The organism is Robbsia sp. KACC 23696, from assembly GCF_039852015.1.
In the GTDB taxonomy this organism is placed as follows: Bacteria; Pseudomonadota; Gammaproteobacteria; order Burkholderiales; family Burkholderiaceae; genus Robbsia.
Genome location: NZ_CP156627.1, coordinates 460,957 through 517,075, shown reverse-complemented (window position 1 = coordinate 517,075; position 56,119 = coordinate 460,957). Strand labels below are relative to the sequence as shown.

53 protein-coding genes, 1 pseudogene and 1 riboswitch (2 of these 55 running past the window's edge) are annotated in these 56,119 nt (G+C 62.1%); of the genes and pseudogenes, 28 read left to right on the top strand and 26 right to left on the bottom strand.

Features of this window, described 5'->3' with window-relative positions; all coding sequences use genetic code 11:
* Nucleotides 1-457, bottom strand: the beginning of a protein-coding gene (locus tag ABEG21_RS17065) for a saccharopine dehydrogenase NADP-binding domain-containing protein (RefSeq protein ID WP_347557834.1). Its footprint begins 653 nt before the window's first position; the window shows 457 of its 1,110 coding nt (coding positions 1-457); it begins with the start codon at nt 455-457; its stop codon lies beyond the left edge, outside the window.
* A 257-nt stretch (nt 458-714) separates the two neighbouring features.
* On the opposite strand from ABEG21_RS17065, the gene ABEG21_RS17060 reads away from it, so the two are divergent.
* The 3 genes and pseudogenes from ABEG21_RS17060 to ABEG21_RS17050 form a co-directional block, all read left to right on the top strand.
* Nucleotides 715-1,116 (top strand): tautomerase family protein, encoded by a 402-nt coding sequence (locus ABEG21_RS17060; protein WP_347557833.1) that lies wholly within the window; start codon nt 715-717, stop codon nt 1,114-1,116.
* Between the two features lie 11 nt (nt 1,117-1,127).
* Nucleotides 1,128-1,751: a DUF4865 family protein gene (locus ABEG21_RS17055; RefSeq protein WP_347557832.1), complete on the top strand. Its 624-nt coding sequence runs from the start codon at nt 1,128-1,130 to the stop codon at nt 1,749-1,751.
* A 40-nt stretch (nt 1,752-1,791) separates the two neighbouring features.
* Nucleotides 1,792-2,640, top strand: a pseudogene (locus tag ABEG21_RS17050) (LysR substrate-binding domain-containing protein); the annotation flags it as partial.
* A 47-nt stretch (nt 2,641-2,687) separates the two neighbouring features.
* Here the strand turns inward: ABEG21_RS17050 and ABEG21_RS17045 are convergent.
* A complete protein-coding gene (locus ABEG21_RS17045) occupies nt 2,688-4,232 on the bottom strand; it encodes an FAD-dependent monooxygenase (RefSeq protein WP_347557831.1) in 1,545 nt (514 codons plus the stop codon).
* Between the two features lie 324 nt (nt 4,233-4,556).
* Here ABEG21_RS17045 and ABEG21_RS17040 point away from each other — a divergent pair, with 324 nt between their 5' ends.
* Together ABEG21_RS17040 and ABEG21_RS17035 are read left to right on the top strand one after the other, a co-directional pair.
* Nucleotides 4,557-4,982, top strand: a complete 426-nt coding sequence (locus ABEG21_RS17040) for a hypothetical protein (protein ID WP_347557830.1) — start codon at nt 4,557-4,559, stop codon at nt 4,980-4,982.
* A 213-nt stretch (nt 4,983-5,195) separates the two neighbouring features.
* A complete protein-coding gene (locus ABEG21_RS17035) occupies nt 5,196-7,325 on the top strand; it encodes a phospholipase C, phosphocholine-specific (protein ID WP_347557829.1) in 2,130 nt (709 codons plus the stop codon).
* 101 nt (nt 7,326-7,426) lie between these two features.
* Here ABEG21_RS17035 and ABEG21_RS17030 read toward each other — a convergent pair whose 3' ends face one another.
* Complete coding sequence (locus tag ABEG21_RS17030) at nt 7,427-7,933, bottom strand: lactoylglutathione lyase family protein (protein ID WP_347557828.1); 507 nt, start codon at nt 7,931-7,933, stop codon at nt 7,427-7,429.
* 97 nt (nt 7,934-8,030) lie between these two features.
* Between ABEG21_RS17030 and ABEG21_RS17025 the strand changes: the two genes are divergently transcribed.
* On the top strand, nt 8,031-8,906 hold the full coding sequence (locus tag ABEG21_RS17025) for a LysR family transcriptional regulator (RefSeq protein ID WP_347557827.1): 876 nt from the start codon (nt 8,031-8,033) through the stop codon (nt 8,904-8,906).
* Nucleotides 8,907-9,107: 201 nt separating this feature from the next.
* Complete coding sequence (locus ABEG21_RS17020; protein WP_347557826.1) at nt 9,108-9,740, top strand: LysE family translocator; 633 nt, start codon at nt 9,108-9,110, stop codon at nt 9,738-9,740.
* Between the two features lie 42 nt (nt 9,741-9,782).
* On the opposite strand, the gene ABEG21_RS17015 is transcribed toward ABEG21_RS17020, so the two are convergent.
* From ABEG21_RS17015 to ABEG21_RS17000, 4 genes are all read right to left on the bottom strand, one after another.
* Nucleotides 9,783-10,262 (bottom strand): CreA family protein, encoded by a 480-nt coding sequence (locus ABEG21_RS17015; protein WP_347557825.1) that lies wholly within the window; start codon nt 10,260-10,262, stop codon nt 9,783-9,785.
* Nucleotides 10,263-10,343: 81 nt separating this feature from the next.
* Nucleotides 10,344-11,063 (bottom strand): class I SAM-dependent methyltransferase, encoded by a 720-nt coding sequence (locus ABEG21_RS17010; RefSeq protein WP_347558064.1) that lies wholly within the window; start codon nt 11,061-11,063, stop codon nt 10,344-10,346.
* Between the two features lie 92 nt (nt 11,064-11,155).
* Nucleotides 11,156-11,482, bottom strand: a complete 327-nt coding sequence (locus ABEG21_RS17005) for a hypothetical protein (protein WP_347557824.1) — start codon at nt 11,480-11,482, stop codon at nt 11,156-11,158.
* Nucleotides 11,483-11,495: 13 nt separating this feature from the next.
* Entirely contained in the window at nt 11,496-12,047 is a 552-nt protein-coding gene (locus ABEG21_RS17000; RefSeq protein ID WP_347557823.1) for a sigma-70 family RNA polymerase sigma factor, read from the bottom strand.
* Nucleotides 12,048-12,291: 244 nt separating this feature from the next.
* Here ABEG21_RS17000 and ABEG21_RS16995 point away from each other — a divergent pair, with 244 nt between their 5' ends.
* From ABEG21_RS16995 to ABEG21_RS16965, 7 genes are all read left to right on the top strand, one after another.
* Complete coding sequence (locus ABEG21_RS16995; RefSeq protein WP_347557822.1) at nt 12,292-12,633, top strand: hypothetical protein; 342 nt, start codon at nt 12,292-12,294, stop codon at nt 12,631-12,633.
* 97 nt (nt 12,634-12,730) lie between these two features.
* Nucleotides 12,731-13,297 (top strand): Spy/CpxP family protein refolding chaperone, encoded by a 567-nt coding sequence (locus ABEG21_RS16990; protein ID WP_347557821.1) that lies wholly within the window; start codon nt 12,731-12,733, stop codon nt 13,295-13,297.
* Between the two features lie 379 nt (nt 13,298-13,676).
* Nucleotides 13,677-16,253: a TonB-dependent hemoglobin/transferrin/lactoferrin family receptor gene (locus tag ABEG21_RS16985; protein ID WP_347557820.1), complete on the top strand. Its 2,577-nt coding sequence runs from the start codon at nt 13,677-13,679 to the stop codon at nt 16,251-16,253.
* 3 nt (nt 16,254-16,256) lie between these two features.
* Nucleotides 16,257-17,423, top strand: coding sequence for a ChuX/HutX family heme-like substrate-binding protein (locus ABEG21_RS16980; protein ID WP_347557819.1), 1,167 nt, complete (start codon nt 16,257-16,259; stop codon nt 17,421-17,423).
* The gene (locus ABEG21_RS16975; RefSeq protein WP_347557818.1) at nt 17,420-18,382 is read left to right on the top strand and encodes an ABC transporter substrate-binding protein; all 963 of its coding nucleotides are present in this window, start codon (nt 17,420-17,422) and stop codon (nt 18,380-18,382) included. The genes ABEG21_RS16980 and ABEG21_RS16975 overlap by 4 nt, the downstream gene beginning before the upstream one ends.
* A complete protein-coding gene (locus ABEG21_RS16970) occupies nt 18,375-19,490 on the top strand; it encodes an iron ABC transporter permease (RefSeq protein ID WP_347557817.1) in 1,116 nt (371 codons plus the stop codon). Before ABEG21_RS16975 ends, ABEG21_RS16970 begins: the two co-directional genes overlap by 8 nt.
* Before the next feature lie 39 nt (nt 19,491-19,529).
* On the top strand, nt 19,530-20,420 hold the full coding sequence (locus ABEG21_RS16965; protein WP_347557816.1) for an ATP-binding cassette domain-containing protein: 891 nt from the start codon (nt 19,530-19,532) through the stop codon (nt 20,418-20,420).
* A gap of 82 nt (nt 20,421-20,502) precedes the next feature.
* Here ABEG21_RS16965 and ABEG21_RS16960 read toward each other — a convergent pair whose 3' ends face one another.
* From ABEG21_RS16960 to ABEG21_RS16945, 4 genes are all read right to left on the bottom strand, one after another.
* On the bottom strand, nt 20,503-21,885 hold the full coding sequence (locus tag ABEG21_RS16960) for a tripartite tricarboxylate transporter permease (protein WP_347557815.1): 1,383 nt from the start codon (nt 21,883-21,885) through the stop codon (nt 20,503-20,505).
* Entirely contained in the window at nt 21,882-22,514 is a 633-nt protein-coding gene (locus tag ABEG21_RS16955; protein WP_347557814.1) for a hypothetical protein, read from the bottom strand. Before ABEG21_RS16955 ends, ABEG21_RS16960 begins: the two co-directional genes overlap by 4 nt.
* A 68-nt stretch (nt 22,515-22,582) precedes the next feature.
* On the bottom strand, nt 22,583-23,578 hold the full coding sequence (locus tag ABEG21_RS16950) for a hydroxymethylglutaryl-CoA lyase (protein WP_347557813.1): 996 nt from the start codon (nt 23,576-23,578) through the stop codon (nt 22,583-22,585).
* Nucleotides 23,571-24,857 carry a hydroxymethylglutaryl-CoA reductase, degradative gene (locus ABEG21_RS16945; protein ID WP_347557812.1) on the bottom strand — a complete coding sequence of 429 codons (1,287 nt, stop codon included), beginning with the start codon at nt 24,855-24,857 and terminating at the stop codon, nt 23,571-23,573. The genes ABEG21_RS16950 and ABEG21_RS16945 overlap by 8 nt, the downstream gene beginning before the upstream one ends.
* 154 nt (nt 24,858-25,011) lie before the next feature.
* Here ABEG21_RS16945 and ABEG21_RS16940 point away from each other — a divergent pair, with 154 nt between their 5' ends.
* The gene (locus tag ABEG21_RS16940) at nt 25,012-26,556 is read left to right on the top strand and encodes a PLP-dependent aminotransferase family protein (protein WP_347557811.1); all 1,545 of its coding nucleotides are present in this window, start codon (nt 25,012-25,014) and stop codon (nt 26,554-26,556) included.
* Between the two features lie 63 nt (nt 26,557-26,619).
* Here the strand turns inward: ABEG21_RS16940 and ABEG21_RS16935 are convergent, their stop codons facing one another.
* On the bottom strand, nt 26,620-26,763 hold the full coding sequence (locus tag ABEG21_RS16935) for a hypothetical protein (RefSeq protein ID WP_347557810.1): 144 nt from the start codon (nt 26,761-26,763) through the stop codon (nt 26,620-26,622).
* A 520-nt stretch (nt 26,764-27,283) separates the two neighbouring features.
* Here ABEG21_RS16935 and ABEG21_RS16930 point away from each other — a divergent pair.
* Nucleotides 27,284-27,832, top strand: a complete 549-nt coding sequence (locus tag ABEG21_RS16930) for a chromate transporter (RefSeq protein WP_347558063.1) — start codon at nt 27,284-27,286, stop codon at nt 27,830-27,832.
* A complete protein-coding gene (locus ABEG21_RS16925; protein ID WP_347557809.1) occupies nt 27,829-28,410 on the top strand; it encodes a chromate transporter in 582 nt (193 codons plus the stop codon). Before ABEG21_RS16930 ends, ABEG21_RS16925 begins: the two co-directional genes overlap by 4 nt.
* A gap of 47 nt (nt 28,411-28,457) precedes the next feature.
* Here the strand turns inward: ABEG21_RS16925 and ABEG21_RS16920 are convergent, their stop codons facing one another.
* Nucleotides 28,458-29,483, bottom strand: a complete 1,026-nt coding sequence (locus tag ABEG21_RS16920; RefSeq protein WP_347557808.1) for a LysR family transcriptional regulator — start codon at nt 29,481-29,483, stop codon at nt 28,458-28,460.
* Between the two features lie 187 nt (nt 29,484-29,670).
* Between ABEG21_RS16920 and ABEG21_RS16915 the strand changes: the two genes are divergently transcribed.
* The 3 genes from ABEG21_RS16915 (at nt 29,671) to ABEG21_RS16905 (ending at nt 32,094) form a co-directional block, all read left to right on the top strand.
* Nucleotides 29,671-31,206: a CoA-acylating methylmalonate-semialdehyde dehydrogenase gene (locus ABEG21_RS16915; RefSeq protein WP_347558062.1), complete on the top strand. Its 1,536-nt coding sequence runs from the start codon at nt 29,671-29,673 to the stop codon at nt 31,204-31,206.
* A 182-nt stretch (nt 31,207-31,388) separates the two neighbouring features.
* A complete protein-coding gene (locus tag ABEG21_RS16910; protein ID WP_347557807.1) occupies nt 31,389-31,646 on the top strand; it encodes a transcriptional regulator in 258 nt (85 codons plus the stop codon).
* Nucleotides 31,647-31,743: 97 nt separating this feature from the next.
* Nucleotides 31,744-32,094, top strand: a complete 351-nt coding sequence (locus ABEG21_RS16905) for an SMR family transporter (protein ID WP_347557806.1) — start codon at nt 31,744-31,746, stop codon at nt 32,092-32,094.
* 22 nt (nt 32,095-32,116) lie between these two features.
* Here the strand turns inward: ABEG21_RS16905 and ABEG21_RS16900 are convergent, their stop codons facing one another.
* The gene (locus ABEG21_RS16900; protein ID WP_347557805.1) at nt 32,117-32,782 is read right to left on the bottom strand and encodes a glutathione S-transferase; all 666 of its coding nucleotides are present in this window, start codon (nt 32,780-32,782) and stop codon (nt 32,117-32,119) included.
* A gap of 251 nt (nt 32,783-33,033) precedes the next feature.
* On the opposite strand from ABEG21_RS16900, the gene ABEG21_RS16895 reads away from it, so the two are divergent.
* Both ABEG21_RS16895 and ABEG21_RS16890 read left to right on the top strand, forming a co-directional pair.
* Nucleotides 33,034-34,500: a catalase gene (locus tag ABEG21_RS16895; protein ID WP_347557804.1), complete on the top strand. Its 1,467-nt coding sequence runs from the start codon at nt 33,034-33,036 to the stop codon at nt 34,498-34,500.
* Between the two features lie 356 nt (nt 34,501-34,856).
* Entirely contained in the window at nt 34,857-35,279 is a 423-nt protein-coding gene (locus ABEG21_RS16890; protein WP_347557803.1) for an HU family DNA-binding protein, read from the top strand.
* A gap of 146 nt (nt 35,280-35,425) precedes the next feature.
* On the opposite strand, the gene ABEG21_RS16885 is transcribed toward ABEG21_RS16890, so the two are convergent.
* On the bottom strand, nt 35,426-38,992 hold the full coding sequence (locus ABEG21_RS16885; protein WP_347557802.1) for an acyl-[ACP]--phospholipid O-acyltransferase: 3,567 nt from the start codon (nt 38,990-38,992) through the stop codon (nt 35,426-35,428).
* Nucleotides 38,993-39,177: 185 nt separating this feature from the next.
* On the opposite strand from ABEG21_RS16885, the gene ABEG21_RS16880 reads away from it, so the two are divergent.
* A complete protein-coding gene (locus ABEG21_RS16880) occupies nt 39,178-39,909 on the top strand; it encodes a helix-turn-helix transcriptional regulator (RefSeq protein WP_347557801.1) in 732 nt (243 codons plus the stop codon).
* Nucleotides 39,910-39,940: 31 nt separating this feature from the next.
* Here ABEG21_RS16880 and ABEG21_RS16875 read toward each other — a convergent pair whose 3' ends face one another.
* The 3 genes from ABEG21_RS16875 to ABEG21_RS16865 form a co-directional block, all read right to left on the bottom strand.
* Nucleotides 39,941-41,107 carry a serine hydrolase domain-containing protein gene (locus ABEG21_RS16875; RefSeq protein WP_347557800.1) on the bottom strand — a complete coding sequence of 389 codons (1,167 nt, stop codon included), beginning with the start codon at nt 41,105-41,107 and terminating at the stop codon, nt 39,941-39,943.
* A 22-nt stretch (nt 41,108-41,129) separates the two neighbouring features.
* A complete protein-coding gene (locus ABEG21_RS16870) occupies nt 41,130-41,486 on the bottom strand; it encodes a LysR family transcriptional regulator (RefSeq protein ID WP_347558061.1) in 357 nt (118 codons plus the stop codon).
* 285 nt (nt 41,487-41,771) lie between these two features.
* Nucleotides 41,772-42,341 carry a hypothetical protein gene (locus ABEG21_RS16865; RefSeq protein WP_347557799.1) on the bottom strand — a complete coding sequence of 190 codons (570 nt, stop codon included), beginning with the start codon at nt 42,339-42,341 and terminating at the stop codon, nt 41,772-41,774.
* Nucleotides 42,342-42,594: 253 nt separating this feature from the next.
* Here ABEG21_RS16865 and ABEG21_RS16860 point away from each other — a divergent pair, with 253 nt between their 5' ends.
* Nucleotides 42,595-43,164 carry a MarR family transcriptional regulator gene (locus ABEG21_RS16860; protein ID WP_347557798.1) on the top strand — a complete coding sequence of 190 codons (570 nt, stop codon included), beginning with the start codon at nt 42,595-42,597 and terminating at the stop codon, nt 43,162-43,164.
* A 34-nt stretch (nt 43,165-43,198) separates the two neighbouring features.
* Here the strand turns inward: ABEG21_RS16860 and ABEG21_RS16855 are convergent, their stop codons facing one another.
* Nucleotides 43,199-44,098, bottom strand: a complete 900-nt coding sequence (locus ABEG21_RS16855; RefSeq protein WP_347557797.1) for an NmrA family NAD(P)-binding protein — start codon at nt 44,096-44,098, stop codon at nt 43,199-43,201.
* A gap of 142 nt (nt 44,099-44,240) precedes the next feature.
* Between ABEG21_RS16855 and ABEG21_RS16850 the strand changes: the two genes are divergently transcribed.
* Entirely contained in the window at nt 44,241-45,122 is an 882-nt protein-coding gene (locus tag ABEG21_RS16850; RefSeq protein WP_347557796.1) for a LysR family transcriptional regulator, read from the top strand.
* 73 nt (nt 45,123-45,195) lie between these two features.
* Here ABEG21_RS16850 and ABEG21_RS16845 read toward each other — a convergent pair whose 3' ends face one another.
* Nucleotides 45,196-45,942 carry an SDR family oxidoreductase gene (locus tag ABEG21_RS16845; protein ID WP_347557795.1) on the bottom strand — a complete coding sequence of 249 codons (747 nt, stop codon included), beginning with the start codon at nt 45,940-45,942 and terminating at the stop codon, nt 45,196-45,198.
* 212 nt (nt 45,943-46,154) lie between these two features.
* Here ABEG21_RS16845 and ABEG21_RS16840 point away from each other — a divergent pair, with 212 nt between their 5' ends.
* Entirely contained in the window at nt 46,155-47,423 is a 1,269-nt protein-coding gene (locus tag ABEG21_RS16840; RefSeq protein ID WP_347557794.1) for a chloride channel protein, read from the top strand.
* Nucleotides 47,424-47,474: 51 nt separating this feature from the next.
* On the opposite strand, the gene ABEG21_RS16835 is transcribed toward ABEG21_RS16840, so the two are convergent.
* Nucleotides 47,475-48,785 carry an MFS transporter gene (locus ABEG21_RS16835; protein WP_347557793.1) on the bottom strand — a complete coding sequence of 437 codons (1,311 nt, stop codon included), beginning with the start codon at nt 48,783-48,785 and terminating at the stop codon, nt 47,475-47,477.
* Nucleotides 48,782-50,224, bottom strand: a complete 1,443-nt coding sequence (locus tag ABEG21_RS16830) for a M20 family metallopeptidase (RefSeq protein ID WP_347558060.1) — start codon at nt 50,222-50,224, stop codon at nt 48,782-48,784. Before ABEG21_RS16830 ends, ABEG21_RS16835 begins: the two co-directional genes overlap by 4 nt.
* Nucleotides 50,225-50,358: 134 nt before the next feature.
* Here ABEG21_RS16830 and ABEG21_RS16825 point away from each other — a divergent pair, with 134 nt between their 5' ends.
* A complete protein-coding gene (locus tag ABEG21_RS16825) occupies nt 50,359-51,288 on the top strand; it encodes a LysR family transcriptional regulator (RefSeq protein WP_347557792.1) in 930 nt (309 codons plus the stop codon).
* Nucleotides 51,289-51,315: 27 nt separating this feature from the next.
* Here the strand turns inward: ABEG21_RS16825 and ABEG21_RS16820 are convergent, their stop codons facing one another.
* The 4 genes from ABEG21_RS16820 to ABEG21_RS16805 all read right to left on the bottom strand — a co-directional run bounded on the left by ABEG21_RS16820 (nt 51,316) and on the right by ABEG21_RS16805 (nt 55,548).
* Nucleotides 51,316-51,948 (bottom strand): LysE family translocator, encoded by a 633-nt coding sequence (locus tag ABEG21_RS16820; RefSeq protein ID WP_347557791.1) that lies wholly within the window; start codon nt 51,946-51,948, stop codon nt 51,316-51,318.
* 22 nt (nt 51,949-51,970) lie between these two features.
* Nucleotides 51,971-52,053: riboswitch (ZMP/ZTP riboswitch) on the bottom strand.
* Nucleotides 52,054-52,099: 46 nt separating this feature from the next.
* The gene (locus ABEG21_RS16815; RefSeq protein WP_347557790.1) at nt 52,100-53,137 is read right to left on the bottom strand and encodes an aminotransferase class I/II-fold pyridoxal phosphate-dependent enzyme; all 1,038 of its coding nucleotides are present in this window, start codon (nt 53,135-53,137) and stop codon (nt 52,100-52,102) included.
* Between the two features lie 106 nt (nt 53,138-53,243).
* Nucleotides 53,244-54,053 carry an AraC family transcriptional regulator gene (locus ABEG21_RS16810; RefSeq protein WP_347557789.1) on the bottom strand — a complete coding sequence of 270 codons (810 nt, stop codon included), beginning with the start codon at nt 54,051-54,053 and terminating at the stop codon, nt 53,244-53,246.
* Nucleotides 54,054-54,165: 112 nt separating this feature from the next.
* Nucleotides 54,166-55,548 (bottom strand): MFS transporter, encoded by a 1,383-nt coding sequence (locus ABEG21_RS16805; protein WP_347557788.1) that lies wholly within the window; start codon nt 55,546-55,548, stop codon nt 54,166-54,168.
* Between the two features lie 95 nt (nt 55,549-55,643).
* Here ABEG21_RS16805 and ABEG21_RS16800 point away from each other — a divergent pair, with 95 nt between their 5' ends.
* A protein-coding gene (locus ABEG21_RS16800; RefSeq protein ID WP_347557787.1) for a LysR family transcriptional regulator crosses the window boundary here: on the top strand, nt 55,644-56,119 show its 5' portion. Its footprint extends 397 nt past the window's final position; 476 of the gene's 873 nt are visible here — the first part of the coding sequence; its start codon is at nt 55,644-55,646; the stop codon falls past the right edge of the window.

The following is a 56,119-nucleotide window of genomic DNA, read 5'->3' as shown; positions in this document are numbered from 1 at the left end:
CCTGCAGGCGCGAGAAGCGTGCTTGCAGTGCGTCCACCACCGTGGATGAAACCGCCGGCAGCGTGCTCGCGCCGGTAATGGCGGTCCGTCCCGCGGCCTTAAATGCGCTATCGAGCGCCGGCGCGAAGTCCTCGACGAATCCCCGGCCGTCGGCCAGATCGACATAATGCATGCCGACCTTGGCACACACTTCCGCCACGTCGTAGCACTGACCTTGGAAAGGCCCGGCGGTATGGATCATCAACGCCGCGCCCACTTCATCGAGCCGCTGCGCGAAATCCGGCGCGGCCGAATGAAGCGCCACAGCGGATGCGTGCCCCGGAAGTTGTGCGGCAAATTCCGTCGCGCGACGAAGGTCGGGGCCGGCAATGATCAGTTCGATCGTGGATTCCAATGCCAGCACGCGGCAAATACGAGCGCCGAAGTTGCCATAACCGCCGAGTACGATGACTTTCATGATTGCCTCTCAATAACCGCGAAGGGGTGAGCTGCGGCTGATAGCAACGCAGGAGTGAGGGAATTCTTGTTTATTCTGTTATTTCTGTCAAGACAGAAATAACAGAATATTGAGACGCCAAGGGGAAGCCGCTACGTCTCCCATCGTTCGGAAATATCGCATGAACGTATGGAAATTTCCCAATATTCCGAACACTAGCGCCGCTATATGCTGTGTCTGTACCGCGCGATCACGCGCCTGGCATCGAGGAGAAGACCATGCCTTTCACCCGTATATCGATTCTCAAGGGCAAGTCGCCGGATCAGATCCGCGCGATTGCCGATGGCGTCCATCACGCGCTCGTGGAGGCATTCAAAGCGCCCTTGAAAGACCGTTTCCAGATCATCGAGCAACGCACGGCGGAGACGCTCATCTACGACAAGGACTATCTCGGAATAGAGCGCACGGACGACTTGGTCGTCGTTCATATCACGGCGGGGCGATGGCGCGATACGGCGCAGAAGCAGGCTTTATATCGGATTATTTGCGAGCGCCTGTCCGTGGATGCCCAAGTGCGTCCGGAGGACGTGCTTGTCTATCTGACGCTCAATGACAAAGACGATTGGTCTTTCGGAAACGGCATCGCGTCCTACGTGCCGAATGACGCCTCGCCCTCGTAGGAGAATGCATCATGATGATTATGCAGTACGAAATAAACCTGCCTGCCGACTACGACATGCATATTATCCGTCGCCGCGTCATCGACAAAGGGGCTGCCTTCGACCATTTCCCCGGTCTGGGACTGAAATGTTTTGCCATACGTGAGAAGGGCCGCTTCGGCGCCACGACCAACGAATATGCGCCGATATATCTTTGGCCGCGGACCGAGTCAATGTGGCCATTCCTCACCGGGCCGGCTTTTCGCGCTGTCAAAGACGCATTCGGGCCGCCGTCGATGCATACCTGGCCATCGTTCGTATTCGCGCGATCTCCCGCGATGCTGAACGATGATTTTTCCTCGATTGCGTCTGTGACACGGGAAACGCTGTTTGTGCCGCGTGAAAGCGATTTAGCGGTGCTGCGTTCGCGCGAGATTCAGGCGGCATCGGATGCCCTGGCGAGCACGGACGGGCCGTTGATCCGCGCTGTCGGCTTGGATCTCCATACCGGGCAGCTCGCCCGTTTTTCTTTTTGGCGCCAAACGCAAGCTGCACTGCCCCAGGATCAACACAGCTACGCGATTCTGCACGTCTCCGCGCCGAAGGGCGATCGATTGGTCGACGTGCCAGGCGAGCCAGACGCTATACTTCGATAAAACCGTGTTTTCGAGATAAACCAACCGGAATAACCGCAGCATGTCTCTTCGCACCAATCTCGACATGGACGTGCTGCGCACTTTCGTCACCGGCTTCGAGCTAGGGAGTTTTGCGCGTGCGGCGGACCGGCTCGGGCGTTCGCAGTCCGCGGTTAGCAGTCAGTTGCGCAAGCTCGAGGATCAGATAGGCCAGACGCTGGTCAAGAAATCGGGACGGGGCTTGGCTCTGACGACGGCGGGCGAGGCTTTGCTCAGCTATGCCCGGCGCCTGCTGGAGCTGAACGACGAAGCTGTCGACACGATCCGTGGCGCGGATCTGGAGGGGTGGGTTCGACTCGGCCTGCCGCAAGATTTTGCCGACACGTTTTTGCCCGCCGTTTTGGGACAGTTCGCGCGCGCGCATCCGAAGGTTCGGGTGGAAGTCCAAGTGGATCGTAGCGCGCCCCTGATGGAAAAAACGATCCGGGGCGAACTGGATATCGCCTTGGTCTGGGGCGATAACGGCGATGCGCCGCATGCACAGCGGGTCGCCGAACTGCCCATCGCCTGGATCGCGCGTCGCGATTCGGCGACGACGATGCTTGCGGGCAGGGCCGCGGCAGATGCGCTGCCGCTGGTCGCTTTCGATATGCCATGTTCGTTCCGCGCTGCCGGTGTCGCCGCCTTGGACGCTGCGGGCATTCCCTGGCGTCTGGTATTCACGACGCCCAGTTTATCGGGTCTATGGGCTGCCAGCGCGGCGGGGCTCGGGATCACCTTGCGTACGACGATCAGCATGCCCGATACGCTGGTCGCGCTCGATCCCGAGACCGCAGGCCTGCCACTGTTGCCGAACGTGACACTGGCACTGCACCGCGCGGAGGCGGAGCCGAGTATTGCCGTGAAGCGACTGACGTCCATCGTGTTGGACAGCATCACGGAACACATCGCGCTGATTTACGGCACGCCGAACCAACGCGCCACCGCGTCGACCAGTTCGGCGCGATCGAACGATGCCCCTTCTGCCGCCCACGCGACGACGCCATCGGGGCGTACCAAAACGGCACCGAGACCCAAGCTGTCCGCGGGCGTGCCGCCAACATAGACAATCCGCGAGCCCCAGCTCGTAGCGAGCGCTTGCAGTGGCTTGCGCGCGTCGAAATCGAGCAAGACGCCCGGGCCATTCGTGAGGTGACCTGCCAACCGCGATCCATCCGCCAGGGTGAAATCCGGGGCGCTGCGTCCGATCAATGGGTGGCTGCCGTCGAGGTCGTACTGCAACGATACGCCCCATAAGCGTTCGGCGAAATAGGTCGCGCCGTCACGCGTCTCGATAAGATCGCGAATCAGTGCCTCCAATGCGCGAGCGCTTTGCGTCGGGCGCATCACGGCGACCTGCGCGCGCGACCAGTCGAGGACGCGGCGGCCCACCGGATGTCTTTCCGAGAAATAGCTGTCGAGCAGGCCGTCGGGCGCATCGCCTCGCACCGTTGCCGCCAGTTTCCATCCGATATTCATCGCGTCGCCGAGTCCGAGGTTCAGTCCCTGGCCACCCAGTGGCGAATGGATATGTGCCGCATCGCCTGCCAGCAAGACACGCCCTTTGCGATAGGCCGCGGCCTGATAGGCGCGATCGCTCCACGTCGTTGCGAGATGCAAGGCCGACACGGTGACATCGGTATCGGTGATGCGACGGAGCACCGCCTGAACATGTTCCACGGAAAGGTCCTTGCGTCGGTGATGCGCGCCGCCGTCGAAATCGACCATGGCGATGATGCCGGGCTTTTGATACGTGTACATGCCATTCGCCGTGAAATGCCGACCTGGCGTGAGCGTGTCCGCATCGTCCAGCGTGACCGATACGGAATAGCCGGTGAACTCGGCATCGGTGCCGACGAACGCGAAGCCGGCGGCTTTTCGTACCGTACTGCGTCCGCCATCGCAGCCAACAAGCCATCGACCGTGAAAGGTCTCCTGGTCGGCTCGAATGCGTACGCCGTCATCGGACTGTTCGAGATCGCTGACGAGGACACGGCGCCGTATCGCGACGCCCAGCATGGTGGCGCGCGTGAGCAAAATCGATTCGATGCAAGCCATATCGCTCGCCATCGGGGTGTCTGCCGGATTGGCCAGGCGGTAGGGCCAGTTCTGCGTCTCGATCTTGTCGTGAAAGAACTGAATGCCGGCGAAATGGCCGCCCGGACGACGTTGCTGGTGCATCCAGTGGGCGCCGCGTGGGGCAGCGTTATCGGCCTCGGCAGCGGCGGCGCGCGGAGCGAGGAGGTCGTCCAGCAGTCCGCGACGATAGAACGCTTCGAGCGTGGGAATCGACAGTCCGCGCATGCCGAAGGGAAGCGACTTCAAGGGCGAGTGGGGGTGTTCCGCCTGTTCCAGAACCTGTACCGATAATCCGGCGAGGCGCAACTCACAAGCGAGAAACAGGCCGACCGGACCGGCGCCGGCAATGACGACGTCGTGGATCGTGGGATGAGGGATGGGCATGAAAGGCTCCTGTGTCGATGTTCGACCGGAGCGTTTCTCGACACGAGGAACCCCACGGACGAACGATTGGACGCTTGTTCAGCGTCAACGGTTCGTCGTGGGGGTCCTTTGCACGAGGCCAAAGACCAGAGCTTTCGTTACCGAAAGGACTTGGGCTTACCAAACCAAGTCTGCCTTTTCCGACAAGGGGGATCATACTGGTAGCGTCAAATCGTTGCAACGTCAGCCCGTCGCAGCGCTTTACACCCGTGGCGTTTCGCGTACACGTTGCGAAAGACAACGGCCGATCCGGCCTTTTTCGAGACATCCACCGGGAGGACAGCAATGAACAGCACCGACACGGTAACGATCCGCAAGCCGAGCCTGGGGCGGACCCTGGGCTTGGGTTTCGTATTCTTATGGTTCTTTATCGGCGGCATTGCCCATTTCGCGGCAACCGATGTGGAGATGCGTATCGTGCCGCCTTGGCTGCCGGCGCATCGCCAACTGGTGCTGATCAGTGGCGTGTTCGAATTGCTCGGTGCGTTCGGCGTCTTGTGGCGGCCGACGCGGCAGCTTGCCGGGTGGGGATTGATTCTGCTGACCCTGGCCGTGACGCCGGCGAACGTCTTCATGCTGCAGCAGGCCGACCACTATCCGACGGTTCCTTATTGGGCCTTGGTAGTGCGTTTGCCAATTCAAGTGGCGCTGCTCGTCTGTATCTGGTGGTCGACGCGACCCGAGAACACGTCGACCGCGCGGAGGACATGAAACGGTCATATCGAGCGGATACTCTGCGGGCGCGGGAAAGGTTTTGCAATAAGCCGAAATAATACGGTGAACGCTTTCGAGCGCCAATGCCATTGCTGATTGTTGCGAAGAGACCCCGGCATGGGTGCGCGCCGCATTACCGGCGCCGTTCACTTCCCCATTCCACGTTCGCTACTTCAGCTACACCCGACAAGGCACTGGAGAACCGTTCCCATGACAAGCACTACGCGCCGCGATTTCATTCGCATGACCTTGCAGGCCGGCGGCGTTGCCGGCGCGCTCGGCGTCCTTCCGCCGGGGCTGCGACAAGCCCTGGCCATTCCCGCGAACAACCGCACCGGCACATTGCGCGATGTCGAACACATCGTGATCCTGATGCAGGAGAACCGCTCGTTCGATCATTACTTCGGGACCCTGCGCGGCGTGCGCGGCTATGGCGATCCCCGCGCGATCACCTTGCCGAGCGGCAAGCGCGTCTGGCATCAGCCGGGCCTGGCAGGCGTGGGTGAAGTGTTGCCGTTCCGTCCCGATGCGCCCGACCTCGGGCTGACGTTCATCCAGGATTTGCCGCACGATTGGACGACCACGCATAACGCGTGGAATGGCGGGCGCTACGATCAATGGGTGTCGAACAAGGGCACGACGACGATGGCGCATATGCAGCGCAGTGATATTCCCTATCACTACGCACTAGCCGATGCGTTCACGATCTGCGACGCCTATCATTGCGCGATCATGTCGCAGACCGATCCGAATCGTTTCTACATGTGGTCCGGCTATGTCGGCAACGACGGCGTCGGCGGTGGCCCCGTGCTGGACAATAGTGAAGTCGGTTATGGCTGGTCGACGTTCCCGGAAATGCTGGAAACGGCCGGCGTGAGCTGGAAGATTTATCAGGACCGGGGTATCGGCCTGGATAAGAGCGGCAGTTGGGGATGGACGCAGGACGCGTTTATCGGCAACTACGGCGACAACTCGCTGTTGTACTTCACGCAATATCAAAATGCACAGCCGGGCACGCCGCTTTACGAGAAAGCGCGCACCGGCACGAATGCCGCCAATGGCGACGGCTATTTCGATATTCTCAAGCGCGACGTCGCCAACGACAGCTTGCCGCAGGTGTCGTGGATCGTCGCACCGGAAGCATTTTCGGAACATCCCAATTGGCCGGCTAATTACGGTGCCTGGTATATCGATCAAGTGCTGCAAGTACTGACGGCGAATCCGGAGGTCTGGAGCAAAACGGTCCTGCTGATCAATTATGACGAAAACGACGGTTTCTTCGACCACATGGTGGCGCCGTCGCCGCCGACCGATAGCGCACATGGCGCGTCCACGGTGTCCTTGGAGAACGAGCTGTTTGCCGGTAACGCGACCTATGCGGCAGGCCCATACGGGCTTGGACCGCGCGTGCCGATGCTCGTCGTGTCGCCCTGGTCGAAGGGCGGCTATGTCTGCTCGCAAGTGTTCGATCACACCTCGGTGATACGTTTCATCGCGGCGCGTTTCGGTCAGAACGGCAATCTGGACTCGCCGAATATTTCACCGTGGCGTCGCGCGATTTCGGGCGATCTCACCAGTGCGTTCGATTTCCGTACGCCGAATACCGATCGCCCGGCGCTGCCTGGCACCGCTGCCTATGTGCCAGCCGATAAAGTGCGACACGCGGACTATGTTCCGGTCGTGCCGCTGGCGCAAAGCGTGCCGAAGCAGGAGGACGGCGTGCGCCGCGCGCGGGCATTGCCCTATTCCTTCGTGGTACAGATGCGCGGTGCCGGTGCGCGTGCCGACACGATGTCGCTGGAGTTGCGAAACACGGGCGCGGAAGGTGCGGTGTTCCAATGTTATTCGCACGACGGCGTTACCGCGCCATCAAGCTATACGGTGGGCGCCCGAAGTCGCTTGCAAGCAGATGTCGCGATCAACGCCGCGGGCGCATACGATGTCAGCGTCCTCGGTCCGAATGGATTCTGGCGCCGCTTTAGCGGTGTGACCGCCGCGATCGCGACGACGGCCTATGCGGGCCACCGCCACGTATTGCCGGAGGTGTACGAGCAGGAAGACGACAACGGCATCGCGCTAAAATTGGAGAACCGGGGCGAAGCGGCGTGCACTTTCAAGATCGTTCGCCGACGGGTCCGCGGCAATGCCCTCGTCAAAGAAGACCAAACGCAGCAGGTGCGCGGGGGCGACGCGGCCACCGTACGGATCGATCTTGGCGATCAGCACGGTTGGTACGATCTGAGCGTGACGGTCGAGGAAGCGTCGGGCTTCGCGCGTCACTTGGCCGGGCACGTGGAGAATGGCCGAGACAGCTGGAGCGACCCGGCCCTGGGCGTATAGGTTCACAACGCCCGCGGTGTTTCTGGTCGTCGGCGGGCGCGCCGCGCGACGACCGGATCGTCCCTGCGATCCCTTAACGGCTCGCCGAGCCGCATTGGCGATCAACCGCCTTGATATGCACCGGCCGCATACGTCAGCTCATAGCTGTGGCTGTAGATTTCCAGGATGTTGCCGAACGGGTCTTCCATATAGACCATGCGATACGGCTTTTCGCCGGGGAAATACTCGCGTACCGGCATCCGTTGTTTGCCGCCGGCGGCAACGATCTTTGCGGCCAGGCCCTCAACGTCGGGATCCTGGACGCAGAAGTGGAAAATCCCGTTCTTCCAATACTCGAAGTTGTTCTCGCGTTTTTCGGCACCGCGAAACTCGAAGATTTCCACGCCCACGCGATCGCCGGTGGACAGGTGCGCAATGCGGAACGACTGCCAGTTGGCGCCGAACACGTCCGTGCACATCACGCCGATGGCGCTGTCGTCCTCGGTGATCGTGGTAGGTGGCATGATCAGATACCAACCCATCACTTCGGTGTAAAACTTCACGGCGGCATCGAGATCCGTTACCGATAGGCCGATATGCGAAAAACTGCGCGGATAGGGTTGTAGCATGGCGCTTACCTCATTGTAGGATCGTATGCGCCTAGGGTAGGCCAGATCAACCGCGGTGTGATCTAATGGAATCTTATTATTTTGATAAAAATTCCTTATGATGAACCCGCATTGGCTCCGATCGTTCGTCGCGCTGGTCGAGACCGGTGGTTTCACCCGTGCGGCGCGGCAGCTGGATCTGACACAAGCGGCGATCAGCCAACATATGCGGCATCTGGAGCAGGCATTCGGCCCGCTATTGATTCGCCGTCCCCGTCAGATCGAGCTGACACCGGCGGGTATGGCCTTGCTCGCTTACTGCCAGGAACTCGAGCAGATCGATAAGCGATTGAAAGTGCGCCTCTCGGACGCGACGGCGGACAGCGGCGACATCAGCGTGATTTCCCCTGGCAGCGTGGGTCTGGCGCTTTACGCGGCATTGCTCGCCTTACAGGAAGCGCATCGCGGCCTCGTTATCCGCCATCGATTCGCGCCCGACTCGGAAGTCTTGGACGCCGTGCTGCGAAAGCAATACGAGTTGGGTTTCGTCACCATGAAACCGGATGATCCTCGGCTCAAGGCCGTGTCGTTTGCCGAGGAAGCGCTGGAACTGGTCGTGCCGGCAGGCACGACGGTGACACGGTGGGAGGATCTCGACCGGCTGGGCTTCATCGATCATCCGGATGGGCAGGCAATGGCAACACGGTTGCTGATGCGGCGCTTCCCCGCGAACCCGGGTATCCGCAGCGTGCATTGTCACGGCTTTATCAATCAGATCACATTGATCCTGGAGCCGGTTGCGCGCGGCTTGGGTTTTACGGTGATCCCGCGACATGCGCGCGAGGCGTTCGCGCGACCCGAAGCGATAACGGTCATCGACGGCGATCCTGGCGTGGTCGATACGCTGTGGTTAGTGTATCGCGCGGAATGGCCGCTATCGGCGCGGGCCGCGTGGGTGCTGGAAAAACTTCGACAGTCGAAGTCGTTTCCCTGAGCGTGGCACGCGCTCTTGCGTTATCCCGCCCGCACCGTCATCTCGCCTTGCTGCCATGCGCCAATACGCTTTGGCTTAACTAGCAGCGAAATTGTGTATTCCCCTGCAGCGCCGGCGCCCCTATCCTTGCCGCAAGGGCTTGTCTATACGAATGCCCCGACGGGCACTTTCGCCATCGCCAAACCGACAACGCCGTGCGCCATGTCTACCTCTCTCTTTTCCACGCATCTGCTGGTTGCGTACTCGGCATATTTCGTCGGTACCGCGAGTCCCGGCCCGAGTAATCTGGCCATCATGTCGATTGCCGCGACGCGGGGTCGAAAGGCGGCAATGGCGTTCGCGCTGGGGGTGATATCCGGCTCGATGTTCTGGGCCGTACTCGCGGCCGTGGGTCTGTCGGCGGTGCTTGCCGCGTGGGCGCCGATGATCGTGGCGCTCAAGCTCTTAGGCGGTGCTTATCTGCTCTATCTTTCCTATAAATCGGCACGATCGGCACTGAAAAAAGGGAAAGCAGGGCAGGTAGACGGCAATCGCGGAGAGTCGGTCCTTAGACTATATGGGCGCGGTGCATCGATGCATCTCACGAATCCGAAAGCGCTGCTGGTGTGGACGTCGATCGTCACGCTGTCGGCGTCGGACCAGGGGGCGCCTATCGCATCGGTCATCCCTGGCTGTGTGGTGATCGGCTTTGCCGTGTTTGGCAGCTATGCCTTGATCTTTTCGGCGGACAATGCGAGGCGATTGTACGCGCGTGCACGGCGCGGGTTGGAGTGGGCACTCGCTGGGGTGTTCGGACTGGCCGGCATCAGCCTGCTGGCATCGTCGACGCGATAAAACGGCGGGCCGTTGCGGCAGCCGTTTTCGGTCCGCGCTTGTCTACTTCACCGTTGCCGTCGTGCCTTCGGGCAACGGTACGGCAGTCACTGCGTTCTTGGCGCTGCCGCTGACGATACGATCGCTATACGTCAGGTAGACCAAGGTATTTCGCTTCTGATCGACGATGCGGACGACGTGCAGTGTTTTAAAAATAAAGGAAAGACGATCCGAAAAGATCGTGTCCTTCTGCTTTAACGGTCCGGAGATCGTGATCGGGCCGACCTGACGGCAGGCAATCGATGCTTCGGTCGGATCCTCGGCGATGCCGAGCGTACCCTTGACGCCGCCTTTGCGCGCCCGCGACACATAGCACGTGACGCCTTTGACGTCGGGATCGTCGTACGCTTCCACGGAGACCCGGTCCGAGCCGGTCAAATGGAAATTCGTGTTGACACTCGCAATCTCCTCGGCGCGTGCGACCTGCGCCGATGTCATTGCCAAGACGGCGATCCCTGCAATAATGCTCCAACGTGCATCCATGATGGCCTTCCAGTGTGCTAGCGCGTGATGTGATCATTCGTGCGCTAGCGTAGCACGGGGCGGGGTGTTGGCTGCGTCCGCTTAGCGGACCACCACGGTAAACTCGACGCCCGACGCAAAGTCCATCGTCGAGCTCGAAAGCCGAGGATGGTGATGGAGGTAGTCGCGGTAGCCCGCGACGGTCTCTTCGGCGCTGTACATATTATCGGTCAGCACAATTGTCCCGGGGCTGAGCAGACGCTCGATTTGCTGAAACAGCGGTAGATAGGCGTCCGCCCAGGCATCGATGAAGATGATGTCGAAGCTGCCGTGAAGATCGAGCACCGTGTCGAAGATGTCCCCTTCGCGAAGATCGACATAGTCGGTCAGTCCGGCCATATCGAGGTTCTCGCGCAAGCCCGCACACTTTCGCGGATCGCGTTCCGTTGCGATGACCTTGCCGCTGCCCAGCGAGCGAACGGCGTCGGCCAGGTAAAGTGTCGAGACCCCGTACGAACTGCCGAGTTCCAGAATGCGGGAGCCGCGCTGCGCCAAAACCATATTGCGCAGGAAACGCCCCATCTCGGCCGAGATCGCCAAGGACATCGGCGTGCCTTGCATCGACGTCGTGTCGTCCGCCAGCAGCACCCCGTGTTCCGATAAAAAGCGCTGGCGGAGGCTGGGAGACAAGGCGAAGTAGTGTTCCACGATCGCGGAAAATTCGTGGTCGGTGCCGTTGAACCGCGCTCGGGCGCGCTGCACGGATTCGGCGTTGCTTTGCGTATGGAGCCGGTCAAGTAACATATCGATAGGCGTTGGCATCATGGTTCCGTATTGAGGGACGGGCGGCGTGAGTAACGTCGAGCGCGACGTCGTTCACGCCAAGGGAGATCGCGGCGCGGCAGTCTCGGCGCTCAGGTCTCGCTATCCGCTTGCGGGCGGCAACGCTTGCCCCACCGACCCATCCGACCAGCCTGCAGCTTTTCGCGTTCTTCCGGGGTCATGCTTTCCCAACGACGCCAGCCTTCACGGCCCGGACCACGCCCGCGCCCTCGGCCACGGAAGCCGCCAAACAGAATCCGGCACAGCAGCAACAAGCCCAGGGCATGCCAATAGTCGAGCGGATGCACGCCGTCGAACAAGCCAGGCATGACCGCGTTCCACAGGCCGCTGACGACCCAGCCGAGAATGGTGATAAAGAGAACCGCCAAGACGGCTTTGCCAAAAAATCGAAATTTCATCGTATCTGTCATCCTATTCATCTTGCAGTTCGTCGTGGGCCGTCTTCAAGCGGCGTCGAAGATGGAGCACGGCGTACCGTTTGCTCGACAGCAGCGTATTCACGCCGATGCCGGTTTCCTCGGAAAGCGCCTTGAAACTTCGGCCTTCCAATTCATGGGCGATAAAGATCTCGCGTTGGTTTTCCGGTAATTCATCCAAGGCTTCCTGCATCACCTTGAGTAAGGTCGCCCGGGCATAGGCGGCCTCGGGCCCCGCGTCCGCGGAAGGCAGGCGTAAATCGAGATAGTCTTGTTCTCCTTCGTCGTCGTTGCGTGCTTCGGGCAGCGCGTCCTCGCGTTTCTTACGGAAGCGATCGACTATGCGATTGCGTGCGACGCGCATCAGCCAGGCGCCCACCTGCTCGATCGGCTCGGGCAAGCGGTAAGCGCGAACGAAGTCGTGCAAGACGTCCTGCAGGATGTCTTCGGCATCCAGCGGATTGCTGACCCGGCGCCGTATGAACTGGACGAGTCGTATTCGTTCGCGCTGTATGGCTTCCGCGATGTCGCTGTTTCGGTCCGTCATGAGGGAGTGCGTTGATCCAATACCTACTAAGACGATTCAGACGCCGAAATATTGTGGCAACGGTGAAAAATAGTCGACGCGGGCGCGCGGCGTCCATAAAAGCATCCCGGCGCGTTGCGGTAAAGCGCGTAAGCGCATGTAACCGCCCGAAAGTTTTTTCGCACATCGCTGGTACACTTGCTAAAGCAACCGCTAATCCAATGGGATTACGCCGGATATCACGGCAGCGAAGGGAGTAGAGAACATGGGTACGCATTTACGATTATCTTTACGGCGCACCGTAGCGGCCGCGCTGATTGCGGCCACGTCTTTGGGGACGGTCGTCCCGGCCTATGCGCAATGGCATGGCGGTCCGCCGCATGGCGGTGGCGGCCGCGGTCACGGATGGGGCGGTGGCCGGCATGGCGGCTACGATCGCGGCCATAGAGGTGGCGGCGGTGGCGGCAATGGCGGCCTGGTAGTCGGTGCGCTGGTCGGCTTGGTTGCCGGTGCGGCAATTGTTGGTGCGTCGCAGCAGCAACAGTCGCCGCCGCCACCGCCCCCGGGCGCGGGCTATTACCAAGGCGGCTATCCGCCGCAATATTGAGATGCGCCGCCTGGCCCGCTGCCAGGCGCGCCGGGGTCATCGTATACGCCATCACCCTGGACGTATGAATCGATCACATTTATCCACGGATGCCAAGATGAAGAAGACGCTTCGAACCCTCGCACCGGTGTTGTTGTGCGTGAGCTGCCTGAGTACATCGGTGTGGGCGCAGAGTGCGGCGAGCGCGCCCGCGGCTGCATCGGCGCCTAAGACGCATGCAATGCATCGGAAGGCCAAGACCACGGATTTCGTGACGCAGCGCTTGAACACGTTGCACAGCCAGTTGGCGATCACGGACGCACAGTCCGCGCAATGGGATGCGTTCGCCAGCGCCATTCGTGACGGCGCGAAGAAGACGCAAGCGGCGTACGAGGAGCGCGATCAGAAGATTACGTCCATGAACGCTGATGAAGCGATGCAGTCATACGCGGCGAACACGCAACTGCATGCCGACAATACGAAGGCACTGTCTACCGCGTTCACGGCGCTCTACGCCAGCTTCTCCGACGAGCAGAAAAAGACGGCCGACGTCTTGTTCCGTCAAGAGGGTGAGCAGCGTCAAGCACGGGCACATATGCGTGCCCGCGAGCACGCGCGTCCGCGGACCGCGCCTGCCGCGTCGGGTGCATCCGCTGCCGCAGCGCCGCAGGCTGCATCCCAATAAGTCGTCGATAGGCGAAGCGGCAAAGCCTGCTGCCCGGTATTCGCCATCCTGCTCGACGATGCATGCCAAAGGGCTGACCGTTTAGATTAACGGTCAGCCCTTTTTCGTTTTATGCCTCGCCGCGTCTCCCAACGCGCGGTGTCCAACATTGCAATAACCTTACTTTACAAATGCAAATGATTCGCATTACACTTGCGCCCTGTTGCAGGTCGACGCTGGCTTTTTTGCCGCCTGGGCAGGCGAAAACATTTCGAGACATGCTGAAAAAAGCATGCATTTGACCTTCCGTTCGAAGGCGTCCCCCAAAGAAAAATAGCGTCAATAAACCGTGCCACGACCTTGCCGTCGTAGGCCGGATCTTTGAATCGGGGGAAGGAAAATGGCAAGTCGCAGCAAGGCACTTCATCGGAAGGCATCGTGTGGGAATAGGCAGCATGGCGGCATACGGGTGCGGCGCGGGGCGTCCCGCTCTGTACCTAGACAGCTTGCTGCAGGCGCGCCGCAAACAGGGCCGCGTCGGCGCATTGTCACCGTCATCGCCAGCCTGTTCACGCGCCAATGCGCAGCGTCCACGCCGGTGGTCCTGTCGGTCGTCGTGCCTGGCGTGTTGCAACTCTCCGTCGCCGTCTTGATGCAGCTGGGCTTGATTCATACCGCCCACGCCGCGACCAACGATAGCGCGACCCTTTCCGCCGATACCACCGCTTCTTCGGCGGCGTCGAATGCCACGTCGGAGGCCACGTCGGATAATGCCACCGCCGTGCGCACCAGCGATGTCGCGCACACGGAGCGGCAGTTGGATGCCGTGCAAGTCAATGCCACGCGGGGGGCCTCGGCCGAGCCATCGAAGAGCGCGGCAACGGTGTCGGTCATCACTGCGGACGACATGGACGCGCGCAATGTGCGCGACGTGAAGGATGCCTTGCGTTACGAACCCGGCGTGACGGTTCGTCGTGCCTCGTATCGGCCGACCGGCATTACCGGGACATCAGGCCGCGCAGGCAATGAAGGCGTCAATATCCGCGGTCTGGAAGGGAATCAAGTGCTGCTGCTCGAAGACGGTATTCCGCTGCCACAGTCGTTCTCCTTCGGTTCGGGCGCGACGGGTCGGGGTGACTATCTGAATACCGATTTCTATCAACGCATCGAAGTGTTGCGCGGGCCTGCGTCGTCTGTCTATGGCAGCGACGGGCTGACCGGCGCGGTCAATTTCGTCTCGAAAACACCGGCGGAACTGCTGTCCAAGTTCAATAAGCCGAGCTATTTCTCACTTCACCCAAGCTACAATTCCGTCGATCGCAGCGTCGGCGGTTCGGCCACGGCAGCCTTCGGCGGCGAGCGTGTCGAAGGGATGTTGATGCTCTCGGGCCGGCGTGGCCACGAGCTGGACAGTCGCGGGGACAACAACGTGCTCGGCGCGCAGCGCTCCTCCCCGGACCCGCTGACGTACAACACGCGGAGCGCCTTGGGCAAGCTGGTGTTTCATCTGACGCCGCGCGATACGTTCACGCTGACGGCGGGGTCGCTCGACACGCGATCGAGCAGCAACGGCTTGTCGCAGTTGAACGGCGGCTATACCTGGAGCGGCTATAGCGCCACGAAATACTTGACCGATAATCGCGTGACGAGCAATCGTATCGCGCTCGGCTATGACCACGAGGATGCGAGCAATCCCTGGGTGCAAAGCGTCAAGGGACAGGTCTATTATCGGCATGCCGATACGCGACAGAATCTCTACATTGACGGCGTCAATACCGCAGGCGCCACCGCGTCGCGTCTGCGTATGAACAACTATTCGGATGCCATCGCCGGCACGACCGTTCAGGCGCAAAGTCACTTCGATACGGGCCCGATCCGACACGAGCTTCTGTATGGATTCGATCTGAGCCAGTCCTGGTATCGGACATCCAGTGGCGCCGGCACTGAATGGACCGCGACCGACGGCTATCCCGAATACTTCCCGCGTACCACCTATTTGTCATTTGGTACCTTCCTGCAAGATACGATGCGCTATGGACGCGTCAGCCTGATCCCGGGGTTGCGTTTCGATTATTTCAAGATGACGCCGCATGCGGATGCGACGTATCTCGCCGCATCCGCGGGTTCGACGCAAGCGACGACGACGGCATCCGGCAATGCGCTGTCGCCGCGCGTGGCGCTGCTGTACGAGGTGACGCCGGCGATCGTACCCTATGTGCAATACGCTCGTGGTTTCCGTGCGCCGTCGGCTTTTCAAGTCAATAGCTATTACAATCCGGTCGGCTCATACGGTTTGTACTATCAGCAGATCGGTAATCCGAACCTGAAGCCGGAGACGAGCAATTCGCTCGAGGCGGGCCTGCGCGGCAAACTGGACTTGAATGCCGGCACGGTTCGCTACAGCGCCGCAGCGTTTTACGGCCGCTATCAGAACTTCATCGATACCAAAGTGGTGGGGGGCAGCGTCACCTCGGCCACCAATCCTTACACGGTGCAATACGTGAATTACGCGCGGGCCGTCATCCGGGGTGTCGAAGGTAAGGCTTCGCTCGACTTGAAAAACGGCTTCACTTTCAAGGGGGGATTTGCGGCGATCAAAGGCTATCGTCAGACCGATGGCGTGAGCAGCGGTCTGGATACGGTGCCGCCGTTCTCCGCCGTCTTCGGACTGAACTATGATAATGGGCGTCAGTGGTTCGGCGGCGCGGATATGATCTACAACGCCCGCAAGAGCAAGAGTGCGATGTCTTCGTCCGCTTATTTCTCGACGCCGTCGTATTTCCTGGTCGACTTGCACGCGGGCTATCGATTCGGTCGCCACGCGACCTTGACCGTCGGTATCGAGAACCTGCTGAATCGGAAATATTGGGCCTGGAACGATGTACGCGGCCTGGCCGACAGCGACGGCTATCAAAAGATCAGCGGTTACACCGCGCCAGGCCGCAGCGTCAGCGTCGGCCTGAACCTGGAGTTTTGAACGATGAGCATACAGAACACGGCCGCCGAACCATCGGCAACGCTGGATGCGCGACTGCTGTCTGACCCCGCCGCCTTGCGCCAGGCCGCGCAGACGCTGCGCGACGCGGAACGTCTCCGCGCACGGGACCTGGCCCAGCGCTTGGGCGTGGGCGAGGGGGCGTTGCTTGCGGCGCGAGTCGGCGTCACCGCCCCCAATGCGGACGGATCGGCCCCCAGCGCCGAGGTGGTGCGTCTGAAAGCGGATTTTCCGGCGATCATCGAGACCGTGCCGACGCTCGGAAAGGTCATGGCGCTGACGCGGAACGACGCGATCGTGCACGAGCGCCAGGGCGTTTATGGCGGCTTGAGTCATCGCGACGGCATGGGCCTCGCACTTGGCCCCGATATCGATCTGCGGATCTTCTATCGCCAATGGCAGGACGGCTATGCGGTCAGTGAGCCAGGTCCCCATGGCGTTTTGCATAGCCTTCAGTTCTTCGATGGCCATGCGGAAGCGGTGCATAAAATCTATCTGAAGGACGACACGCGACTGCCGGCGTTCCACGCCTTGATCGAACAGTGGCGCGCGCCGGATCAGGCAGCGCGTGGTGCCGATCCGTCACTGCCGCCCCGTCTGCCGGTTCCGGCCGAGCGGCCGGATGCCGAAATCGATGTGGCCGGTTTCCAGGCCGCCTGGCGCGGCATGCAGGACACCCACGAATTTTTCGGGATATTGAAGCGTTTCGACCTGGGACGACTGCAGGCGCTGCGTCTCGCGGAAGCCGCGATGGTGCGACGTGTGCCGGTCGAGACCTTGCAGGCATTGCTGGAAACGGCATCGCGCGACGCGGTACCGATCATGGTCTTCGTCGGCAATCCCGGCATGATCCAGATCCATAGCGGACCGGTGCAGACGATCCGCGTCATGGGCTCCTGGCTGAATGTGCTCGATCCGGATTTCAATCTGCACATCAATGTCGATGTGCTGTCCGATGCCTTCGTCGTGCGTAAGCCGACGGCGGATGGCGTCGTGACGTCGCTCGAACTGTTCGATGGCGAGCGGCGCAATGTCGGCATGCTCTTCGGCGTGCGCAAGCCGGGCCAGCCCGAGCTGCCCGCGTGGCGCGCCTTGCTGGATACGACGTTCGGCGCCGACAGTACCTCGACCGAGGCGCTGGAACAGGCATGACGAATCGGCATTTTTCCGGCAAGGGCCGCCGCCGCTTTCTGGCCATGGCGGCGGGCGGTGCGGTCATGGCGAGTCGAACGGGGAGTGCGGGCCTCGCCGCGCTTGCGCTGTCGCCTTGGAGCGGCGGTTCGGCGCAGGCCGCGATAGCGTCGGATCGCGCGACCGCCCGGCCGTCGCGCGTCGTCGTGATCGGCGGAGCGGTCTGTGAGTGCGTCTATGCGCTCGATGCGAGCAGCGTCCTGGTCGGCGGCGATATCACTTGTCGCTTTCCGGAAGCGGCCATGGCGCTACCGAAAATCGGTTATGAGCGAAGCTTGTCCGCGGAAGGCATTTTGTCGCTGCGTCCGGACCTCGTGCTGCACAGTGGCGAAGCCGGACCGCCCACGGTGTTTTCGCAACTGCACGGCGCGGGCGTGACGCTCGTCGGCATGCCCGATCGGCACGATGCCGAGAACGTGCGAGCGATGATACGACTGACCGCGCAGGCGCTCGACGTCGCGCCGCGTGGCACCGCCCTACTTGCCCGTTTCGACGCCCAATGGCACGACGCCGAAGTGGCCGTGCAGCAGGCGGTGAGCGCCCGTCGCAGCGGACCCGTACGGGCCGTGTTCGTGATGGCGAACGGCGGCAGCGCGCCGATGCTGGCGGGCGGTCACACCGCCGCGGAGGCGATGTTGCGACTGGCTGGTGCCGAGAACGCGATCAGCGGTTTTTCCGGATATCGGCCCGCGACGCCGGAGGCCCTGCTGGCGGCAGCGCCCGATGTGATCGTGACGACCCAGGACGCGCTCGGCGCCGCGGGTGGTGCGCAGCGCTTCCTCGCCCAACCCGGTTTCGCACAGACTCCGGCGGCGCGCGCGCAGCGGGTTCTCGCCTTCGATACGCTCTTACTGCTCGGCTTCGGTCCCCGATTGCCGCAGGCGGTCACGGCGTTGGCCGAGGGCCTGCATCGTGCCTAGTTTCCCGGGGGCGGCCCGGCTACGGCGATTTCGGCGCGGCGCCGTGCGGCGGGCCGCCGATGCGGACGCCGGCGCGCCGTCGGCGCTGGACGGCCGCAGGCCCGGCTGGCCGTTACCGCTGTTGGCCTGGTTGCTGCTGCTCGTCATCGTTTGCGCGCTCTGCATCGGCGCCTATCCGATTCCGCTCCGGACGCTGCTCGCCATCGCGCTGGGACAGGATCACGGCGACATGATGGCGCGCGCGGTGGCCTGGGATATTCGTCTGCCCCGCGTGCTCGCCGGCGTCGTCGCCGGCGCGACGCTTGGTGCCTCGGGCTGCACGATGCAGGCGCTATTCCGCAACCCCCTTGCCGACCCGGGACTGATCGGCGTATCCAGTGGCGCGGCATTGGGCGCCTCGGCGGCCATCGTGCTGTTGCCGACCAGCGGTGCGCTGGCCTGGCAGGGGGCCGTGTTGCCGGCAGCCGCGTTTGGCGGCGCAATGGGCGTCGTCGTGCTGGTCTATCGTCTGGGTGCCGCCGGAGGCGCCTTGGTCGTGCAGTGGTTGCTGCTGGCGGGGATCGCTGTGAACGCAATGGCGGGTGCCGCGATCGGTTTGCTCGGCTATGTTGCCACCGATGCGCAATTGCGCTCTCTGACGTTCTGGAGCCTTGGTAGTCTCGCATCCGGAAGCTGGACGATGTTGGGTGCGATGACGGTGCCGGCCGTGCTCGGTTGCGCGCTGCTGATGCGACACCGTCATGCGTTGACGGTCTTTCAGCTCGGCGAGGCCGAGGCGGAAGCGATCGGCATCGACGTCCGTCGCGTCAAGCGCGACGCGCTGCTCGCGACCGCATTGTGTGTGGGTGGCGTGGTCTGCCAGACCGGTGTGATCGGCTTTATCGGTCTGGTCGCGCCGCATTGTCTGCGACTGATCTGCGGCCCCGATCTGCGGCGGGTGCTGCCGGGCGCGATGCTATTGGGGGCGTTGCTGGTGGTGTCTGCCGATTTGCTCGCCCGCACGATCGCGGCGCCTGCCGATGTGCCGATCGGCATTCTGACGGCGTTGATCGGCGCGCCGTTCTTCATGGGTTTATTGCTGCGCCGCAAGAGTAGGGCGGGTTTGTAGCCGGATGCAGTCGCATTCAGTCGCGTTCTAGGAGTCGTGATGCTGACCGTAGAAACATTGTCGCTGAGCGTGGGAGGACGTGCATCCCGCTCGCCGCGGACTTTGCTCGATGCCATCGATCTGGAAGTTCGGCCGGGCGAGATGCTGATGGTGATGGGGGAGAACGGCAGCGGTAAGTCGACGCTGCTGGCCTGCCTCGCCGGCCAGAAGAACGGGCTGACCGCCGCATCGGGCGCGTGGCGGCAACTGGGCGCCGTCTGTCTGGATGGCGTGCCGGTGCTGCAGATGGCGCCGATGGCGTTGGCGCGGCGGCGCGCCTGGATGCGCCAATCGACTTCGATCAGTTTCGGCTTTACCGCCGACGAGGTGGTCGAGCTGGGCCGTTTCGGCCAAGGTACGCACGCGCGCAATCGGACCATCGCCCTGGATGCGCTGGCCTTGTCCGGCGCATCGGATCTCGTCGGTCGCGACGTGATGACCTTATCGGGCGGGGAATTGGCACGCGTGCAGTTTGCCCGGGCCTTGGCGCAGCTGTGGCCCGATCTGCCCGGCGCGCACGCGTTGCACGACGGCGCGGATGCGCGCGTCGCTTCCGGCACCGAGGCTGTGCCGCCTTTGGTCGAGGGCATCGCGGAGTCGCGCTATCTGTTGCTCGATGAACCGACGGCCGCGATGGATCTCCGTCACCAGCAACATGTGCTGGGTGCGGCACGTCGCTTGACGCGCGAATGGGGCATGGGTGTCGTCGCCGTCGTCCATGATCCCAATCTGGCGCTGGCTTATGCGGATCGCGTCGTGATGTTGAAGGCCGGGCATGTGCTCGCCGATGTCGGCATCGACGCCTTGGACGCGGCCTTGCTGCAACGCTGCTTCGACGTTCCGGTGTCCTTCGTCGATGGGCCGTCGGGCCGTCGCGCGCTGATCGCGTGATCCGGCGGCGCACCATCGACTGCTTCTGTCGGAGCGCGAACGATCGTGGGGGCAGCGCCGCCGCGCGCATCGCCCCATCGCGTCATCCCAAAAGTTTCACCAGCGTGGGTACGCTGAGTACCGCGGCGTAATACCCCATGAACTGCACGCCGGTGTTGACGCCGAACTTCCGCGCGAGAACGCCGCCGAGCAGACCCACCGTCAACACGCACAGCACGCCCAGCAGTTGTCCTTCCCAATAGCCGATCACGACGACCAGGCCCATGAAGGTGGCGATGATCGCTTCATGGCTGATCTTGCGCGCGACAAAGGAGGCGGCCCGATGCGCGAAGTTCATCGACAGCGGATAGGCGATGACGCCCGCCAACACGACGGCCAGCAAGCCATATCCTAAAAATTGCCAGGCACTCATCATCGTGTGCAGGTTCTGGATATGCCCGCTGGCGGTATCGACGAAAAAGCGCGGCGGCGCATTGAACAGCGGCCCGGCCGGCCCGGCTGCCACCGGACTCAGCGGCAAGCCGAACGCGATCAACGGTATCAAGGTCTCGGCGATATACGTCGCTTCGGTAATGCCGTTTTTCGCGGCCAGCACCGTTGTCAGGCGATGATAGGCATTGTGAATACGTGCGCCGATGATCTCGCCGATGACGATCGTCACCGCCACCGGGCTGAAGACGAAGGTCGCGCTCGCCACTGCCGCGCTGCCCAATGTTAGCCGCGTTTGCTGTGCGTCGAGGACGCGCAAGGGATTGGGGAAGTAGCCGCCCCAGGTCTTGACGTCGGGTGCTAGCGAGAAGGTGCGCGGCGCGTGGCGTTCCTTGGTCTTGCGGTCTATCGGCGACAGTACCGAAAACAGATCGGCGATCAGCGGACCGACCGCGATGCCGAGGAAAAAGGAGACGCCGAGCTTGACGTGATGCACCGCCGTCAACGACTGTATCGCGACGATGACCACGACGAAGGGGATCAGGGCCAATACGCCCGCCCACCGTCCGCCCGAGAAAAAGGCGATCGCCACCGCCGCGACTAGAAAGATCCACGGCGCGGCCGCCGTGATGTTCTTGCCGAACGGCGCCAGCAGCGAGGCGAACAATACCGCGAGCGGCACGGCGATGAAGGCGGCGATCAGCGCGCCGGAAATCATCTTGCGCAAGGCGACGTGCGGCACGCCGAGATGGCGCAGCATGTCGGCGTCGTCCAGCATCGGCACCGCCAGCGTATCCCCCGGGATGCCGAGCAAGGCAGTGGGTATCGCATGCGTCATGTGTTTCGAGATGGCGCCGGCGAGAAAGAACGTGAAGACGCCTACCGGCGGGACGCCGAGCAGGACGACGAGCAGCGTCAAGGGCGCCAGGGTCGTGGTCTCGTCGGTGCCGGAGATCAAGCCGATGCCGGCAAACACGATGGCACCGATCAATCCCATCGCCAGCGCGACGGCGATGTCGTAATAAAGGCCGCTCATCGGTATGCCTCCTCGCGAATGACCTGCTGGGTCACACCGCCTTGCGGGTTCTGCGCCGTCGTACCGCGTTCCGCGCGATCAACGGTTTCCCCCGCGAGGGCAGCGTCCCCGCGCGATTGGTTTTGCCCCAGCGCGGCCAGACGCTCCTGTTCGGCAAAGAGGTCATAGAGGCCGACCTCCCGCATCTCGGCAATCACGTGCGCCGGCAGGCTGGCCACGCCGCCATAGGGTGCCGATGCGCTAGCGTCTGCGCGGCCCTGTGCCTTGCGACTGCGCCCCGTGCCTTGTCCGGCGACCAGTCGCGCAATCAGTTGCGCGCGTCGGCCTTCATCGGCTTCCAGCGCGGCCGCGATGCGCTTGGGTTTGAACAGGCGCGCGCAGATGGCGCCGCCGATCAGGCAGCCGCCCAGTCCGACCAGCATGGCATAAGCCCGCGCCATGGCGAGGTCGTGGACGAACCGTGCGAGGATGGCGTTGGCCACCAGGAAGGCGGAGAAACTGACGCCGATGCCGATCAGAATCGACCACGCCAGATGGCGCGGATCGACGGTGTCTCCCCATACCTCGACGTATCGCGGCGGGGAATCGCCCGGTAGGCGTTGTGTCGCCGACAGGTCTTCTATTGCCATGTCTCCTCCGTGTTGGGAGTGATGTTGTATCGTGTTGTTGTAGTGAACCTTCGGTACTGCAAAAACGCTTATCTTTCGGTGCCGGCCTCCTGCCGTATCTGCCGTATCTGCCGCGCGTGCCAGGCGCGTGCCACGCGCGACGCCGGGGTGCGTTGCAGCACCGACGAGATCATCGCGCCCGCCGCGACCAGACGGGCCAGGGAGACGCCGGTATCGATGCCGAGTCCCTCGCAAAGATAGACCACGTCTTCGGTGGCGACGTTGCCCGTGGCCCCGGGCGAATAAGGGCAGCCGCCCAGCCCGGAGACCGAGCTGTCGAACGTCGCGATGCCCAGACGCAAGGCCGCGTAGATATTCGCGGCCGCCATGCCCCAGGTATCGTGAAAATGTCCGGCCAGCGCCGCCGTGGGCAGGCGCTGCAAGCAGGCATCGAGCATGATCTGCGTGCGGTACGGCGTGCCGACACCAATCGTATCGCCGAGACTGACTTCGTAGCATCCCATCTCATAAAGATGCGCGCTTACGGCCGCCACCTGCTCCGGCGCGATGTCGCCCTCGAACGGGCAGCCGAGTACGCACGACACATACCCTCGCACCGCCACGCCGTGTGCTTTCGCCATCTCGATCACCGGCGCGAAGCGCGTGAAGCTCTCGGCGATGCTGCAATTGATATTACGCTGCGAGAACGTCTCCGATGCCGCGGCAAAAACGGCGACTTCGTCGCAACCGGCGTCCAATGCCGCACGCATGCCTTTTTCGTTCGGCACCAAGGCGGCATAGCGCACCGTCGCGGCGCCTCGGCCTTTGTCCGATACCGGCAAATCACGCGCTGGCGTCGTTTGTCTCCTTATTCGCTGCATGATCTCCACCGCATCGGCCATCTGCGGCACCCACTTCGGCGACACGAAGGCGGTGGCCTCGATATGCCGCAGACCGGCTTCCACGAGTTGCGAGATCAAGGCCAGCTTGACGTCGGTTGCGACGAAGGCCGCTTCGTTTTGCAGCCCATCGCGCGGCCCGACCTCGACGATGCGAACCGCTGACGGTAGCGACGGATCACGCATCGCGCGGCCCTGCCAACAGCGACGTCGCCAGATCGACGCGTACGTCCTTGGCCGCCACCATCTTGCGCACGACCCAATCGATGTCGCTGCCGCTCGCCCCTGCCGCCATCGCGATATTGCGGGCGTGCAGTGCCATATGACCGCGTTGGATGCCTTCGGTCGCAAGCGCCCGCAGGGCGCCGAGGTTCTGCGCGAGGCCGACGGCGACGGCGATCTCGCCGAGATCCTGCGCCGATTGCACCTGCATGATCTTCAGTGCGGCGCGGGCCAGCGGGTGCGTTTTCGTGGCGCCGCCGACGAGGCCGACCGGCATCGGCATTTCGATCGTACCGACCAGGTCGCCATTGTTGGCGATTTCCCAGGTCGTCAACGACGTGTAGCGGCCGCCGCGGCTCGCATAGGCGTGCGCGCCGGCTTCCACCGCACGCCAGTCGTTGCCGGTCGCGACGATGATCGGATCGATGCCGTTCATGATGCCTTTGTTATGGGTCGCCGCGCGATAGGGATCGACCGCGGCAAAGACGTAGGCATCGACGATGCGTTCGATGACGTCCGCGCCTGCGTACTCGCTTGTCGTCAGCGTGGCCGCGCTGAACCGCACCTGGGCGCGGGCAACGCGTAGATCGGCGAGATTCGACAGGATGCGTAAGCGTACCTTGCCGCCCGTCACTTGTTCGATCTGTCCCGCCACCGCCTCGGCCATCGTATTGACGGTGTTGGCGCCCATCGCATCGCGGACATCGACGATTAGATGGGCCACCACCATCGGGCCACGCGGGGTATCGGGGAAGACGTGCACCTCGATATCGCGACAGCCGCCGCCCAGGCTGATCAGCATCTTGTCGCGGCTGTTGGCGGTGTCGATCAAGGCTTGCCGATGTTGCAGGATGGATTGACGCGCGCCATACGGGTCGCTGACGCCGATGACTTGAATCTGCGCGCGCATCAGCGGACCGCTGCTCGATGTGCGGAAACCCCCGGCTTCGCGCGAAAGCTTGGCCATGAAAGACGCCGCGGCGACGATCGACGGTTCCTCCACCGCCATCGGTACGAGGACATCGCGGCCATTGATCTGGAAATAGCCGGCCACGGCGAGCGGCAATTCGAAGGTGCCGATGACATTTTCGATCATGCCGTTTGCCGTTTCCAGCGGCAGTGCCCCCGGTTTCGCCAACGCGGCGTGTTCCGCATCGGTCAACGCGGCGGCGCGCGCGATGTGATCGAGGCGTTGGGCGGGAGTCAAGGCACGGAAGTTGGGCAAGATGGAACTGATCGACATGAACGCGTCTCCTTATTGTGTGTGCCATGATGGTAAGCGGCGTGTGCCTGGAGAAAAGGTACAATCCCGGGGAACAGTCGCGTTGCTGTACCTGGCACAGGTCGATCGCATCTTGTACCGGCGAAAGCAGAAAGCGGCGAATGGAGACAAGACGATGCGCCAATGGCCGGGATCGAGCCGCGACGATGTCGCTTCGGAAACGCGTGACGAGACGAGCGCGGACAGCGTTTACCGCTTAGGCAAAGGGGCCAATGGCCGCGCGCCCCTGCACGGCGCAAGCCATCCGACGCCTGAAAACGAGATAAGCCGCAAGCGCGCGCCGGGCGGCTTGGCGAGTCTCTCGCAGACCATCGCGGACAACCTGGCCAGACAGATCGCCGACGGCGTCCTGAGAGCGGGCGACAAGTTGCCGTCGATAAGGGAATACGCCAAGGGCAATGGCTATTCCAAAAACACGGTGATCAGCGCATTCGATCTGCTGACGGCGGACGGGCTGGTGGAGCCGCGGCGCGGTGCGGGATTCTTTGTGGCGCGCGGAGCGGTGCGTCAGCCCGATAGTGCCGATGCGGTGACGTTGGACCGGGCGATGGACATCGTCTGGCTGATGCGCGAACAGTTGCAGAGCAAGCCTGAGTTCCTGAATCTGGGGGAAGGGTTTCCCCCTATTCGATGGTTGGAAGAAACACGGCTCGATCAGTTTCATCAACGGGTCGTGCGTACCGGTGTCGGCTCGCTGTTCCGTTATGGCAGCCGGTTCGGCTATCTGCCGCTGCGCCAGTTACTACAGCATAAGCTCGCCGGTTATGAGATAGAGGCCAAGCCGCAACAGATCGTGCTGACGCATGGCGCGAATCAGGCGATGGATCTGGTCTTGCGCTATTTCATCCGTCCTGGCGACACCGTGCTGGTCGATGATCCGGGCTATTACGCCTTGTTCGGCAAGATCCGCTTGAGCGGCGCGCAGATGGTGGGCGTCCCACGCGGCGTCGATGGGCCGGATATCGATGCGTTGACGCTGCTCTTGAAACAGCATCGGCCGAAATTGTTTTTTACGCAGTCGGTCGGCCACAATCCCACGGCGACCGATATCAGCGCGGCCAAGGCGCATCGCATACTGCAACTGGCGGAAGCGCACGATCTGATCGTCGTCGAGAACGACGCGCTAGCGGATTTAAAGCCGCGTTCCGCCACGCGCATCGCGTCCTTGGATCAGCTGAACCGCACCATCTATATAGGCAGCTTCTCGAAGTCCGTGTCCGCGGCGCTGCGCGTCGGTTTTCTGGCCTGCGATGCGACGCTTGCCAGCGACCTAGCCGACGTCAAAATGTTGACGCACGTCAGCAGCTCGGAATACTGCGAGCGAACGTTGGAAGTGATTTTGAGCGAGGGACATTTCCTGCGGCATACGGCACAGATGCAGGACAAGCTGCGGCGCGCGACGGCGGCGGGCATCAAGGCCTTGACGCAGATCGATGCGACGATATTTCGAGAGAGCGAACAGAGCTTGTATCTCTGGGCCCGACTGGCGGGACATGACGACGCGTTCGCGCTGACACGGAGGATGTTCGAGAAAAGCGTGATTCTGGCGCCGGGGGCGTTGTTCTCGCCGCAGTCGGATCGATCGTCGCCGTGGTGCCGCTTCAACGTCGCCTATCTGACCGATCCCCGCTTCATACAGGCGCTGAATGCGTTGGCGTGATCGACGTTACGGCGGGACACGCGAGCGCGTGTCCGCAGTCATGACGCCGATACGCGTCCGACTTTAACGGCAGTGACGCACCCAGTGGTGGTGCACCATCACGCGCTTGCAGACTTGGTGATGCGGGTGATGCGGCGGTGCGGCAAATGCCGAGACGCTAACCAGGCCGCCTACGGCGAGCAATGCGGAGCAGAGGATCTTTTTCATAGTATGCGCTGTGTCGAAAGTGTTGTTGTCGATTTTCCGCTTCGAGACGACCGGCGCGAAGCACAGTCAAGCGAAATCGCTTTCCCTATTTCCGGCGAGCGTTGCCGCGTCGAACGCGAAGCTTGATTGATATCCTAACTGAAGCCTGACGCTTGCGTTGCCACCTCTTTCAAAGAATTGTCTATCTCGCCCGTTATTCGTAACGAAAGATTCCCCAGCGCGGCATTTGTATCAAAAATGACGCGTTCTCGAAATAATCGTCAGGTTTGAAAGGTAGCGTGGCGCGGTGTGCTCGTTCACGGGCGGATCGGTGCGATATTTACGTCAGGATCGACGTCATAGCGGTGTCATTCCGGCGCGCCTTGCACTACCATGTGCGCTTCGATCTGCCGCCGCGCCGCCGCTTATGTCCGGTTCCTTACCTTCTTCCGATTCCCAGCCGTCCATCGTGCAAAACGATGACCGCCTCTCCGTCGATACGGCCGCCGGCCCACCGTCGCCCCGTTCCGCGCCGCCCACGCTGCTAGGCCTGTTTCTTATTTTCAGTCGGATCGGCCTGACCAGTTTCGGCGGTGGCTTGAGCGGCTGGTTACTGCGTGAATTCACGCAGGATCGCGATTGGTTCAGCGAAGAGGAGTTCCTGAACGGCCTGTCGATCTCCCAAGCGTTGCCGGGCATCAACGTCAAGAACATGGCGATCTGGATCGGCCATCGACTGTTGGGGCCAAGGGGCGCGCTTCTGTCCGTGGCGGGCATCATCGTGCCGCCCGCGATCGTCATCATCGTGCTCGGCAGCTTCCTCACCAGCATCATTCATTTCACCATCGTGCATGTGTTGCTGGCGGGTGCGGCTGCGGCCGCTACCGGTCTGTCCTTGTCGATGGGCGTGACGACGGCGCGTCGCGTGCGCCGTGAAGCGGTGCCGCTGGCCTTCCTGGTCGCCACCTTTATCGCTGTCGGCGTGCTGCGTCTGCCGTTGTTCTGGGTGGTCCTCGTGGGCGGCAGCGCGAGCATCGCCTATGAATATGGGCGGATCCGCCGCGACGCCGCGAAGGAGCCCCGCGCATGACGGCCGCTTCCCGCACCCTCTGGCAACTAGCGGCGGTCTTCACGCCGCTCTCGTTGACGACCATCGGCGGTGGACAGGCGATCATCGCCGACATCCAGCGACAAGTCGTCGATGTGCATGGCTGGCTTACGCATGCGCAGTTCGCCGTCGATTTCGCCATCTCCCGAATGGCGCCCGGTCCGGGCTCGTTGCTGGCGACGCTGATCGGTTGGCAGATAGCGGGCTTCTGGGGCGCGATCGTGACGACGATGGCGCTGCTGGCGCCGACAGGTATCCTCGTCTATGGCTTGACGCATGTATGGTCGCGCTATCGCGGCTCTCCCTTTCTGGCGGCGTTGGAGCGCGGCTTGCGGCCCATCGCCGCCGGCTTGATTCTCGCGGCGGGCTGGGTGCTGTTACAGACGCTGGATGGCGGTGCGGCGGCAAAAGTGATCGCGGTCGGCGCGACCGTCGTATTGCTTATGTCGCGCGTCAATCCGCTGCTATTGCTGTTGTGCGGCGCCTTGCTGCTCCTTGCGGTGCACGCGCTCGGCGGTGTCGTGGCGTTGCCGGCGATGTGGCAAGTGCGTCTGTCGTAATCACACCGGCGCCGCCGCGCTGGCGGCCGTACGATATCGGCGCCGCGTCACACCGCGTCTGCTTCGAATCCTTCCCTGAACGACTCCCGCAGATACGCGACGAGGGCGCGCACCGCGCGGGGCACATGCGCCGTGTGCGGTCTGATCAGATAAATCGTTTCGGCGAAGACGCCCGTCGGCTGCCATTCCGGCAGAACGGCGACCAGCTTTCTGGCGCGCAGCGCGGACTGCGCCGAAAAATCCGGCAGCAGGGCGATGCCCATATGCGCCAGCGCCGCGTCTCGTAAAGCCTCGCTGTTGTTTGCGGCAAAGCAGCCGAATACCGGGACGACGACGCGGGTGCCATGCACGACCGAATCCGATGGGCCGGTCAAGTCGTCCGCGCGCACGCGCGTTGCGCTCTTCGCACGCGTGCCGACGCCAAGCCGCTGAGGCGCGCGCGGCTCGAACGTCCAGACGGGCGCATCGGTTCCGCGAGGATAGTGAAGGCAACTGTGATGCCGCAGCGCGTCCAAGGTGCGCGGTATGCCTTGGCGGCGCAGATAGGTCGGCGAGGCGACCAACAAGGATCGGGTGGGCGCCAGCAGCCACGCGACATGCGTGTCCGGCACCGTGCTGCTGTGCCGGATCGCCAGATCGAAGCCATCGTTGGCAATCGCGGTCAAGCGATCCGACATATCCACTTCGACGCGGACGTCGGCGTGGGCTTTCAAAAAAGCCGGCAGACGCGGCACCAATTGCTGACGCGCAAAGGCAACGGGCGCGGTGACGCGCACCCGGCCTCGTGGTGCCGCGCCCAGGTCGCGCACGCTCGCGACCCCGTCGGCGATCTGCTGGAAAGCCGTCTGCGTTTGCGCGACCAATGCCTGTCCCGCCTCGGTCAATCGCACGCTGCGTGTGGTGCGCTGAACCAGCGGCACACCGACGGCCTGCTCCAGTTCGGTGATCCGTACGCTCATCGCGGCCTTGCTGACGCCAAGTCGCTCGGCCGCGCGCGTATAGCTGCCTTGCGAGGCAAGCACCGTCAACCAGTGCACATGCCCCCAGAGTGCTTCGATCTTCGTGCCTTCCATGCTCGACAGCGCCCGCCGATTGTTTAGAAATATGAACAATTCGTTCAATGATAACGGCTTTCCATCGTCGCCGGGCTTGCCTAGACTGTATTGCGTACAGCGTCCGACGCCTGAGACGCATCGGACGACAGACATCAGCGACCCGCCAAAGACATAAGGGAGACATGCCGTGAGCGCCACACCGAATATCCGCACGCAACAGACCCCCGCCGACGCCGCTTATCGCGACGATGCCGACGTGGGGCATTTCATCGATGGCGCACGTGTTGACGGCACGGGGAGTCGCACTCAAGCGGTCTATCATCCCGCGAGCGGCGCCGTCGCCCGTACCTTGCGTCTGGGAGAGTTGCGCGATGTCGACGCCGCCGTGGCCTCGGCGTCGGCGGCCTTTCCGGCGTGGCGCGACACGCCGCCCATTCGCCGCGCCCGCATCATGCAGCGTTTCCTCAGTCTGATGAACGAGCGCACCGATGCGTTGGCCGCCATCATCACCGCGGAGCACGGAAAAGTGTTCAGCGATGCGAAGGGGGAGGTCGCGCGCGGTATCGACGTCATCGAATTCGCTTGCGGCATCCCGCAATTGCTGAAGGGCGACTACACCGAACAGGTCTCGACAAATATCGACAACTGGACGCTGCGTCAGCCGCTCGGCGTGGTGGCCGGAATCACGCCGTTCAATTTCCCCTGCATGGTGCCGTGCTGGATGTTCCCGGTCGCGATCGCCGCCGGCAATGCCTTCATTCTGAAGCCGAGCGAGCGCGATCCGTCGGCGGCATTGTTCATGGCCGAATTGTTGGCCGAGGCCGGTTTGCCGAAGGGGGTTTTCAACGTCGTCCAAGGCGACAAGATCGTCGTCGACGGTTTGCTCGCGCATCCGGACGTCAAGGCAATCAGCTTCGTCGGCTCGACGCCTATCGCGAATTACATCTACGAAACCGGCGCGCGCCTGGGCAAGCGCGTGCAGGCATTGGGCGGCGCAAAGAATCATCTGATCGTGATGCCGGATGCCGATGTGGATCAGGCCGTCGATGCCTTGATTGGTGCCGGCTATGGCTCCGCGGGCGAGCGGTGCATGGCCGTATCGGTGGCCGTGCTGGTCGGCGATGTGGCGGATAAGATCGTCCCGCGTCTGGCCGAACGCGCGGCCAGTCTCGTTATCGGCGATGGCATGTCCCCGGATTCCGAGATGGGACCGATCGTCACGCGGGAAGCATTGCAGCGCATCGAGGGCTATATCGACATCGGCGTGAAGGAAGGGGCGAATCTCGTCGTGGACGGTCGCGGGCATCGCGTGGCAGGCCGGGAGGAAGGCTTCTTCACCGGGGGTACCTTGTTCGATCACGTCACGCCGTCGATGCGCATCTATAAGGAAGAGATCTTCGGACCGGTTCTGTCCTGCGTCCGCGTGGCGGACCTGCATCAGGCGATCGATCTGATCAACGCGCACGAGTTCGGCAACGGCGTCTCCTGTTTCACCCGCGACGGCCATGTCGCCCGCGAGTTCGCGCGCCGTATCGAGGTCGGGATGGTCGGGATCAACGTGCCGATCCCGGTGCCGATGGCCTGGCACGGCTTTGGGGGATGGAAACGCAGTCTCTTCGGCGATATGCACGCCTATGGCGAAGAGGGAGTGCGGTTCTACACCCGGCAGAAATCGGTGATGCAGCGCTGGCCGGAAAATACTGAGAAGGGCGCCGAATTCGCCATGCCGGTTGCCAAGTAAGACCCGGCGGCGGCACTCCCAATCGTCATCGCGTGACCGCGCTCCCAGGGCGCGGTCACGCGCCATCCCGATCTGAATTATCCGCGCCGGTCAATGTCGAACGTCGTATTTTTGAGACTTTGCTATTAGACTAATCCGTCTTGCGATCAAACTGATGTCGTCTAACGAGGCGATCGGCTAAGATGAGCGTCGCTTCTGGATGGACGGGGGAATGGATGGCGACGACGAAGCGGATCGTACAGACGCAGCAGGATTTTCTCCTGGCGGCGATGGGGACGCTAGGCATGACGCGCGATGAATTTGCGAAGCGGCTCAGCGTGGGGGACAGAACGCTGGAAAAGTGGCTGGCTCCCGCGGATGGTCCCGACTTCACGACCTTGCCGGACATTGTCTGGAACTTCGTTCGCGAAATTCTGGCCTGGTCCGAGAAGAAGAGTTGACGGGACAGACGGCATCGACGAGGCCCTGCGGTAAGGTAAGGTGATGTCGGCGCGCACGTGATTGCGTGGCGCCGTCTGACCATCCCGGAGTTGTCCAATGGCCTTCCTGTCGGCGATCGGGGCCTATCCCGCACTCGCACTCACCATTGTCTCCGAGGTTATGGCGACATCGATGCTGAAGCTCTCAGACGGCTTCAGCCGACCCCTTCCCGCTATGCTGGCCTTGTTCGGGTACGCGGTCGCCTACTATTGCGTCTCCGTGTCGATGCGCTCGCTGCCCACCGGCGTCATCTACGCCATCTGGTCCGGCATCGGCATCGTGCTGAACGCCCTGATCGGCTGGTTCTTCTTTGCGCAGCGTCTCGACCCGCCGGCGCTGCTTGGCATCGGCTTCGTCCTCTCCGGCGTGCTCGTGCTGAATCTCTTCTCGAAAGTCGGCATGAACTGAGACGGTTTGTCGCGTCATACCGTCATCCCAGTGAAAACGGTCCGCCTTTCTCCAACGCGCGATGGTACGCTTCGCGCGACTCGATTCGGTCGACGAATGCCGCGATATGGGGCCAGCGCGCCAGTCCCACGCGACCTCGCGCCCCCTGCAAGGGAAAGCTCATCTGAAAATCCGCGCCGCTCAGGCTGTCGCCGAGGAACCAGGGCCGGTCTTTCAGATGGTCGTTGACATAGTCGAGCTGCTTGACCAACTGCGGTTCGCCGAAACTCGCCTGCGCTTTGTGTGCGATGCCTTTGACCAAGGGCTTGATGAAAAACGGCGCAGGCGCATTGGCGACGCGTGCAAATACCAATTTCAATAACAGCAGCGGCATCAGCGAGCCTTCGGCGTAGTACAGCCAATAAGACTGATCGAGTCGTGCATCGCTTCCTGGCGGCGGACCGAATCGGCCATTCCCGTAACGATCGATCAGATATTCGATGATCACCGCCGACTCGGCCAGCACGCGGCCGTCATCGACCAACAGCGGCGATTTCCCCAATGGATGCACGGCGGCAAGCGCCGGCGGAGCCAGCATCGTCTTTGGATCGCGCTGATACCGTTCCAGCCGATAAGGGATGCCGAGTTCCTCGAGCAACCACAGCACACGCTGCGAGCGCGAATTGTTCAGGTGATGCAGCGTCAGCATCGTGACCTCCAAATCCTGCGGGTTGAACGGGCCGTCGTGATCAGCGACGCTACATAACAGTGTGCGGGAATCGTGCCGCCAGCCGTTGATCGGTCGCAATGCGTGTGCCACCCAACGCGATCGCGTCGATCGCTGCCAACGCAAGGCCTTCCAGTACCGTAATATGCCTTACGTGCAGCAGCCATATCGATTTGCTAGACTGTCTCGCGTCGAAAACAACATTACCGTCCCTACATACAGGAGCATATGACATGGAAAAGTCCACGTTGACCACTGCGGCGGGATCGCCGGTAGGTGATAACCAGAACAGTCAAACTGCGGGCAAGCGCGGGCCGATTACGTTGCAGGACTTCTGGTTGATCGAAAAACTCGCGCACTTCGATCGTGAAGTGATCCCGGAGCGCCGTGTCCATGCGAAGGGATCGGGCGCTTTCGGTACCTTCAAGGTGACGAAGGATGTCTCACGGTATACGAAGGCGAAGTTGTTCGACACCATCGGCAAGGAGTGCAAGGTCTTCCTGCGCTTCTCGACGGTGGCCGGCGAACGCGGCGCGGCCGATGCGGAACGCGATGTACGCGGCTTTTCGGTGAAGTTCTACACCGAGGAAGGCAATTGGGATATCGTCGGTAACAATACGCCGGTCTTCTTCATTCGCGATCCGCTGAAGTTCGCCGACTTCATCCACACGCAAAAGCGTGATCCGCGGACGAATATGCGTAGCGCCAACGCGATTTGGGATTTCTGGTCGCGTTCGCCCGAATCCTTGCATCAGGTAACGATCCTGATGAGCGACCGGGGCATCCCAAAGAACTATCGGCAGATGCACGGCTTCGGCTCCCATACGTATTCCTTCATCAATGCACAGAATGAACGGACGTATGTAAAGTTCCATTTCAAGTCTCTGCAAGGGATCGAGAACATCACGAATGCCGAAGCGAAGAAGGTCGTAGGCGAGGATCGCGAGAGCCATCAGCGCGACCTGTTCGATCAGATCGAAGCCGGCAACTTCCCGAAGTGGCGTTTCTGCATTCAAGTGATGTCCGAGGCGGATGCCGTCGCGCGCGCCGAGAATCCTTTCGATATTACAAAAACGTGGTCGCAAAAGGCATTCCCGCTGATCGAAGTCGGGGTGCTGGAACTGAACACGAATCCTGAGAATTACTTCGCCGACGTCGAGCAGTCCGCCTTCACGCCGGCAAACGTCGTCCCGGGCATTGGTTTTTCTCCGGACAAGCTATTGCAGGGCCGTCTCTTCTCCTATGGCGACACGCATCGCTACCGTCTGGGAATCAATCACCATCAGATCCCGGTCAATGCACCGATCAATCCGCGGCACGCGCCCTATCATCGCGATGGCGCGATGCGCACCGACGGTAATCTGGGCGGCAAACTGAACTATGAGCCGAACCGTCTTGGCGCCTTCGCCGAGGATCCTTCGGTGAAGGAACCGCCGTTGGCCGTCGAAGGCACGATCCAGCATTATGATCACCGCGAGGACGGCGATTACTTCAGTCACCCGCGCGCGTTGTTCCATCTGTTCGACGATGCGGAGAAGGAGCGGCTCTTCCAGAATATCGGCGAAGCCATCGCTGGCGTTGACAAGGACATCGTCGAGCGCCAGGTCGCCTTGTTCGACCAGATCGATCCTGCCTTTGGCGCGGGGGTACGCAAGAAGCTCGGCATGTCCGGGCCGGTGTCGGAAACGGCACTGTCCTGAGCCGGATCCGTGGTCCGTTCGAGATCGAACGGACCGTCGAACGCCCGTTGCGGTAACGGCTATTTCGTCTGATAACGGGTGCTACGCCCCGTCGCGCTGATCACGCGACGGGGCGTCTTTGCATCATGGCGATCGATTGAAGACTTGCTGTAACGGATGCGAAATGACCGAATGTGACACGCAGCAACGGGTCATTTACAACTCTGAAACGAAATTTAATGAAATATCGCTGCCAGAATGCATCAAACGCGATATAAAGACATCACAAACACGGCACAAACGCGTTTGGTATCGATACAATAGGCGATCGCCGCAAGGGTCGGCGACACAATAACGGTCGACAACTGGAGAGTCGAATGGCAACAGCAAAGAAGGCAGCGGCAAAGAAGGTCGCAGCTAAGAAGGCGCCGGCAGCAAAGAAGGCCGTGGCCACGAAGAAAGTAGCAGCAAAGACGACGGGCGCATCGCCGATCAAAGACACCTTCACCAAGGTGACGTTGGCGTCGCACCTGGCCGAGGTTTCGCAAGTCGAGCCGAAGCAAGTCAAGGCCGTCTTGGCAGCACTGGAAGCGACGATCCTCGGCGCCGTCCACAAGAAGGGCGTGCGTGAATTCACGCAGCCTGGCCTGCTGAAGCTGACCGTGCAGGACGTGCCGGCAAAGAAGAAGCGCGTTGGCAAGGATCCGTTCACCGGCGAGATGCGCGAATTTGCCGCAAAGCCGGCATCGGTGCGCATCAAGGTCCGTGCACTGAAGAAGCTGAAGGACGCTGCGCTGTAATTCAGCGCCGTCGCGTCAGGCAACCGCTCGGGCGCTCCGCGCCTGGATTGAAAAAAACGCTGCATCTCACGATGCAGCGTTTTTTTTTGCTTCCACCTTGCTGGCAGTCGGCGCCCCGATGGCGAGCGCCGACTGCCGCTGCTTGCTTACTCGCTACCGTTCTCCGAGAGGGAGGCCAGCGCGATCTGCTTCGCCTGCTGATAATCGGTCTTGCCGGTGCCGAGTGTCGGCAACTTCGGCACGACGATGATCCGTCGCGGCAAGGCCAGTTCCGAGACCTGACGTTGCTGGAACCACTGCAGCAGTGCGTCGCGGCGCGCATCGTCGCGGGTGGTCAACAGGACAATCTGCTCGCCCTTGCGCGGATCCGGGAGATTCACCGCCGCATGTTGCTGCTCCGGCCACAGTGCCGAGATCGTCGATTCGACCGCGGTCAGGGACACCATCTCGCCGGCAATCTTGGCGAAGCGCTTCTGGCGTCCTTGAATTGTCACATAGCCACGCGGATCGATCGAGACGATGTCACCGGTGTCGTACCAGCCATCGGCAGGCGCTTGCAGTACGCCCGGTGCATCGGCTTTCAAATAGCCGCGCATGACATTCGGCCCCTTGACGAACAGCAGGCCCGCATTGTCGATACCCGGCACCCGTTCGAGACGGTGCGTGATGCCCGGCAGCAGACGGCCAACGCTACCCGGTTGATTTTGCATCGGCGTGTTCAGGCTGATGACCGGCGACATCTCGGTGGCGCCATAGCCCTCGAAGATCCGCACGCCGTATTTGTCCGCATAGACCCGACGTGTTTCGTCGCGCAGCTTTTCCGCTCCTGCAAAGATATAGCGGATGCTATGCATATCATAAGGATGCGCGGCGCGGGCATAAGCCGAGAGGAAGGTGTCGGTGCCGAACATGATCGTGGCATTGGTGTCGTAGATCAGTTCCGGCACGATTCGATAATGCAGCGGCGACGGATAGTAGAACGCCTTGATGCCCGCCAGGATCGGCAGCAGGGTGCCGCCGGTCAGGCCAAAGGAGTGGAACATCGGCAAGACGTTCAGCACGATATCCTGCGGTCCGAAGTCCACGCGGCTGGCAACCTGGCTGCAATTCGCGAGGATATTCCGATGACTGAGCACCACGCCCTTGGGGCTGCCCTCGGAGCCGGACGTGTAGAGCACGACGGCGGCGGTATCGGCCAGCGTATCCTTGCCGTCCGTGACGGCGTCGGCGTGCAATTGCTTGCCCAGGCCGGCGCGGCGCAGATTGCCCGCATACGCCCAATGCGGGAAGCGGGATGCCAGCAGACCGAAGGCCTTGTCATGCCAGCGTACCGATGGCGCGAGGTCCTCCAGATAGACGATCGTGACGCCGGCGGCGGTCATCGCGTCGATCGACGCTTCCAGTTTTGCCATGCCGATGAAGCGGCGCGAGGTGAGGACCGTGCGCAACTGCGCGGTGCCGCAGGCCTGTGCCGTTTGCGCGGCGCCACTGGTGAAGTTCAACATCGCCGGCGCACGGCCGATCGCCTGCAAGGCAAAGAAGACGACGCTGGCGGCCACCGTGTTCGGCAGCATCACCCCCACGGGTATCTGCGGCAAGGCCGTATTGCCCGGTGCGGCGGCCGTAGCGCCAGCCCTGGCGCCAGCGCCTGCCTCGGACGACGTGGCCAGCACGCCGCGTGACAGCACCCGGCCCAGCGTGAAGGCGCGCAGGATGAATGCGCCGTAGCGCAAGGGCTTGCGTTCGATATCCTCGGCGATCGGGCGGTTGCGGCCGTGCACGGCACTGGCGTTCAGCAGCGCTTCGAATAAGGTCTTGTGGGTACGGGCGCTCTGGAACATCATTTCCGACATGACGTCGTACAGTTGCGCACTGGCCATCTGACGGCGTCCGCGACCCTTGATGTCGTCCGGAATCGCAAAGCGTTGCGGCGGCAGAATCGTCAGCGTGATGCGCGGGAACCAGCGGATCCGCACCTTGCCGCGCAGCCGCGAGAACGGCGTGTACTGCGCGCCGTCGATGCGGATCGGCAGCAATTGCGCCCCCGAGCGGTCGGCGATCATCCCCGGACCTTCGTAGATCTTCATCAGCGCGCCGGTGACCGTCAGGCGCCCTTCCGGGAAGATCATGCACTTCTCGTCACGCTTCAACAAATCGATCAAGGATTTGGCGGCGAGCGGATTCGTCGGATCGAGCGGGAATGCCTTGACCAGCGACAGCACCGGCTTCATCCACCAGACGCGGGCGACATGGGTGTTGACGGCGAAATGCAGTTTCTCCGGCAGGAAGGCGGCGATCAGCACCGCATCGAGGAAAGACGTGTGGTTCGCGACGATCAGCACGCGTTCGCCGGCTTGCGCATAGCGCTCCGGATGGCGGACCTCGACGCGATACAGCAACGTCAGCACGGCGCGCAGAATCGAGCGGAACAGCGCGTCGGGCAGCAGGCGGCAGATATAGAGCGCCACCGCGCCGTTGGCGATCGCGACGAACAGAAACAGCTCGGGAATCGTGAAATGCAGTTTCAGCAGCACCAACGTCAGCACCGCCGACACCACCATGAACAGCGCATTCATCACATTGTTGGCGGCGATGACCCGTGCGCGATGCGCCGGCGGGCTGCGGTGCTGCATGATCGCGTACAGCGGCACGATATAGATACCGCCGCAGACGGCGATGCCGCCGAGATCGAACAGGACCCGCCAGTTGGCCGGCACGCGCATGAAAGCCTGCAGCGATTGCAACGCGTCAGCGGCCGTCGCGGTGCCGACGAGGGCCGCGGCGTGCTGGCTCGCCACGTAGAGATCGATGCCGAACAACGTCAAGCCCAGTGCGGCCAGCGGCACATAGGTCGCTTGCACTTCGCCGCGCAGCAACTTGTCGCAGGCGTAGGAGCCCAGTCCGACGCCCACCGAGAAGACCGTCAGCAACAACGTCACGACGCTCGGGTCGGCGCGCAGAACGTCCTTCACATACGGGGCGAATTGCGCGAGCAAGGTGGCGCCGACGAACCAGAACCAGGAGCTGCCCAAGATACAGCGCTTGATGGCCTTGTCCTGGAAGCTCTGCGAAACGATGCGGCCGGTCTCGGTGAACAGATTCCGATTGATCCGCAGCGAGGGGTCGCTCGGCGTTGCTGCGGAAATCTGTCGGCTGCTCAGATAACCGATCACCGCGATCGCGATCAGGGCAATGCAGATCAGCGTCTCGCCGTGGTCGCGCAGTACCAGCGCGCCGCCGGCGATGGTGCCGATCAGAATCGCCAGAAAGGTGCCGGCCTCGATGAAGGCATTGCCTTCGAGCAGTTCCTCCGGCTTCAGCTGTTGCGGCAGCAGGGCGTACTTGATCGGCCCGAAGAACGTCGAATGAATGCCCATGCCGGCCAGCGCGACCATCAGGATGGCGACGCTATGCAGATAGAAGCCGGCGACGGCGATGACCATGATGACGATTTCGACGACCTTGATCACGCGCGTCATCGCGGCCCGATCGTACTTGTCGGCCATCTGCCCGGCCATCGCCGAAAACAGAAAGAAGGGCAGCACGAAGAGCCCGCCGGCCACGGTGACCAGCGATTGCGCATCGTGTGCCTCGGATGCCATCCGATACGTTATCAGCATGATCATCGCGTTCTTCAGCATATTGTCGTTCAATGCGCCGAAGAACTGCGTGAGAAACAGCGGCAGGAACCGCTTTGTGCGAAACAGTGACATTGATATGCCTTTTTTAGATAATCCGCCGCGGGGCAGACTGATTCGTCGATGGTGCGAAGTATGCCTTTTCCCTTTTAGAATTGGCTAAAAAGAATGAAAGATGGCTTAATAACGCACCCGCGGTATCGGAATGCGATACCGCCGCCGCGTCATCGACGTATTTTCGAATCAAGGTCTTATTCTTCATGTCAGAAGTCAGCGATTTGATTCTTGCCATCAAGCGCCAGTTGAAGGCGCACGGCATGACCTATAAGGATGTGGCGGCGGCGATGCAGTTATCCGAGCCGAGCGTCAAGCGGCTTTTCTCGAACGAGCGTCTGACGGTCGAGCGCGTGGCGCAACTGGCCGATCTGCTGGGCATGACGTTGTCGGAGCTGATGCTGTCGGCGCACGTCAGCGCGCCGGAGTTGCACGGATTGGCGCCGGCCGACGAGTTACGCCTGGTGCGCCATCCGCGTCTGTTGCTGGTTGCCGTGTGCGTCCTGAACCATTGGCAGCCGGCGCAGATCGTCGCGGTGTATCAGATAGATTCGTCGGAGTGCGATGACGCGCTGAGTCAGTTGCAGGGGATGGGGTTGCTGACGGTCCTGCCCGGGCAGCGTATCCGTTTGCGCATCGCGCGGGATTTCGTGTGGTTGCCCGATGGGCCGATCCGGCGGTTTTTTCGCGAGGAAGGGCTGCCGGATTTCCTCGATCACCCGTTCACGGCGGCCGACGAGGGCATGGACTTCGTCCACGGCATGCTGACCGACGCCGCGCGTCAGGAATTGCAGACCGTCATTCAGCGGGTTCGCCAGCGCTTTGCCACGTTGCACGAGGCGTCGGCGACGGCGCCGCTCGAAGAGAAAACGGGGATGGCGCTGCTGCTCGCGCGCCGAACGTGGGAGCCGCCGGTGTTCCGCGCCTTACGGCGTTGAGCGGCAGCGCTGCCCGCGTTGCCGTCGTCGCTCAGGCGAGTGCCTGATAAACGGCGTCTCGAATATCGACGGTCAGACGGCCATTCATGCCTTCATAGGCGGTATTGGTCAGAACCAAGGCGACCAGATCGTGTTTCGGGTCGATGAACCAATGATGGCCGTAGACGCCGCCCCACGCGAGCGTGCCGGGGCTTTGCGGCGTCTCGGCCAATGCGGGATCGACCAGCACGCCGGCACCATAGCCGAAGCCCCACCCGGGGCCGCGCGATGCGACGTCGATACCGCAAAGATCGCCGCAATGCAGCGGCGAAATCGCGCGCGGCAGCCAGGCGGGGTCTGCTGCCCGAAGGGATTCGAGCAGCGTCAGCACGTCAGCCGCGCTACCCGACATGCCGGCGCCCCCTGATGGATAAGCGTCGGGGTCCGTGATCCGCGACGGGGCGAACCGCACGCCTTGTTCGGGTGCATCGGGGAAGGGCAGGCGCAGTCCGTCTGCCATCGGCACCGTGCCGTCAGGACCGTTGGCATAGGCCGCGGTCAGGCGTTCGGCCTGGCTGGCGTCGACGAAAAAGCCACTATCTCGTAATCCGAGCGGCGCGCCCACGAGGGTCTGGATCGCGTCCGGCAATGACATCCGCATCGCCTCCGACAGTACCGCTCCCAGCACGTCGATCGCCAAGGAGTAGGCCCAGCCATGACTGGGGGCATAGTTCAGCGGCACCTCGGCGAGGCGTCGCAGATTGCCCGCCAGATCGACGTCGGCGAGATCCAGACCATCGGAGACGCCTCGTTGCGCATAGGGACCATTCACCGCTTGCGCCAGGCCATAATCGAGGCCGGCCGTATGCGTCAGCAGATGATAGACATTGATTCTCGCGGGACGACCGTCCGGCATCGGCGGCGTGAAAAAAGGCAGCCAGCGGCTGACCGGCGCATCGAGTGCCACAATACCTTGTGCAACGGCGCGCAACACCGCCACGGTCACGAAGGGCTTGGAGACCGATGCAAGGCGAAACACGCTGTCCCATTGCATCGGACGTTGCGCTTCACGATCCGCCCAGCCGGCCGCGCGCGCATAGCGTTTCACGCCATGCTGCGTGACGCAGACGACTGCGCCTACGATGCGATCATCGTGCAAGGCCGTGTCGATCGCGGCGTCCACGCCTTGCCGCAACCGTGCGTCGTGCAATGCCGTCATGCCAGAGCTCCTTGCAACCCTCTTACCGTTTCAACAATTGGTCCATCGCATCGATTTGGGATGCGCATGCCGCGTAAGCCGTTTCCTCGATACCGCGATACAGCGCGATGATCTGCTCGCCGACGGGCGTCAACACACAACCGCCGCCACGTTGCCCTCCCATTTCCGCATGCGTCGCCGGTGAGGCCAAGGTGCGATTCAACTCGTCGATCAGCATCCACGCACGACGGTAGGACATATTGAGATGTCGCGCCGCTCCTGAAATCGACCCTTGCAGGCGCACCGCTTCGAGCAAGGCGATCTTGCCGGGCCCGATCGCAATGCTGCCTTCGTGGTGGATTCGCATGCGGAATCGTACGTGCGGCCCGCTCGCGCTCATCGGCGCGCCGCTGTCACCGTCGTCCGCGAAGTCCGGGGCGGATCCGGGCGCTTCAGCCGGCGCCGAGCGGACCGACGATGCCTCGTCGACACGCGCTTGCGCGGGCGAGTCGGTGTCGCCGAGCGTATCGGCTGGCGTCTGGGAGGGGGACGTGGGTGCGTGCATGGCGGCAGCATACCACGCATGCCCAAAGGCGCGCGCGGCGAGGGCGGTGTCCGGAATGCCGGACGTCGCGGGATGACGCGATGGCGCGAGAGCAGACGCCACCCGTCGGGAAGCGCGTATTCACACGTCGTATTCAGCAGGACGGGCGGGCTGCGCTTGATAGCGCAGCGGCTCGTCGGCGTAGTCGAATACGGCGGTGTGGGTATGCACGTCGAACCATGCCAGAAACAAGGCCATCGAGCGAGGCTGCGGACAATCGACGATATCGACGTCCCAGTCCTGCAGCAAGCGGTCGAACAGCGTGGTCCAGTGATGGGTAAGCCAGTCGTCGGTACGCGCCTGGGCGTCGGCACCGGAGGACACCGTCGATATCCGGTCGAAATCGCGTTCCCAGGTTTCGCCGAGCGGCCGGGCATCGGTCGCATCGTTTGCCGGCAACAAGAAAATATTCGCCTCGGCGCAAGCCTGCTCGAGCGGAATCTCCGGCGCGTCGGGATCGCTGCTATTGATCCAATCGATAAAGGGCGCACGCGGACGGACGATCACGACCACGCGGTTATCCACGCGCCGCGCTTTTCCTTGCGCCGCAAATGCAGCGGCGCGTGCGCCTTGCTTGGCGGGAGCCCGCACGGCGGCACGCCGTGGCGTCGGCCTGGTGTTACCACACGCGGAGGGCGGCATTGAGGACATGATCAGCCTCTTATTACAGGTGAATACGGAGCGTCCCCAGGCGCACGTGCCGTGTCGGCCTGCGGTCACGCTTGGCGACAGCGCGTGTCGGACGTGACGCACTCGGCGTTCTGGGTGAGAAATTAGTCGTTATGCATACAGGAATATAGCGCAGTTGCGCAGTGCGTTCCAGCGTTAATGCAGCGCACGGTGCGGGGGCAATTCTCAAATTTCTGTATTGACAGAAATTTGAGAAATCCTTAAAGTCTGCATCATGGAACTGACACCGCTAGCCGAACGATTCATTCTGCACTGGGGCGAAATGGGCTCCCGATGGGGCGTCAATCGCACTGTCGCACAAATCCACGCCTTGTTGTTTTTGCTGGGGAGGCCGGTCCCGGCCGATGAGATTGCCGAAACGTTGAGCGTGGCGCGCTCGAATGTCAGCAATAGCTTGAAAGAGCTGCAGTCCTGGCGTCTGGCGCGCATCGTGCACGTGATGGGCGATCGCCGGGATCATTTCGAGACCTCTACCGATGTCTGGGAACTCTTCAAGCTGATTGTCGAGGGACGACGACAGCGCGAAATCGAACCGACCTTATTAGTGCTGCGGGAAAGCCTGTCGAGCCCGGATATGGCGCGTGAGAGCAAGGAGAGCGCCCAGCGCATGCGCGAGACGCTCGAGTTTCTCGAAATTCTGACCGCCTGGTCGGACGAGATGCTGCGCATGCGTCCGGAGACCTTGATGAGGACGCTGGGCATCGGCGCCAAGATCAGTCAGGCGGTTCGCCGCAAGCCGGCGAAACCGAAGCTCGGCAGCGACGAGGGCGACCCTGCCGCGTAAGCCGTGATGGTCCGACGATGCTCCAACGACGGGGTCAGGCGGACAACCACTGTTTAGCCGCATCCTCGGCAAATGCACGATAGCTGCGCGGCGGCCGTCCCAGAATCGCAGTCAGCGCGGCGATTTCGTCCGGCGTGGCAATCGCTCCCTGTTGTTGATAACGCTGCATCATCAGGCGCAGGTCGTAGGCATACCAGTGCGGCATCATCGATTTCAATGTTGCCTCCAGGCTGTCCAGATCGTTACCGGCATGCCGGATCGGTCGCGACAATACCTCTGCCCATATCGCCACGGCGGCATCGGCGGTAATCGGATCGGGGCCGGCCAGCGTGTAGGCTATGGACGGCTGGGGCGTCGGGTTGGCGGCGCGGCGCAACAGTTCGCGCGCCGCGACTTCGCCGATATCGCGAATATCGACCATGGACAATCCCTTGCCGCCAATAGGCTGGGCGTAGACCCCATTCATCATCAGCGGCATCTGCTGGCGGAGATCGTTCTGAATGAAATAGGTGGGGCGCAAGATGGTGACCGGCAGTGCACCGTCTTCGATCATCCATTCGACCGCCCGCTTGCCGATGAAGTGCGGCACGTTACTGTAGGCTGCGGCACCGAACACCGACAGATAGACGATGCCTTTGACGCCGACTTCACGCGCAATGTTCATGGCTTGCATCGCCTGGGTCAATTCGTCGGCGGCATTCGGTGCCAATAAGAACAGCGCGTCGATATCGCGCACGGCGGCCCGCATTGCATCGATCTGCGTCAGGTCGCCGGCGACGGGCGTCACGGTTGCCGGAAACGTTCCGGCAGCACTTGCCTTGGCGGGATCCCGCGTCAGTGCGCGAATGTCCAGATCCTTGCCGCCCAGCGCGTTCAAATGCGAAATGACCTGGCCGCCGATTACACCGGTACTGCCCGTAACGAGAATACGCATTTTCACTCTCCAATATCGCCAATGAATGTAAGAACCCTGTTTCAGGACACGTTTCGTGTCGCGTTGAAATGCATGGTAGGTGTTCCGGATACGGGTCGATAGTGCGATAATCGATACTCATCGTCTCAAAAATGGAACGACTATGGATCTCGGTGCATTGGCCGATTTCAATGCGGTGGTGGTGCACGGCGGATTCGGCGCGGCGGCGCGGGCCTTGGATCGGCCGAAGGCGACCTTGTCGCGACGCGTGGCGGACCTGGAGCAGTCATTGGGTGTCAGGCTGCTGGAGCGTGGCGCGCGGCAGATTCGGTTGACTGAAGAGGGCGAAGCGCTGCACCAGCGCACGCACGGCCTGATGGCCGAGCTGGGAGAAGCGGTGGAGGTGGTGACATCGCAGGGTGCCGTGCCGCGCGGGCGCCTGCGCGTCAGTGCGCCGTTCGTATTCGCGCATTTGCTATTGGCACGCGCCGCGGCGCATTTCGCCTTGGCCTACCCGCAGGTGACGGTGGATGTCGTCGCCGATGATCGGCTGGTCGATCCGGTCGCCGACGGCTTCGATGTGGTGATTCGCGTAAATCCTAGCGGTGACGAGCGCCTGGTCGGTCGCCGGATTTTCGAGGATGCGCTATGGGTTGTGGCCGCGCCTGGTTTGGCCTTGCCGACGACATGGCCCGATGATGCGGTGGCGATGCCGGTACCTGCAGTGATGCTGTCACACGCAACGCCGGGAGGAACATGGCAGATGCATGGCGCGGACGGTGCGATTCGTACGCTCTCGCCGCAGCCAGTGTTGCGTGTATCGACGTTGCTGATGGCGCGCGAAGCGGTACTGGCCGGCGCGGCGATAGGCCGCTTACCGAAGATGGCAGTGCGGCAAGATGTACGAGCAGGGCGGCTGCGTTTGCTCGGCACCGACGCCTCCGTAGCCGTGGAGATATGGGCGCTTTACAGCACGCGTCGGTTGCTCAGCGCGAAGGTTCGCGCTTTTATCGATATGCTGCAGTCACTGGAAGCGCAGGAGTAGGCCGCGAATGAAACAGTCCCGCTTGCGCGTTGACGATGCGGCGGCGTCGCTGCCTTGTCCGGTCGTGTGACGATCAACGACCGCCGGATGCCGCAACGATGGTGCCGGTCACATATGACGCCGCCGGTGACGCGAGCCAGGCGATACATTCGGCAACCTCCTCCGGCTGGCCGGCCCTGCCGACGGGGATCGTGCTCGCCATCCGCTCGACGCGATCGAATTGTCCCGCGGCGGCATGAATGTCGGTTTCGATCAGACCCGGTGCGACGGCATTGACGCGGATCCCTTCGAGCGCGACTTCCTTGGCCAGGCCTTTCGTGAGCGTGTCCAATGCCCCTTTTGTCGCGGCGTAATGGACCCACTCATGCGAGCCGCCTAACTCGGCTGCCCGCGACGATACGTTGACGATGCTGCCACCGCTGCCGCCATGTTGGGTCGACATTCGGCGCACCGCTTCCCGGCAGCAGAGGAATGCGCCGATCACATTGACCGAGAAGACCTGCGACAGCACGGATTCCTTCACGTCGTCGACGCGTGCCATGCCGCCGGTGATACCTCCATTGTTCACAAGCAGCGTAAGCGGTCCCCATTCCTTGTCCACGCGATCGAACAGTGCCATGACATCCCGTTCGACGGAGACATCGGCGCGTACCGCGATGATCTCGGTTCCGGACGCGCGAAGTGTTTCTGCGATCGCCTCTGCCGAAGCGGCGTCGTTGGCATAGCTCAAAGCGATGGCATAGCCGTCTTGTGCCAGACGCTTTGTCGTCGCCGCGCCGATGCCGCGCCCACCTCCCGTCACCACCGCTACTTTTCTCATTTTCTGCGCGCTCCTGTTCGGTTTCCTCCGCAGCATAGCAAGATCTTTCGATGTCCTCTCCGCGCCGGGTGTGCGCGGCGCAGTCGTCGCTCGTCGACAAAGGCGTCGATCATCTTATATATATTTACATCTCATTAATCGATCGAAAACATTCATCATTCACATAGACGGGCCGCGATACCATTCTGGTTTGCAACCCACCTTTCTCAGACATGGCTCCCTCCGACGCGTCCATTCATCCGGCGTATTTTCAGATACGGCGCGCCGCGGTGATCGTGTCGATCGGCGTGGGCGCGGGGATTGGCGGCGCTTTCGTCGCGTTGCTGCTGCACGCCGTCCAGCATATCGCCTATGGTTACAGCCTTGATCGGCTCGTCGGTACCGAAAGCTTTTTAACGGGCGTTACGGCGGCAACGCCCGGTCGCCGCTTCGCCGCGTTGCTGGTGTGCGGACTTGTTGCAGGCTGTGGCTGGGGCGCGCTGTATCGCTGGGGAAAGCCGCTGGTGAGTATTCGTAAAGCGGTCGGCGCTGCCGATCCCCGGATGCCGGTCTCGAGCACGATCATCCATGCGTTGCTGCAAATCGTTACGGTCGCGCTAGGCTCACCGTTGGGACGGGAAGTGGCGCCGCGTGAAATCGGTGCGTTATGGAGCGGATGGATCGCCCATCGGGCAGGCTTGCCGAGCGCGGATCAGCGCGTCTTGGTGGCGTGTGGAGCGGGTGCAGGTTTGGCCGCCGTCTACAACGTGCCGTTGGGCGGCGCCGTGTTCGTCCTCGAAGTGCTGCTGTGTACTTTCGCGTTCAGCACGCTTGTGCCGGCCCTCGCGACATCCGCAATAGCCGCCTTCGTCGCGCAATTCTGGCTCGGGAACGAGCACCAATACACGGTACCGCATTACGTCGTCGATCAGACCTTGCTGGTGGGGGCGATCGTGTGCGGCCCGCTTTTCGGCGCGGCGGCCTGGGTCTTCGTTGCACTGACGTCGCGTGCCCGCGCGCACGCGCCGAAAGATCTCCGCCTGCCGATGTATGCCTTGATCAATTTCGTCGTGATCGGCGCGCTCGTGATCGGGTTTCCCGCACTGGCAGGCAATGGCAGAGGACCCGCCGGCTTGGCATTCGACGGTGCGCTGCCGCTTGGCCTTGCCGCGCTGTTGTTGGTACTGAAGGTGGCAATCGAGGTTTCCACCTTGCGCAGTGGTGCCGAAGGGGGGCTTTTGACGCCCGGCCTCACCAACGGCGCACTGCTTGCGCTCGTGCTGGGCGGACTATGGCGCTTGCATTTTCCGGGCGCACCGCTCGGCGCATTTGCCGTCGTGGGGGCGGGTGCCTTCCTGGCGGCGTCGATGCAAATGCCGATCACCGCCATCGTCCTGCTATTGGAATTTACCCATTTCGATCACGATATGGTGATGCCCGTGCTTTTCGCCGTCGTCGGTTCGATCAGCGCTTTCAAGGTGCTCGGTTATCTCAAATCCTGAGCGCTGCTGCAATAAACGCGAAAGCATCCGATCCACGGATGCTTTGCGCATTCAGCGGTTCGTGCCTCGGACGGCCGCGCCAGCGACCGGGCTCATGCGCCGTCCTGCCGCGTGAGCGCTTCCCGAGGCCGCCAGTGCGGCGAGGCTAATGATGGCGGTCATGATCACATAGAGGCCAGGCGCGCTTTTGTCGTGTGTCATGCCGACCAACGCGATCACGATCACCGGCGTAAAGCCACCGAACACCGTCACGCCGATGTTATAGCCAATCGACATCCCGGTTGCACGGGTTTCGACCGGAAAGATCTCCGACATCAAGGCCGGCAAGGCGCCGAAATAGATCGATTTCAAGACAGCGAGCCAGGCGACCAAGGCGAACAGCGTGAGAAGCGAGGCGTGTTCGACGGCGAAACGAAACGCCGGATAGGCGGTCAGCGCCAACAGCACGGCGACGACCGTCATCTGCTTGCGTCGTCCGATGCGATCGGACAAATGACCGGCGAACGGTGTCACGATCGACAGGATGGCGCCGCCGACCATCGTGGCGGCGAAACCGGTCGCCGACGTCAAATGCAATTCCCGAATCGCGAAGGTGGGAATGTACTGCAGCAGATAATTGACGGCGGTGGAGACGGTCAATGCCCCGATCGATATCAAGACGAGCCGCTTTTGCTGCGACAGCACTTCGCGGAGCGGCGCTTCGTTACGCGTCGATTCGGTAAACTCCGGTGCGTCTTCCAGCACGGCGCGCAGATAGAGTCCGACCGGGCCAATCAACAGGCCGAAGAAAAACGGCACACGCCAGCCCCATGCGGTCAGGTCCGCCGGTGTCATATACGTCGCCAGCCCAAAGCCGAACGCGGCTGCCATCAGCGTCGCCACCCCTTGCGTCGCAAATTGCCAGCTCGCGAGAAAACCGCGCCTATGCGGTGCATGTTCGATCAGCAGCGCCGTCGATGGACCGAATTCGCCACCGGCCGAAAAGCCCTGGATCAGCCGCGCGAGGAAAATGCCGATGGGTGCCAGCACGCCGATATGCGCGTAGTTCGGCATCAGCGCAATCAGCGCCGTTCCCAGCATCATGAATGCGACCGACAAGGTCAATGCCGCTTTGCGGCCGTGCTTATCCGCATAAGCGCCGATCACCATGCCGCCGATGGGCCGAATCAGATAGGACGCGCCGAAGGTCCCGAAGGTGAGCAACATCGACGCCGTATCGCTATTGGACGGGAAAAAATTGCGGGCGATGTAGACGGCGAAGAAGCCGTAGATGGCGATGTCGAACCACTCCAGCGCATTGCCGACCGACGTCGCCATGACGACCTTGACCAGGCTGACGGGTTGTGTAGACCGTGCATTCATGGCGCACTCCGCGTAACGGACGACGCCGTATGGCGCGTGGCGGCACGCGTGGCGATGATCGCCGGCCCGGCTTCGGCGAGGTCCCACCAGAGGCCCGCCATGGTCTGCAATCCCTCGCGCGCGACCGAGCCCAACAGGTGCTCGTTGGGGGCGTGCTGCGCGCACGCGGGATAGGAATGCGGTACCCAGAGGGTGGGCAGACCCAGCGTCGTTGCAAAGACGTCGTTCGGCACGGTTCCGCCCAGATTCGGTAGCAGGGCGGGTTTCTTGCCGGTCGTCTGGCGCATCGAGTCCAACGCCCAATGCACCCACGCGTCATCGGGGTCGAGCCGCGTCGCGCGCGATGTCGAGCCCATGGTGACCTGCACTTCCGGGAAGCCGTGCGCGGCGAAATGGTTGCGCAGATGCTCGCCCGCATGCTCCCAATCGGTACCGACGACGAATCGCAACTGACACGCAGCCTTGGCGCGCGGCGGAATGGCATTGACCGGCGCTTCCGGATTGCCCGACGTCATCGCCAGCACTTCGAGCGTATTCCAGGCGATGACACGCTCGGTCGTCGTCAAGCCGGGCTCGCCCCAGTTTGGATCGACCTCGGGCGCGTTTTCGTCACCGCCGAGAACGATGTCCTCGAGTGCATGACGGACCGATGCCGGAATGGCCGGGGGACGCAAACCCGATACCGCGATCGCCCCGTGTCGATCGACCATGCTGGCAATCGCATGCGACAGAACGATGGCCGGATTGCGCAAGGCGCCGCCCCAGTTGCCCGAGTGATGGCCGCCGTCTCGCAAATCGATCGACAACTCGAAACTGATGCCGCCACGGGAACCGAGAAACACGGTTGGGCGCTCCGCGGAGACGCGCGGGCCATCCGAGGCGAGGAACAGATCCGCGGCCAGGAGATCGCGGCGTGCCGCGCAGACGGCGTCAAGGCCCGGCGAGCTGACCTCTTCTCCTGTCTCGAAAATCACTTTGACGTTGAAGCCCAGCGTGCCGCCACGCGTGGCGAGCACGGCAGCCAAGGCCGCAAAGTTCACCGAGTGCTGGCCCTTGTTATCCGCGGTCCCGCGACCATACCACCGGTCACCTTCGATGCACACTTCCCAGGGGGCCAGCCCTTTACGCCATTGATCGGCATAGCCGCGCACGACGTCGCCATGCCCGTAGGTCAATACGGTCGGCAGATCGTCGCCTTCATGGCGGTGCGCGATCAGGAAGGGCGGCCCGCCTGCCACCGGATTATCGACGACCTCGCTGGTGAAGCCCAGCGCGGCCAGTGTTGGCATCATTTCCGCGCGGAGATAGGCGTGTAGCGCCGGCGCATTGTCAGGGTTCTGGCTTTCGGTCGTGAAGGCGACGCGCCGGCGTAGATCGGCCAGAAACGCGCCCGAATCGAAGTGATCGGTCGCCTGCTGGACGGCAGCCGCGCGGTTCATAAGGGGGGCATTCACGGGCGATCCTCTCGCAAAATAAATCGAATAAGCGCCAGTCTAGAAAGACCATAAATTCGCAGCAATTTCAAATTTTGCTGATAGCATTGCCAAAAAAGCAATGCTCAAAGGGATTCGCCATGTTGCACAGTCTTGCCCTGCGCTACTTTGTCGAGGTAGCGAAGGCTGGCTCATTGGCCGGCGCGTCCGAACACCTGCATGTGGCGATCTCGGCGATCAGTCGCCAGATCAGCAAATTGGAACAGGAGGTCGGCGCCGCGTTGTTCGAGCGGATGCCGCGCGGGATGGTGCTGACCGCCGCCGGTGAGGCCCTCGCGCAGCATGCACGCCGGGTCTTGCTCGAGGACGCGGCGGTGCTCGACGATATCGCTGCCACCCATTCCTCGGGCGGCGTCGGCGTCGTGCGCGTGGGCTGTACCGAGGGGTTCACGCTGTCGTTCTTGCCGGCAATGATGGTTCGCCATCAGGCGCAGTATCCGCAGGCGACATTTGTACTGCGCGCCGGAACGCCTGGCGAGGTGGCGCATTGGGTGGAAATCGGCGAGGTTGATCTGGGCGTGACCTTTTCGACTGGAGGCAGTACCGAGGTGCGTATCGAATACAGCGTCGAGGTGCCCGTTTGCGCCGTGCTGCGGCCGACGCATCCACTGGCGCAACAGGACGTGCTGACGCTTGCCGAGCTTAGCGCCTATCCGATCGCGCTAATGGAGCGGGGCACCACGGTGCGCCAATTATTCGACTGGTGCTGCTCCGTGCAGAAACTGACATTCGATGTCGTGATGAACAGCAATAGCAGCAGTGCGCTTTATGCTTTTGCCGCGGCGACGGATGCGATTGCCTTGGGGAGCCGCCTGTCGTTGAGCGGAAGCGCCCGAGAACCGGCTTTGACGGCGCGACGCATAGACGAACCGCTTCTCGATAAGCGGGTGTTGCAAGTGACCACGATGCGTGAGCGGCGACTCCCCGCCGCCGTCGAGACGTTTATCGCGGCGCTGATCGCTTCCTTGCAAACCACGATGGCGACGCCGCTCGACGACCGCGCGGTATGACAGCGGACCCTCTGCGCGATGCGAATTTTACTTTCGAGATTCGAACGCCATGCGCACGGCGAGTCCCGTCAACACCGTTCCCATCATCCAGCGTTGTATCAAAATCCATTTCGGGCGGCCGGTCATGAAGGTGGCGATCGACCCGGCCATGACGGCCACCGTGGCATTGATCGCGAGGCTAAGCGAGATCTGGATGCCGCCCAGTATCAGCGATTGCGTCAACACGCTGCCGTGCCCAGGTGTAATGAACTGGGGAAGCAGCGATAGATAGATCATCGCGATTTTCGGATTGGCGAGATTCGTGATGAAACCCATCGTCACCAGCTTCGCGGGCGAGTCGATCGGGAGGTCACGGACGGCGAACGCCGAACGCCCGCCCGGTTTGAGTGCCTGCCAGGCGAGGTAGAGCAGATAGAGCGCGCCGCCGAAGCGCAGTGCGTCGTAAGCAAACGGCACGGCGAACAGGAAGGCCGTAATGCCGAAGGCGGCGCACAGCATGTAGACGACGAATCCCAGTGCGACCCCGCCCAAGGAAATCAGGCCGGCGCGACGCCCTTGGGAGATCGAGCGCGAGAGCAGATAGATCATGTTCGGGCCGGGCGTTAGTGCCATTCCCAGCGCTACGAGACCAAAGACAAGCAGATTTCCGAAATCAGGCATGACCTATCCTCTCACGATGAGGGGGTGATACCCAGGCGCGCGGCAATCGACGTCCCGTGCTTCCCGATAGTGATCTATCTATTAGCGCCAGTCGCACAGGCAAGACGATTATGCCCGGGACGGGCCGTATATGGCAACCGCCGCGCGGGGGTTACCGTGCGCTCAGGCGCTGCAAAAAGCGGTCTACCTGATGTTCATCGGTGGCCCACGACGTGACCAAGCGCACGACCGAATGCGCATCGGGCGCGGCGCCCCATACGTAAAACGCAAAGTCTTGTTTCAACGTTGCGATGACGGCATCGGGCAGGATGGCAAATACCTGATTCGTGACCGTCGCGGATTGCAGCGCATGTCCGCTGCCGATGATTCCCGAGGCCAACTTGGCCGCCATCGCGTTGGCATGTTCGGCATTGCGTAAGAAGATATCGCCGCTGCCGAAGAGTGCCTGAAATTGCAGGCCCAAGACGCGGCCTTTCGCGAGCATGGCGCCACGTTGCTTGACGTGAAAGGCGAAATCTTCCTTTAACGCGGGGTTGCAGACGACGATCGCCTCTCCGAGCAGTGCCCCGACCTTCGTTCCGCCTATCCAGAAAATATCGACCAGTGCGGCGATATCTTCCAAGCGCGCGTCGTTCTTCGAGGAAGCCAGTGCCGCGGCAAGGCGCGCACCATCCATGAACAAGATCAAATCGCGCTGTTTCGCCAGTGCCGAGATAGCCCGCAGTTCGGCAAGCGTATACAGCGTCCCGGTTTCCGTCGCGTTGGACAGATAGATCATGCGCGGCTTCGCCATATGCGGAAAATGCGCATTGCCGGCCAGCGCCGTCTCGATATGTTCTGGCGTGAGCTTGCCGTCCACCGCCGGAATGACGATCAGCTTATGGCCTGTCGCCTCGATCGCGCCGGCTTCCCGCAGCACGATATGCCCGGACGTGGCCGCGATGACTGCCTCGTGGGGCCGGAGACAGGCGGCGATGGAAACCAGATTCGCCATCGTGCCGGTGGGGACGTAATGAATGGCGCCATCGAACGTTGCGCCAAGCCGCGCAGTAATGAGCGCGGTCGCGTCCGCCGTGTAGCTATCCTCGCCGTATGCCTGTTGCTGAATGAGATTGGTATCGGTCAGGGCGCGAAGGATGTCGGGATGCGCGCCCTCGCTGTAATCGTCGAGAAAGCTGAAAGTGGTCATGCGCGATTTTCTACACTGAATGGCGCTCCCGGAACGGGATCAGGCCGGAATAGAGAGCTTACCGACTCGCGCGGCGACCGACTTGTAAAAAATTGACGACCGCGGGTCAGAAGCGCGCCGGCGTGATGCCATACGCATCCCGAAATGCACGGGTGAAGTGACTTTGATCGAAGAAGCCGACCGCATGGGCTATTTCGGTGATCGGTCGGTGTCGGTGCTTTCGCATCAAGGTGACGGATTTCTCCAGACGCAGGCGCAGCAACCATGCGTGCGGCGTCATCCCGACGGTGCGTTTGAACAATTTCAAGAAACGAAAGCGGTCGAGATCGAGTAGACGCGACAGGTCTTCCAGCACGATCTTGTCGGCCGCGTACGCCTCGGCATAATCACGGACCTTTTGAATCTGCTCCACCGTCAGCGTACCGGACAGGTGCCGCTGAGAAGGCAGTTTCAAACGGGCGAACAGCGATTCAAGTAGTTCCAGCGCCGACGTTTCATCGGCGATCCCATCGCTAGCCGGGTGTTGGAGCGCCGTATGCAAATCGAGCAGATGCTCGGCCAGAGGACTGTCCTGCAATACGATGGCCGACTGCGACGGGAAGGCGCTGGACCCGGTGACTTCCTCACCGAGTCCTCGCAGCAGGGAAGGGCTCAAGCGAAAGGTTCGCAGCGTGTAGGGATCGGCGCTGGCTGCGGTGCCGTCGTGGACTTCGCCCGGAGGCATCAACATCACCGTGCCGCGTCCCAGAAAGAGGGTTTCGCCGTGAAAAGACTGACGCTGCACGCCGCTTTGCACCAGCCCGATGTGGTATTCGAGATGATAGTGCGGCTCGAAGCGGAAATTGGCGAACTGGGCGCTGCTCAACGTCAGGCCGGGAATGGTGCTGCAATGCGTGTATTGCACTTCCTCAAGCATGGTGACACTCCCGGCTGACCGATCAGATGGAACGCTTGGTGCCGAACGCACGCCGTGTGGACGAGGGGAGGCCCGCGGGTCGATGGCGGAAACAACGCCGCTAGAGGTCGCATTATAAGAGAAATGTCGACGACTCGCGGTGTGCGAGGTTCCGGTACGCGACAACCGCGCCCACGCCAAGCAGCGCGACTGAGACGAGAAGGGTCTCTTCCACGCCACGCATGAAAAGAGACGGCTCGGTATGACGAACGAAGAAGCCGAACAAGGCGACGCCGATGACGCCGCCGATTTGTCGCGCGGCGTTCAACAAGCCCGATGCGATGCCCGACTGCGTATTGCTCACCGCGCCAATCATCGACGTCGTGATGGTGGGAATCGTCAGCGCGATACCGCTGCTGGCGAGCAACATCGGCACGACGAGCAGCCAATAGGATTGCACCGCAAGCGCAGGTAGCATCAGCAGATAGCCGGCAGCGGCAAGCAGCAGGGCGATCGTCGTTAAAGCGCGTACCCCGATCCGGCCGACGAGGCGTCCGGCGACCAGATTCATCATCATCAGGATCGCCATCATGGGCAAGAAGGCCAGCCCAGTGCGCTCCGGCGTCAAATGCCAGATCAACTGGAACAGAAGACTGAACGTAAAGACAATCCCATAAAAAACGAGATTAATCAGCAAGCCGATGACCGTCGTGCCGACGACGATTTTATGGCTGAGCAAGGCCGGCGGCAACATTGCCGCTGGGTTATGTCTCTGCAGGCAAAAGAACGTAACGCCCGCGGCAATGCATACGAAGAAAGCCCCTATAACGATAGGGCTCTCCCAGCCCAGGCGGCTCGCTTCGGTTAAGGCAAAGGTGAGTGCGGCAAGGGTAGATGCGGCCGTCACTTGTCCGCTGAGATCCAGTCGTCGATCGGCTTGCGGCGCCGTTGTGGGGGCGTACCGTGCGGTCAGCGCCATCCCAATAATTCCGACCGGCACGTTAAGAAGAAAGATGCTGCGCCATCCACACAGGGCGACCAGGAGGCCGCCAATCACCGGACCTGTTGCCAGCGCGATGCCGCCGCCGGCGCCCCACCAACCGATCGCCCGGCTTCGCGCGGTGGCGTCGTCGAATGCCTGACGCAGTACCGACAAGGAATTTGGGACAAGCAAGGAAGCACCGATCCCTTGCACTAGCCGCCAGATGATCAACGCCGACAGCGAGGGGGCAAGGCCGCATCCCACCGAGGCGAGCGTAAAGATTGCATAGCCGGCCATCAGGATGCGTTTCGCGCCGAAACGATCACCGAGTGCACCGGCCATCAACAAGGTAGATGCGAAGACGAGCGCATAGGCGTTGACGACCCACTGCAGGTCGGTGACGTCGGCGCGAAACGCGCGCCGTAACGCATCGAGGGCGACGTTGACGACGCTGACGTCGATCAAGACCACGACAAAACCTAAGCACGCTGCTATCTGCACAAAGACCGGGTGCGGTTGGGAAGCGCTGCGCATCAAGGCACCTTCTAATAGAAAGGCCTCAGCGTAGAAGATTTTCTTCTGTGCGAATATTCCGTAGAATCGCAAGCGTGATAGGAGAAAATGCACAGATGTTCGATTGGGAAAACCTCCGCTTTTTTCTGGCGATTGCGCAATTCGGGAGCCTGTCGGGCGCTGCGCGCCATCTCAAAGTCGACCACGCCACCGTGAGCCGACGCCTTGGCGCGCTGGAAGCCGAGCTTCAGTTGCGACTGGTCGATCGCTTACCGCGCGCGAGCGTGCTAACCGAGTCGGGCAGAAAAGTGCTGGCATTCGCGGCGAGTATGGAGGAGGACGCCTTTTCGATCGCGCGTCTTGCGCAAGCGGACCAAGTGCCGATGCAAGGCAAAGTTACCGTGAGCATGCCGCCGGTTCTCGCGACTAACTTCTTTGCCCAACAACTACGGATCTTCAGCGAGCGCTATCCAAACATTCAGTTGTCGGTCGCGAGTCAGACGCATAGCGTGTCGCTGGGGCGGCGCGAAGCCGATATCGCGGTGCGGCTATTCCGACCGGAGGAGCCGGGCAACGTAACGCGCCGAATCGG

Coding starts and splice junctions, on each gene's coding strand:
- ABEG21_RS17060 (WP_347557833.1), top strand. CDS start 715: ATGCCTTTCACCCGTATATCGATTCTCAAGGGCAAGTCGCCGGATCAG.
- ABEG21_RS17055 (WP_347557832.1), top strand. CDS start 1,128: ATGATGATTATGCAGTACGAAATAAACCTGCCTGCCGACTACGACATG.
- ABEG21_RS17045 (WP_347557831.1), bottom strand. CDS start 4,232: ATGCCCATCCCTCATCCCACGATCCACGACGTCGTCATTGCCGGCGCC.
- ABEG21_RS17040 (WP_347557830.1), top strand. CDS start 4,557: ATGAACAGCACCGACACGGTAACGATCCGCAAGCCGAGCCTGGGGCGG.
- ABEG21_RS17035 (WP_347557829.1), top strand. CDS start 5,196: ATGACAAGCACTACGCGCCGCGATTTCATTCGCATGACCTTGCAGGCC.
- ABEG21_RS17030 (WP_347557828.1), bottom strand. CDS start 7,933: ATGCTACAACCCTATCCGCGCAGTTTTTCGCATATCGGCCTATCGGTA.
- ABEG21_RS17025 (WP_347557827.1), top strand. CDS start 8,031: ATGATGAACCCGCATTGGCTCCGATCGTTCGTCGCGCTGGTCGAGACC.
- ABEG21_RS17020 (WP_347557826.1), top strand. CDS start 9,108: ATGTCTACCTCTCTCTTTTCCACGCATCTGCTGGTTGCGTACTCGGCA.
- ABEG21_RS17015 (WP_347557825.1), bottom strand. CDS start 10,262: ATGGATGCACGTTGGAGCATTATTGCAGGGATCGCCGTCTTGGCAATG.
- ABEG21_RS17010 (WP_347558064.1), bottom strand. CDS start 11,063: ATGCCAACGCCTATCGATATGTTACTTGACCGGCTCCATACGCAAAGC.
- ABEG21_RS17005 (WP_347557824.1), bottom strand. CDS start 11,482: ATGAAATTTCGATTTTTTGGCAAAGCCGTCTTGGCGGTTCTCTTTATC.
- ABEG21_RS17000 (WP_347557823.1), bottom strand. CDS start 12,047: ATGACGGACCGAAACAGCGACATCGCGGAAGCCATACAGCGCGAACGA.
- ABEG21_RS16995 (WP_347557822.1), top strand. CDS start 12,292: ATGGGTACGCATTTACGATTATCTTTACGGCGCACCGTAGCGGCCGCG.
- ABEG21_RS16990 (WP_347557821.1), top strand. CDS start 12,731: ATGAAGAAGACGCTTCGAACCCTCGCACCGGTGTTGTTGTGCGTGAGC.
- ABEG21_RS16985 (WP_347557820.1), top strand. CDS start 13,677: ATGGCAAGTCGCAGCAAGGCACTTCATCGGAAGGCATCGTGTGGGAAT.
- ABEG21_RS16980 (WP_347557819.1), top strand. CDS start 16,257: ATGAGCATACAGAACACGGCCGCCGAACCATCGGCAACGCTGGATGCG.
- ABEG21_RS16975 (WP_347557818.1), top strand. CDS start 17,420: ATGACGAATCGGCATTTTTCCGGCAAGGGCCGCCGCCGCTTTCTGGCC.
- ABEG21_RS16965 (WP_347557816.1), top strand. CDS start 19,530: ATGCTGACCGTAGAAACATTGTCGCTGAGCGTGGGAGGACGTGCATCC.
- ABEG21_RS16960 (WP_347557815.1), bottom strand. CDS start 21,885: ATGAGCGGCCTTTATTACGACATCGCCGTCGCGCTGGCGATGGGATTG.
- ABEG21_RS16955 (WP_347557814.1), bottom strand. CDS start 22,514: ATGGCAATAGAAGACCTGTCGGCGACACAACGCCTACCGGGCGATTCC.
- ABEG21_RS16950 (WP_347557813.1), bottom strand. CDS start 23,578: ATGCGTGATCCGTCGCTACCGTCAGCGGTTCGCATCGTCGAGGTCGGG.
- ABEG21_RS16945 (WP_347557812.1), bottom strand. CDS start 24,857: ATGTCGATCAGTTCCATCTTGCCCAACTTCCGTGCCTTGACTCCCGCC.
- ABEG21_RS16940 (WP_347557811.1), top strand. CDS start 25,012: ATGCGCCAATGGCCGGGATCGAGCCGCGACGATGTCGCTTCGGAAACG.
- ABEG21_RS16935 (WP_347557810.1), bottom strand. CDS start 26,763: ATGAAAAAGATCCTCTGCTCCGCATTGCTCGCCGTAGGCGGCCTGGTT.
- ABEG21_RS16925 (WP_347557809.1), top strand. CDS start 27,829: ATGACGGCCGCTTCCCGCACCCTCTGGCAACTAGCGGCGGTCTTCACG.
- ABEG21_RS16920 (WP_347557808.1), bottom strand. CDS start 29,483: ATGGAAGGCACGAAGATCGAAGCACTCTGGGGGCATGTGCACTGGTTG.
- ABEG21_RS16910 (WP_347557807.1), top strand. CDS start 31,389: ATGAGCGTCGCTTCTGGATGGACGGGGGAATGGATGGCGACGACGAAG.
- ABEG21_RS16905 (WP_347557806.1), top strand. CDS start 31,744: ATGGCCTTCCTGTCGGCGATCGGGGCCTATCCCGCACTCGCACTCACC.
- ABEG21_RS16900 (WP_347557805.1), bottom strand. CDS start 32,782: ATGCTGACGCTGCATCACCTGAACAATTCGCGCTCGCAGCGTGTGCTG.
- ABEG21_RS16895 (WP_347557804.1), top strand. CDS start 33,034: ATGGAAAAGTCCACGTTGACCACTGCGGCGGGATCGCCGGTAGGTGAT.
- ABEG21_RS16890 (WP_347557803.1), top strand. CDS start 34,857: ATGGCAACAGCAAAGAAGGCAGCGGCAAAGAAGGTCGCAGCTAAGAAG.
- ABEG21_RS16885 (WP_347557802.1), bottom strand. CDS start 38,992: ATGTCACTGTTTCGCACAAAGCGGTTCCTGCCGCTGTTTCTCACGCAG.
- ABEG21_RS16880 (WP_347557801.1), top strand. CDS start 39,178: ATGTCAGAAGTCAGCGATTTGATTCTTGCCATCAAGCGCCAGTTGAAG.
- ABEG21_RS16875 (WP_347557800.1), bottom strand. CDS start 41,107: ATGACGGCATTGCACGACGCACGGTTGCGGCAAGGCGTGGACGCCGCG.
- ABEG21_RS16870 (WP_347558061.1), bottom strand. CDS start 41,486: ATGAGCGCGAGCGGGCCGCACGTACGATTCCGCATGCGAATCCACCAC.
- ABEG21_RS16865 (WP_347557799.1), bottom strand. CDS start 42,341: ATGTCCTCAATGCCGCCCTCCGCGTGTGGTAACACCAGGCCGACGCCA.
- ABEG21_RS16860 (WP_347557798.1), top strand. CDS start 42,595: ATGGAACTGACACCGCTAGCCGAACGATTCATTCTGCACTGGGGCGAA.
- ABEG21_RS16855 (WP_347557797.1), bottom strand. CDS start 44,098: ATGCGTATTCTCGTTACGGGCAGTACCGGTGTAATCGGCGGCCAGGTC.
- ABEG21_RS16850 (WP_347557796.1), top strand. CDS start 44,241: ATGGATCTCGGTGCATTGGCCGATTTCAATGCGGTGGTGGTGCACGGC.
- ABEG21_RS16845 (WP_347557795.1), bottom strand. CDS start 45,942: ATGAGAAAAGTAGCGGTGGTGACGGGAGGTGGGCGCGGCATCGGCGCG.
- ABEG21_RS16840 (WP_347557794.1), top strand. CDS start 46,155: ATGGCTCCCTCCGACGCGTCCATTCATCCGGCGTATTTTCAGATACGG.
- ABEG21_RS16835 (WP_347557793.1), bottom strand. CDS start 48,785: ATGAATGCACGGTCTACACAACCCGTCAGCCTGGTCAAGGTCGTCATG.
- ABEG21_RS16830 (WP_347558060.1), bottom strand. CDS start 50,224: ATGAACCGCGCGGCTGCCGTCCAGCAGGCGACCGATCACTTCGATTCG.
- ABEG21_RS16825 (WP_347557792.1), top strand. CDS start 50,359: ATGTTGCACAGTCTTGCCCTGCGCTACTTTGTCGAGGTAGCGAAGGCT.
- ABEG21_RS16820 (WP_347557791.1), bottom strand. CDS start 51,948: ATGCCTGATTTCGGAAATCTGCTTGTCTTTGGTCTCGTAGCGCTGGGA.
- ABEG21_RS16815 (WP_347557790.1), bottom strand. CDS start 53,137: ATGACCACTTTCAGCTTTCTCGACGATTACAGCGAGGGCGCGCATCCC.
- ABEG21_RS16810 (WP_347557789.1), bottom strand. CDS start 54,053: ATGCTTGAGGAAGTGCAATACACGCATTGCAGCACCATTCCCGGCCTG.
- ABEG21_RS16805 (WP_347557788.1), bottom strand. CDS start 55,548: ATGCGCAGCGCTTCCCAACCGCACCCGGTCTTTGTGCAGATAGCAGCG.